Source organism: Leifsonia virtsii (assembly GCF_030433675.1).
GTDB classification, from domain to species: domain Bacteria; phylum Actinomycetota; class Actinomycetes; order Actinomycetales; family Microbacteriaceae; genus Leifsonia; species Leifsonia virtsii.
The window spans coordinates 1-52410 of record NZ_JAROCB010000005.1 but is presented as its reverse complement, the minus strand read 5'-3'; the positions used below and the strand labels follow the sequence as shown (position 1 = coordinate 52410).

At 69.6% G+C, this 52410-nt stretch carries 68 protein-coding genes and 1 tRNA gene (1 of these 69 only partly in view); 43 read left to right on the top strand and 26 right to left on the bottom strand.

The annotated features are described in order from the left end of the window. Positions 1–579, top strand: the 3' end of a protein-coding gene (locus P5G59_RS17130; protein WP_301220227.1) for a S9 family peptidase. The gene continues 1560 nt to the left of window position 1, outside the view; 579 of the gene's 2139 nt are visible here — the last part of the coding sequence; the start codon falls outside the window, past its left edge; it ends in the stop codon at positions 577–579. A 6-nt stretch (positions 580–585) separates the two neighbouring features. Here the strand turns inward: P5G59_RS17130 and P5G59_RS17125 are convergent, their stop codons facing one another. Further along, positions 586–1410, bottom strand: coding sequence for an aldo/keto reductase (locus P5G59_RS17125; protein ID WP_301220226.1), 825 nt, complete (start codon positions 1408–1410; stop codon positions 586–588). 55 nt (positions 1411–1465) lie between these two features. On the opposite strand from P5G59_RS17125, the gene P5G59_RS17120 reads away from it, so the two are divergent. Further along, positions 1466–2008 carry a type 1 glutamine amidotransferase domain-containing protein gene (locus P5G59_RS17120; RefSeq protein ID WP_301220225.1) on the top strand — a complete coding sequence of 181 codons (543 nt, stop codon included), beginning with the start codon at positions 1466–1468 and terminating at the stop codon, positions 2006–2008. 103 nt (positions 2009–2111) lie between these two features. Next, positions 2112–2393, top strand: coding sequence for a Fe-S cluster assembly protein HesB (locus tag P5G59_RS17115; RefSeq protein WP_301220224.1), 282 nt, complete (start codon positions 2112–2114; stop codon positions 2391–2393). A 65-nt stretch (positions 2394–2458) separates the two neighbouring features. Here P5G59_RS17115 and P5G59_RS17110 read toward each other — a convergent pair whose 3' ends face one another. Continuing rightward, the gene (locus tag P5G59_RS17110) at positions 2459–2863 is read right to left on the bottom strand and encodes a hypothetical protein (RefSeq protein ID WP_301220223.1); all 405 of its coding nucleotides are present in this window, start codon (positions 2861–2863) and stop codon (positions 2459–2461) included. Positions 2864–3017: 154 nt separating this feature from the next. Between P5G59_RS17110 and P5G59_RS17105 the strand changes: the two genes are divergently transcribed. Then, complete coding sequence (locus P5G59_RS17105; protein ID WP_301220222.1) at positions 3018–4166, top strand: zinc-dependent alcohol dehydrogenase; 1149 nt, start codon at positions 3018–3020, stop codon at positions 4164–4166. Positions 4167–4180: 14 nt separating this feature from the next. Beyond that, positions 4181–4747: a hypothetical protein gene (locus P5G59_RS17100; protein ID WP_301220221.1), complete on the top strand. Its 567-nt coding sequence runs from the start codon at positions 4181–4183 to the stop codon at positions 4745–4747. A 70-nt stretch (positions 4748–4817) separates the two neighbouring features. On the opposite strand, the gene P5G59_RS17095 is transcribed toward P5G59_RS17100, so the two are convergent. From P5G59_RS17095 to P5G59_RS17085, 3 genes are all read right to left on the bottom strand, one after another. Beyond that, the gene (locus P5G59_RS17095) at positions 4818–6893 is read right to left on the bottom strand and encodes an ABC transporter ATP-binding protein (protein WP_301220220.1); all 2076 of its coding nucleotides are present in this window, start codon (positions 6891–6893) and stop codon (positions 4818–4820) included. Position 6894: 1 nt separating this feature from the next. Next, positions 6895–8628 carry an ABC transporter ATP-binding protein gene (locus P5G59_RS17090; protein ID WP_301220219.1) on the bottom strand — a complete coding sequence of 578 codons (1734 nt, stop codon included), beginning with the start codon at positions 8626–8628 and terminating at the stop codon, positions 6895–6897. 104 nt (positions 8629–8732) lie between these two features. After that, positions 8733–9290, bottom strand: a complete 558-nt coding sequence (locus P5G59_RS17085; RefSeq protein WP_301220218.1) for a dihydrofolate reductase family protein — start codon at positions 9288–9290, stop codon at positions 8733–8735. 317 nt (positions 9291–9607) lie between these two features. Between P5G59_RS17085 and P5G59_RS20790 the strand changes: the two genes are divergently transcribed. Together P5G59_RS20790 and P5G59_RS17080 are read left to right on the top strand one after the other, a co-directional pair. Continuing rightward, on the top strand, positions 9608–9784 hold the full coding sequence (locus tag P5G59_RS20790; protein WP_363324710.1) for a hypothetical protein: 177 nt from the start codon (positions 9608–9610) through the stop codon (positions 9782–9784). Next, complete coding sequence (locus P5G59_RS17080; protein ID WP_363324709.1) at positions 9739–10398, top strand: MBL fold metallo-hydrolase; 660 nt, start codon at positions 9739–9741, stop codon at positions 10396–10398. Before P5G59_RS20790 ends, P5G59_RS17080 begins: the two co-directional genes overlap by 46 nt. 25 nt (positions 10399–10423) lie before the next feature. Here the strand turns inward: P5G59_RS17080 and P5G59_RS17075 are convergent, their stop codons facing one another. Both P5G59_RS17075 and P5G59_RS17070 read right to left on the bottom strand, forming a co-directional pair. Beyond that, positions 10424–12055: a RecQ family ATP-dependent DNA helicase gene (locus P5G59_RS17075; RefSeq protein ID WP_301220217.1), complete on the bottom strand. Its 1632-nt coding sequence runs from the start codon at positions 12053–12055 to the stop codon at positions 10424–10426. 23 nt (positions 12056–12078) lie between these two features. Next, positions 12079–12594 (bottom strand): DUF2231 domain-containing protein, encoded by a 516-nt coding sequence (locus P5G59_RS17070; protein WP_301220216.1) that lies wholly within the window; start codon positions 12592–12594, stop codon positions 12079–12081. A 176-nt stretch (positions 12595–12770) separates the two neighbouring features. Here P5G59_RS17070 and P5G59_RS17065 point away from each other — a divergent pair, with 176 nt between their 5' ends. Then, entirely contained in the window at positions 12771–13742 is a 972-nt protein-coding gene (locus P5G59_RS17065; protein ID WP_301220215.1) for an SDR family NAD(P)-dependent oxidoreductase, read from the top strand. A gap of 18 nt (positions 13743–13760) precedes the next feature. Here the strand turns inward: P5G59_RS17065 and P5G59_RS17060 are convergent, their stop codons facing one another. After that, on the bottom strand, positions 13761–14222 hold the full coding sequence (locus tag P5G59_RS17060) for an SRPBCC family protein (RefSeq protein WP_301220214.1): 462 nt from the start codon (positions 14220–14222) through the stop codon (positions 13761–13763). Positions 14223–14303: 81 nt separating this feature from the next. On the opposite strand from P5G59_RS17060, the gene P5G59_RS17055 reads away from it, so the two are divergent. From P5G59_RS17055 to P5G59_RS17045, 3 genes are all read left to right on the top strand, one after another. After that, positions 14304–14906: a TetR/AcrR family transcriptional regulator gene (locus tag P5G59_RS17055; protein ID WP_301220213.1), complete on the top strand. Its 603-nt coding sequence runs from the start codon at positions 14304–14306 to the stop codon at positions 14904–14906. An 83-nt stretch (positions 14907–14989) separates the two neighbouring features. Then, positions 14990–15214, top strand: coding sequence for a hypothetical protein (locus tag P5G59_RS17050; protein ID WP_301220212.1), 225 nt, complete (start codon positions 14990–14992; stop codon positions 15212–15214). Between the two features lie 64 nt (positions 15215–15278). Further along, positions 15279–15644 carry a hypothetical protein gene (locus tag P5G59_RS17045; RefSeq protein WP_301220211.1) on the top strand — a complete coding sequence of 122 codons (366 nt, stop codon included), beginning with the start codon at positions 15279–15281 and terminating at the stop codon, positions 15642–15644. 68 nt (positions 15645–15712) lie between these two features. On the opposite strand, the gene P5G59_RS17040 is transcribed toward P5G59_RS17045, so the two are convergent. Both P5G59_RS17040 and P5G59_RS20820 read right to left on the bottom strand, forming a co-directional pair. Continuing rightward, positions 15713–16714 carry a zinc-binding dehydrogenase gene (locus tag P5G59_RS17040; protein WP_301220210.1) on the bottom strand — a complete coding sequence of 334 codons (1002 nt, stop codon included), beginning with the start codon at positions 16712–16714 and terminating at the stop codon, positions 15713–15715. A gap of 7 nt (positions 16715–16721) precedes the next feature. Further along, complete coding sequence (locus tag P5G59_RS20820) at positions 16722–17015, bottom strand: GNAT family N-acetyltransferase (RefSeq protein ID WP_435871282.1); 294 nt, start codon at positions 17013–17015, stop codon at positions 16722–16724. 170 nt (positions 17016–17185) lie between these two features. On the opposite strand from P5G59_RS20820, the gene P5G59_RS17030 reads away from it, so the two are divergent. The 3 genes from P5G59_RS17030 (at position 17186) to P5G59_RS17020 (ending at position 18453) form a co-directional block, all read left to right on the top strand. After that, positions 17186–17965, top strand: a complete 780-nt coding sequence (locus P5G59_RS17030) for a dienelactone hydrolase family protein (RefSeq protein ID WP_301220208.1) — start codon at positions 17186–17188, stop codon at positions 17963–17965. After that, positions 17965–18351, top strand: coding sequence for an MmcQ/YjbR family DNA-binding protein (locus tag P5G59_RS17025; RefSeq protein ID WP_301220611.1), 387 nt, complete (start codon positions 17965–17967; stop codon positions 18349–18351). The genes P5G59_RS17030 and P5G59_RS17025 overlap by 1 nt, the downstream gene beginning before the upstream one ends. A gap of 29 nt (positions 18352–18380) precedes the next feature. Continuing rightward, a tRNA-Arg gene (locus P5G59_RS17020) sits at positions 18381–18453 on the top strand. On the opposite strand, the gene P5G59_RS17015 is transcribed toward P5G59_RS17020, so the two are convergent. After that, positions 18419–18706 (bottom strand): helix-turn-helix domain-containing protein, encoded by a 288-nt coding sequence (locus P5G59_RS17015; RefSeq protein WP_301220207.1) that lies wholly within the window; start codon positions 18704–18706, stop codon positions 18419–18421. The genes P5G59_RS17020 and P5G59_RS17015 overlap by 35 nt on opposite strands. A gap of 89 nt (positions 18707–18795) precedes the next feature. Here P5G59_RS17015 and P5G59_RS17010 point away from each other — a divergent pair, with 89 nt between their 5' ends. The 20 genes from P5G59_RS17010 (at position 18796) to P5G59_RS16915 (ending at position 32690) form a co-directional block, all read left to right on the top strand. Continuing rightward, positions 18796–19392, top strand: a complete 597-nt coding sequence (locus P5G59_RS17010; protein WP_301220206.1) for a hypothetical protein — start codon at positions 18796–18798, stop codon at positions 19390–19392. Continuing rightward, entirely contained in the window at positions 19389–19631 is a 243-nt protein-coding gene (locus P5G59_RS17005) for a hypothetical protein (RefSeq protein ID WP_301220205.1), read from the top strand. The genes P5G59_RS17010 and P5G59_RS17005 overlap by 4 nt, the downstream gene beginning before the upstream one ends. A gap of 135 nt (positions 19632–19766) precedes the next feature. Then, positions 19767–19958 carry a hypothetical protein gene (locus P5G59_RS17000; protein WP_301220204.1) on the top strand — a complete coding sequence of 64 codons (192 nt, stop codon included), beginning with the start codon at positions 19767–19769 and terminating at the stop codon, positions 19956–19958. 28 nt (positions 19959–19986) lie between these two features. Beyond that, a complete protein-coding gene (locus tag P5G59_RS16995; protein WP_301220203.1) occupies positions 19987–20295 on the top strand; it encodes an HNH endonuclease in 309 nt (102 codons plus the stop codon). A 167-nt stretch (positions 20296–20462) separates the two neighbouring features. Beyond that, positions 20463–22022, top strand: coding sequence for a hypothetical protein (locus P5G59_RS16990; RefSeq protein ID WP_301220202.1), 1560 nt, complete (start codon positions 20463–20465; stop codon positions 22020–22022). 11 nt (positions 22023–22033) lie between these two features. After that, entirely contained in the window at positions 22034–22315 is a 282-nt protein-coding gene (locus tag P5G59_RS16985; RefSeq protein WP_301220201.1) for a hypothetical protein, read from the top strand. Further along, entirely contained in the window at positions 22275–23354 is a 1080-nt protein-coding gene (locus P5G59_RS16980) for a phage portal protein (protein WP_301220200.1), read from the top strand. The genes P5G59_RS16985 and P5G59_RS16980 overlap by 41 nt, the downstream gene beginning before the upstream one ends. A 5-nt stretch (positions 23355–23359) precedes the next feature. Further along, entirely contained in the window at positions 23360–25057 is a 1698-nt protein-coding gene (locus P5G59_RS16975; protein WP_301220199.1) for an HK97 family phage prohead protease, read from the top strand. Between the two features lie 38 nt (positions 25058–25095). After that, the gene (locus tag P5G59_RS16970) at positions 25096–25716 is read left to right on the top strand and encodes a hypothetical protein (protein WP_301220198.1); all 621 of its coding nucleotides are present in this window, start codon (positions 25096–25098) and stop codon (positions 25714–25716) included. Between the two features lies 1 nt (position 25717). Continuing rightward, a complete protein-coding gene (locus P5G59_RS16965) occupies positions 25718–26131 on the top strand; it encodes a hypothetical protein (RefSeq protein WP_301220197.1) in 414 nt (137 codons plus the stop codon). After that, complete coding sequence (locus P5G59_RS16960) at positions 26124–26540, top strand: hypothetical protein (RefSeq protein ID WP_301220196.1); 417 nt, start codon at positions 26124–26126, stop codon at positions 26538–26540. Before P5G59_RS16965 ends, P5G59_RS16960 begins: the two co-directional genes overlap by 8 nt. Before the next feature lie 3 nt (positions 26541–26543). After that, a complete protein-coding gene (locus tag P5G59_RS16955) occupies positions 26544–27062 on the top strand; it encodes a hypothetical protein (protein ID WP_301220195.1) in 519 nt (172 codons plus the stop codon). A gap of 49 nt (positions 27063–27111) precedes the next feature. Next, a complete protein-coding gene (locus tag P5G59_RS16950; RefSeq protein ID WP_301220194.1) occupies positions 27112–28179 on the top strand; it encodes a hypothetical protein in 1068 nt (355 codons plus the stop codon). Then, positions 28179–28532, top strand: a complete 354-nt coding sequence (locus P5G59_RS16945; RefSeq protein WP_301220193.1) for a hypothetical protein — start codon at positions 28179–28181, stop codon at positions 28530–28532. Before P5G59_RS16950 ends, P5G59_RS16945 begins: the two co-directional genes overlap by 1 nt. Beyond that, on the top strand, positions 28529–29743 hold the full coding sequence (locus P5G59_RS16940; protein ID WP_301220192.1) for a hypothetical protein: 1215 nt from the start codon (positions 28529–28531) through the stop codon (positions 29741–29743). Before P5G59_RS16945 ends, P5G59_RS16940 begins: the two co-directional genes overlap by 4 nt. A 3-nt stretch (positions 29744–29746) precedes the next feature. Next, a complete protein-coding gene (locus P5G59_RS16935) occupies positions 29747–30574 on the top strand; it encodes a tail fiber domain-containing protein (protein WP_301220191.1) in 828 nt (275 codons plus the stop codon). Next, positions 30567–31460, top strand: coding sequence for a hypothetical protein (locus P5G59_RS16930; RefSeq protein ID WP_301220190.1), 894 nt, complete (start codon positions 30567–30569; stop codon positions 31458–31460). The genes P5G59_RS16935 and P5G59_RS16930 overlap by 8 nt, the downstream gene beginning before the upstream one ends. Then, positions 31457–32095 carry a M15 family metallopeptidase domain-containing protein gene (locus P5G59_RS16925; RefSeq protein ID WP_301220189.1) on the top strand — a complete coding sequence of 213 codons (639 nt, stop codon included), beginning with the start codon at positions 31457–31459 and terminating at the stop codon, positions 32093–32095. The genes P5G59_RS16930 and P5G59_RS16925 overlap by 4 nt, the downstream gene beginning before the upstream one ends. Continuing rightward, a complete protein-coding gene (locus P5G59_RS16920; RefSeq protein ID WP_301220188.1) occupies positions 32092–32466 on the top strand; it encodes a DUF2746 domain-containing protein in 375 nt (124 codons plus the stop codon). Before P5G59_RS16925 ends, P5G59_RS16920 begins: the two co-directional genes overlap by 4 nt. Beyond that, complete coding sequence (locus P5G59_RS16915; protein ID WP_301220187.1) at positions 32463–32690, top strand: hypothetical protein; 228 nt, start codon at positions 32463–32465, stop codon at positions 32688–32690. The genes P5G59_RS16920 and P5G59_RS16915 overlap by 4 nt, the downstream gene beginning before the upstream one ends. Here P5G59_RS16915 and P5G59_RS16910 read toward each other — a convergent pair. From P5G59_RS16910 to P5G59_RS16895, 4 genes are all read right to left on the bottom strand, one after another. Beyond that, positions 32687–33499 (bottom strand): tyrosine-type recombinase/integrase, encoded by an 813-nt coding sequence (locus P5G59_RS16910; protein WP_301220186.1) that lies wholly within the window; start codon positions 33497–33499, stop codon positions 32687–32689. The genes P5G59_RS16915 and P5G59_RS16910 overlap by 4 nt on opposite strands. Before the next feature lie 91 nt (positions 33500–33590). Next, the gene (locus tag P5G59_RS16905) at positions 33591–33854 is read right to left on the bottom strand and encodes a hypothetical protein (protein ID WP_301220185.1); all 264 of its coding nucleotides are present in this window, start codon (positions 33852–33854) and stop codon (positions 33591–33593) included. A 567-nt stretch (positions 33855–34421) separates the two neighbouring features. Beyond that, positions 34422–34802, bottom strand: a complete 381-nt coding sequence (locus P5G59_RS16900; protein WP_301220184.1) for a hypothetical protein — start codon at positions 34800–34802, stop codon at positions 34422–34424. 271 nt (positions 34803–35073) lie between these two features. Further along, a complete protein-coding gene (locus P5G59_RS16895; protein ID WP_301220183.1) occupies positions 35074–36126 on the bottom strand; it encodes a LacI family DNA-binding transcriptional regulator in 1053 nt (350 codons plus the stop codon). Between the two features lie 115 nt (positions 36127–36241). Here P5G59_RS16895 and P5G59_RS16890 point away from each other — a divergent pair, with 115 nt between their 5' ends. The 4 genes from P5G59_RS16890 to P5G59_RS16875 all read left to right on the top strand — a co-directional run bounded on the left by P5G59_RS16890 (position 36242) and on the right by P5G59_RS16875 (position 41354). Continuing rightward, positions 36242–37177 (top strand): carbohydrate ABC transporter permease, encoded by a 936-nt coding sequence (locus P5G59_RS16890; RefSeq protein ID WP_301220182.1) that lies wholly within the window; start codon positions 36242–36244, stop codon positions 37175–37177. After that, positions 37174–38115, top strand: coding sequence for a carbohydrate ABC transporter permease (locus P5G59_RS16885; RefSeq protein ID WP_301220181.1), 942 nt, complete (start codon positions 37174–37176; stop codon positions 38113–38115). The genes P5G59_RS16890 and P5G59_RS16885 overlap by 4 nt, the downstream gene beginning before the upstream one ends. Positions 38116–38167: 52 nt before the next feature. Continuing rightward, on the top strand, positions 38168–39514 hold the full coding sequence (locus P5G59_RS16880) for an ABC transporter substrate-binding protein (protein WP_301220180.1): 1347 nt from the start codon (positions 38168–38170) through the stop codon (positions 39512–39514). 67 nt (positions 39515–39581) lie between these two features. Continuing rightward, entirely contained in the window at positions 39582–41354 is a 1773-nt protein-coding gene (locus tag P5G59_RS16875) for a glycoside hydrolase family 35 protein (protein WP_301220179.1), read from the top strand. A 99-nt stretch (positions 41355–41453) separates the two neighbouring features. Here P5G59_RS16875 and P5G59_RS16870 read toward each other — a convergent pair whose 3' ends face one another. Next, the gene (locus P5G59_RS16870; protein WP_301220178.1) at positions 41454–42215 is read right to left on the bottom strand and encodes an SDR family NAD(P)-dependent oxidoreductase; all 762 of its coding nucleotides are present in this window, start codon (positions 42213–42215) and stop codon (positions 41454–41456) included. A 105-nt stretch (positions 42216–42320) separates the two neighbouring features. Here P5G59_RS16870 and P5G59_RS16865 point away from each other — a divergent pair, with 105 nt between their 5' ends. Next, a complete protein-coding gene (locus tag P5G59_RS16865; protein WP_301220177.1) occupies positions 42321–42908 on the top strand; it encodes a TetR/AcrR family transcriptional regulator in 588 nt (195 codons plus the stop codon). Here P5G59_RS16865 and P5G59_RS16860 read toward each other — a convergent pair. Further along, the gene (locus tag P5G59_RS16860; RefSeq protein WP_301220176.1) at positions 42864–43628 is read right to left on the bottom strand and encodes a COG4705 family protein; all 765 of its coding nucleotides are present in this window, start codon (positions 43626–43628) and stop codon (positions 42864–42866) included. The genes P5G59_RS16865 and P5G59_RS16860 overlap by 45 nt on opposite strands. A 155-nt stretch (positions 43629–43783) precedes the next feature. Here P5G59_RS16860 and P5G59_RS16855 point away from each other — a divergent pair, with 155 nt between their 5' ends. Then, the gene (locus P5G59_RS16855) at positions 43784–45169 is read left to right on the top strand and encodes a GH1 family beta-glucosidase (protein ID WP_301220175.1); all 1386 of its coding nucleotides are present in this window, start codon (positions 43784–43786) and stop codon (positions 45167–45169) included. A gap of 63 nt (positions 45170–45232) precedes the next feature. Here P5G59_RS16855 and P5G59_RS16850 read toward each other — a convergent pair whose 3' ends face one another. From P5G59_RS16850 to P5G59_RS16830, 5 genes are all read right to left on the bottom strand, one after another. Continuing rightward, a complete protein-coding gene (locus tag P5G59_RS16850) occupies positions 45233–45487 on the bottom strand; it encodes a DUF3072 domain-containing protein (protein WP_301220174.1) in 255 nt (84 codons plus the stop codon). Between the two features lie 49 nt (positions 45488–45536). Then, positions 45537–45932 carry a hypothetical protein gene (locus P5G59_RS16845; protein WP_301220173.1) on the bottom strand — a complete coding sequence of 132 codons (396 nt, stop codon included), beginning with the start codon at positions 45930–45932 and terminating at the stop codon, positions 45537–45539. A gap of 74 nt (positions 45933–46006) precedes the next feature. Next, the gene (locus P5G59_RS16840; RefSeq protein ID WP_301220172.1) at positions 46007–46537 is read right to left on the bottom strand and encodes a DUF302 domain-containing protein; all 531 of its coding nucleotides are present in this window, start codon (positions 46535–46537) and stop codon (positions 46007–46009) included. A gap of 10 nt (positions 46538–46547) precedes the next feature. Continuing rightward, positions 46548–46802 (bottom strand): hypothetical protein, encoded by a 255-nt coding sequence (locus P5G59_RS16835; RefSeq protein WP_301220171.1) that lies wholly within the window; start codon positions 46800–46802, stop codon positions 46548–46550. Between the two features lie 97 nt (positions 46803–46899). Next, positions 46900–47865 carry a DMT family transporter gene (locus P5G59_RS16830; protein ID WP_301220170.1) on the bottom strand — a complete coding sequence of 322 codons (966 nt, stop codon included), beginning with the start codon at positions 47863–47865 and terminating at the stop codon, positions 46900–46902. An 84-nt stretch (positions 47866–47949) separates the two neighbouring features. On the opposite strand from P5G59_RS16830, the gene P5G59_RS16825 reads away from it, so the two are divergent. After that, complete coding sequence (locus P5G59_RS16825; protein WP_301220169.1) at positions 47950–48501, top strand: CGNR zinc finger domain-containing protein; 552 nt, start codon at positions 47950–47952, stop codon at positions 48499–48501. After that, positions 48498–48971 (top strand): DUF1990 domain-containing protein, encoded by a 474-nt coding sequence (locus P5G59_RS16820; protein ID WP_301220168.1) that lies wholly within the window; start codon positions 48498–48500, stop codon positions 48969–48971. Before P5G59_RS16825 ends, P5G59_RS16820 begins: the two co-directional genes overlap by 4 nt. A gap of 87 nt (positions 48972–49058) precedes the next feature. On the opposite strand, the gene P5G59_RS16815 is transcribed toward P5G59_RS16820, so the two are convergent. Then, a complete protein-coding gene (locus P5G59_RS16815; RefSeq protein WP_301220167.1) occupies positions 49059–49664 on the bottom strand; it encodes a DUF305 domain-containing protein in 606 nt (201 codons plus the stop codon). An 86-nt stretch (positions 49665–49750) separates the two neighbouring features. Beyond that, positions 49751–50191, bottom strand: a complete 441-nt coding sequence (locus P5G59_RS16810) for a hypothetical protein (protein WP_301220166.1) — start codon at positions 50189–50191, stop codon at positions 49751–49753. A 131-nt stretch (positions 50192–50322) separates the two neighbouring features. On the opposite strand from P5G59_RS16810, the gene P5G59_RS16805 reads away from it, so the two are divergent. Further along, positions 50323–50580 (top strand): SHOCT domain-containing protein, encoded by a 258-nt coding sequence (locus P5G59_RS16805; RefSeq protein WP_301220165.1) that lies wholly within the window; start codon positions 50323–50325, stop codon positions 50578–50580. A 3-nt stretch (positions 50581–50583) separates the two neighbouring features. Here P5G59_RS16805 and P5G59_RS16800 read toward each other — a convergent pair whose 3' ends face one another. After that, positions 50584–51903, bottom strand: coding sequence for an NtaA/DmoA family FMN-dependent monooxygenase (locus tag P5G59_RS16800; RefSeq protein ID WP_301220164.1), 1320 nt, complete (start codon positions 51901–51903; stop codon positions 50584–50586). Positions 51904–51909: 6 nt separating this feature from the next. Next, on the bottom strand, positions 51910–52410 hold a 501-nt coding region (locus P5G59_RS16795), incomplete at its 5' end, for a PLP-dependent transferase (RefSeq protein WP_301220163.1).

Genomic DNA, 52410 nt, shown 5'->3' with positions numbered 1-52410 from the left:
CGGCTCTGGTACGAGAACGGCAAGAAGCTGCACAAGAAGAACACCTTCACCGACTTCGTCGCCGCGGCCAGGCACCTGGTCGACCGCGGGTGGACGGAGCCGTCGCGGATGGCCGCGCAGGGCGGCAGCGCCGGCGGTCTGCTGATGGGCGCGGTGGCGAATCTGGCGCCGCGCGACTTCGCCGGCATCCTCGCCGAGGTGCCGTTCGTGGATCCGCTCACCAGCATCCTGGACCCGTCCCTGCCGCTCACCGTGATCGAGTGGGACGAATGGGGCGACCCGCTGCACGACCCAGAGGTCTACGACTACATGAAGTCGTACTCGCCGCTGGAGAACGTGCACCGCACGCACTACCCGCGCATCCTCGCGATCACGAGCCTCAATGACACGCGCGTGCTGTACGTCGAGCCCGCGAAGTGGGTAGCGAAGCTGCGCGAGGTGGAGGCCGACGCTCTGCTCAAGATCGAGATGGCCGCGGGCCACGGCGGCGTCTCCGGACGCTACGCCGCCTGGCGCGAGCGCGCCTTCGCCCTCGCCTGGCTCCTCGACGTCGTCGGCGCCCACCCCTCCGGCGAGTAGCGCGCGTCAGCCGAGGTCGTCGGGGTCCTTGCCGGTGCGTTCGCCGGTTTCGAGGGCGGCTATCGCGGCGAGGTCGGCGGCGTCGAGGGTGAAGGTGAAGACGTCGGCGTTCGACCGGATGCGTTCGGGCGAGGTCGACTTCGGGATGACGACGTTGCCCAGCTGCAGCTGCCAGCGGATGACGACCTGCGCCGGGGTGACGCCGTGCTTCGCCGCGAGCGCGTCGAGCGTCGGATCGCCGAGCACGCGCCCGCGCGCCAGCGGCGACCAGGCCTCCGTCACGATCCCGTGCGCCGCGTCGTACGCCCGCACCTCCGCCTGCGGCAGCCACGGGTGCAGCTCCAGCTGGTTCACCGCGGGCACCGTCTCCGTCTCGCGCGCCAGCCGGTCCAGGTGGTGGGTGTGGAAGTTGGCGACCCCGATCGACCGCGCCCTCCCCTCGTCGCGCACCCGCTCCAGCGCGCGCCACGTCTCCACGTAGCGGTCGCTCTTGGGGGCCGGCCAGTGGATGAGGAAGAGGTCGATCGTGTCGAAGCCCAGCCGCTCCATGCTCGCGTCGAACGAGCGGAGGGTCGAGTCGTAGCCGTTCTCGGTCCACCAGACCTTGCTGGTGACGAACACCTCCGACCGGTCGAGCCCGCTCCGGCGGACGCCCTCCCCCACCCCGCGCTCGTTCTCGTAGAACGCCGCCGTGTCGATGTGCCGGTAGCCCGCGTCGAGCGCGGCCAGCACCGCATCCGCCGTCTCGGCCTCCGGGATCTTGTACACCCCGAAGCCCAGCTGCGGGATCGTGTTGCCATCGTTGAGAGTCAGCTGCGGGATGCTCGCCATGGGTTCATTCTGCCCCGCCGCGCGCGTACAGGTGGGGTGACGGAAGGAGAACGACATGGCATTGAACGACAAGACGATCGCGTTCCTGGTCGGCCCGGAGGGCATCGAGCAGGCGGAGCTGGTACAGCCCTGGCAGGCGGTGTCCGACGCGGGAGGCACTCCGAAGCTGGTCTCGAAGGAGTCCGGCGAGGTGCAGGCCTTCAACCACCTCACCCCGGCCGACACGTTCCCGGTGGATGTGACCCTCGACTCCGCGAGCGCCGACCAGTTCGACGCGCTCGTGCTGCCGGGCGGCGTCGCCAACGGGGACCAGGTGCGCACGTTCCCGGAGGCGGTCTCGCTGGTGAAGGCGTTCGCCGACGCGGGCAAGCCGATCGCGGTCATCTGCCACGGCGGCTGGGTGCTGATCGAGGCCGGTGTCGTCAGCGGTCGCACGCTGACCAGCTGGCCCAGCCTCCAGACCGACTACCGCAACGCGGGCGCCACGTGGGTCGACGAGGAAGTCGTGGTCGACGACGGACCGTTCACCCTGGTCTCGTCGCGCAAACCCGACGACCTGGAAGCCTTCGACCGCGAGCTGGTGAAGGCGTTCTCGTAGAGGACGATGGACGTTCCCTGGCAATGGCCTCCACACGGGTTGCGGCCACGGCGCACCCGCGGGAGCCTGGGTCACTCCTGGACCATCAAAGGAAGGAGAGCGCATGCTCACCCTCACCGAGAACGCCAGCACCATCGTCAAGACGCTGACGGACCAGTCGCCGGATGAGACGGCCGGTCTGCGGATCAGCAGCAGCAACCCCGACGCCACCGCCTTCGCGGCGGCGGTCACCCCGGAGCCCGAGGCATCGGACCAGGTGGTCGAGTCGGGCGGAGCCCGCATCTTCCTGGAGACCCAGGCAGCCGAGGTGCTCGACGACAAGGTCCTCGACGCACAGGTCGACGACCAGGGCGCCGTGAGCTTCGCGATCGGCGCGGTCGCCTGAGCGGACCCGCAACACGGGAAGGCCCGGAGCCCATCGGCTCCGGGCCTTCCGTCGTCTACAGGCTCCTAGGGCGCATCGGTCCGGCCGGCCGTGCCCGCGTCGGCGTCGCCGCTCCCGTCGTCCGGCACCGGGAGGGCGTCGGCGACGATCGGGTGCGGCGCCGTCCGGTCGTCCGGCAGCCCCCACAGCGCCTCGCCTTTGCCCGCGTCGAGCAGGAACTCGGCGGCCGTCGTCCAGAACGGCACGATCTTCATCGGAGGGATGTCCTCCTCGCCCGGGAAGTGCGCGGCGAAGTGCACCTCCGGTTCGCCGTTGATCGGGTCGGCGGCCGCGATCAGGCCGTAGTAGTTCTCGTCGTCCACGACGCGCCAGCGGCCCGTCCGCCCGTGTTCGGGCTCCAGCTGGACGGTGTACCCGCCGTACTTGAACTCGGGCCCCGGGGGCAGGGAGGCGCGCTCATCCTTGGTCATGCTCCTGTTCTACGGCCGGGCGATCCATCCGGCAACTCGTTCACTTGCCTAACGAAACGGTGTATGGGCACCCGCCTCCGGCGCTGTCAATGCCTCGACTCGAATCGGCCGGGGGCTTCGAGTGGGCAGCATCCACCACGACGAGAGGGGCAGCATGCTGGCGATGACGTACCGCGGTCCGTACAAGGTCCGCGCGGAGGAGAAGGACCGGCCGAAGATCGAGCATCCGGGCGACGCGATCGTGCGGGTCACGCTCGCCGCGATCTGCGGCTCGGACCTGCACCTGTACCACGGCATGATGCCGGACACCCGGATCGGCCACACGTTCGGGCACGAGTTCATCGGCGTGGTCGACGAGGTCGGGCCGGACGTCCGCAACCTGAAGGTGGGCGACCGCGTGATGGTGCCGTTCAACGTCTTCTGCGGCAGCTGCTACTTCTGCGTGCGCGGGCTGTACTCGAACTGCCACAACGTGAATCCGAACGCGACAGCGGTCGGCGGCATCTACGGCTACTCGCACACCACCGGCGGCTACGACGGCGGTCAGGCCGAGTACGTGCGCGTGCCGTTCGCCGACGTCGGCCCGACGGTCATCCCCGATTGGATGTCCGACGACGACGCGGTCCTGCTCACCGACGCGCTGCCCACGGGGTACTTCGGCGCCCAGCTGGGCGAGATCGTGGAGGGCGACACCGTCGTGGTGCTCGGCTCCGGTCCGGTCGGCCTGTTCGCCGCCAAGTCGGCTTGGCTGATGGGGGCGGGGAGGGTCATCGTCGTCGACCACCTCGACTACCGGCTGCAGAAGGCGCGCGAGTTCGCGCACGCCGAGACGTACAACTTCGTCGAAGTCGGGGACGTGGTGCTGAAGATCAAGCGCCTCACCGACGGCCTCGGCGCCGACGTCGTCATCGACGCGGTCGGGGCGGAGGCCGACGGCGCGGTGCTCCAGCACGTCACCTCGGCGAAGCTGAAGCTCCAGGGCGGCTCCCCCGTCGCCCTCAACTGGGCCATCGACTCGGTCCGCAAGGGCGGCACCATCTCGGTGATGGGTGCGTACGGTCCGCTGTTCAGCGCGGTGAAGTTCGGCGACGCGATGAACAAGGGTCTGCGGATCAATACCAATCAGTGCCCGGTGAAGCGGCAGTGGCCCCGGCTGTTCGAGCACATCCGGAACGGCTACCTCACCCCGAGCGAGATCGTGACGCACAGGATCCCGCTGGAGCACATCCAGGACGGGTACCACCTGTTCTCGAACAAGCTCGACGGCATCATCAAGCCGCTCGTCGTGCCGACCGCCGCGTAGGAGAGGAGAACGTCATGCCGTATGTCGCAAGCGACCACACGAAGAAGTACGACCCCGAGGCGCTGCGGGCGCGCATCCCGGGCTGGGGCGTCGACAGCGACCCGGCCGACCGGCCGTCGCACCCGCGCGAGCGGATCGATCCGGAGGCGACCGGTGCGCACTGGGAGTTCCCGCCGCTGCAGGAGCCGAGGGCCGGCCGTGAGCGGTCGATCGAGCACGAGATGCTGACACCGGTGTTCGGCACCGCGCAGCCGCTCCACGGGGTGTCCGGCGCGATCCGCCGCTTCGCCTACGACCGGTACAGCGAGGGCCGCACCGCGCACTGGATGCTGCTCGTGCTCGGCGACCGGGTGGATGCGGTGACCGAGCACGTGAAGTCGCTCGCCAGCCGTCGTCCGGACGACCCGATCACCGAGTCCGGCGTGCTGTCGGAGCTCGGGCACCACCCGATCTCGTCGCGCTTCGGCCAGCGCAGGGCCGACGTCAAGCACAGCTGGCTCGACCCGATCATCGTCGCCGGACCGTGGGTGCTCGCCGGCGTGATCGCCGTGCGCACCATCACGAAGATCGCCCGCCGCTGACCTCTGGATGACGCGACACGCCGCCCCGCCGGAGCGTTGGGCGGCGTGTCGTGTCAACCAGGTGGTGCGGTTACGGGGCGGCCACCTCTTCCTGCACCTCGGTGTCGCGCTCCTGCTCCTCCTCCGCGTCGTCGCCGCGGAACTGCGTCATGTAAAGGTCGTAGTAGGCGCCCCGGCGCTGCAGCAGCGTCTCGTGGTCGCCCTGCTCGACGATCCGCCCGCGCTCCATCACCAGGATGGTGTTCGCGTCGCGGATGGTGGACAGGCGGTGCGCGATCACGAACGACGTGCGGTCGGTCCGCAGGGCGGCCATGGCGTGCTGCACCAGCAGCTCGGTCCGGGTGTCGACCGACGACGTCGCCTCGTCGAGGATGAGCAGCGACGGGTTGGCGATGAACGCGCGCGCGATCGTGATCAGCTGCCGCTCGCCGGCGGAGACGTTGCCGCCCTCGGCGTCGATCACGGTGTCGTAGCCGTCCGGCAGCTGCCGCACGAAGCGGTCGACCATGGTCGCCTTGGCGGCCGCGATGACCTCGTCATCGGTGGCGTCGAGGCGGCCGTAGCGGATGTTCTCGCGGATGGTGCCGGAGAACAGCCAGGCGTCCTGCAGCACCATGCCGACCTGGCCGCGCAGCTCGGCGCGAGAGAGGTGCGTCGTGTCGATGCCGTCGAGGCGGATGGTGCCGCCGCTCAGCTCGTAGAACCGCATGATCAGATTCACCAACGTGGTCTTGCCCGCGCCCGTCGGCCCGACGATCGCGACCGTGCTGCCCGGCTGGACGCTCAACGAGAGGTCCTGGATCAGCTCGGTCTCCGGGTCGTACGAGAAGTCGACGTGGTCGAGCTCGACGCGGCCGTCGGCGCGCTCCGGCAGGTGCTCGGTGTCGGTGTCCGGCGTCTGCTCCTCGGAATCGAGGAACTCGAACGTCCGCTCCGCCGACGCGACGCCCGACTGCAGCATGTTCGCCATGCCGGCGATCTGCCCGATCGGCTGCGAGAACTCGCGCGAGTACTGGATGAACGCGGTCGCGTCGCCGATGGTCAGGCTTCCGCCCGCGACCTTGAGGCCGCCGACCACCGCGATCAGCACGTAGGACAGGTAGGAGACGAAGTTCATCGCCGGCATGATGCTGCCGGAGACGAACTGAGCGCCCACCTGCGACGCGTGCAGCTTGCCGTTGCGGTTGTCGAACTCCTCGAGCATGACCTCGTCGCGGCCGAAGGCGCGCACCAGGTCGAGGCCGGAGTACGACTCCTCGATGTGCCCGTTGAGGGCGCCCGTCGACGCCCATTGCGTCTTGAACAGCTTCTGCGACCGCGAGCCGATCACACCCGCGATCACACCGGACAGCGGGATGGAGATGAGCGCGATCAGCGCGAGCTGCCACGACACGATGAACATCATGATGCCGATGCCGATCACCATCAGGACCGACTGGATCAGCTGCGAGAACGCCTGCTGCAGCGCCGTCTGGATGTTGTCGACGTCGTTGGTCACGCGCGACATCAGGTCGCCGCGCTGCCTCGTGTCGAAGTAGCTGAGCGGGAGCCGGTTCAGCTTCGCCTCGACGTCTTTGCGCAGTCCGTAGACCACACGCATGACGAGCGCGTTCAGCAGGTAGCCCTGCCACCACTGCAGCAGCGACGCCACCAGGTAGAACGCCAGCACGATCATCAGCAGCTGGCCGAGCTTCGTGAAGTCGATGCCCTGGCCCGTCGTGACGCCGGAGCCGGCGATCACGTCGGCGAGCTGGTTCTGGCCGTTGGCCCGCAGCTGCTCGATCGCCTGCTCCACCGTCGTCCCCGGCGGGATCTGCGAGGAGATCACGCCCTGGAAGATGACGTTCGTCGCGTCGCCGAGGATCTTCGGCGCGATGACGACGAGCACGACCGACACGACCGTCAGCAGCGTGACCCACGCCATCCCGAGCCACTCCGGCTTGAGCAGGCCCATCAGGCGCTTGAAGGAGGGCCAGAAGTTCTCGGCCTTCTTCGCCGGGGCCCCGCCGAACATGTCGCCGTCTGCCTCGGTGGGCGTGAAGTCGTACTCCTCCTCGAGCTCGTCGAGGACGATGTCCTTGGCGGTCGGCTCCTGCCCCTTCTCAGGGCGGCCGCCGCGCTTCTTGCGTTCCGTGGTGCGTGCCATCTCAGGCCACCTCCAGGCTCAGCTGCGACTCGACGATCTGGCGGTACGTCTCGTTGGTCTCCAGCAGTTCGTCGTGGGTTCCGCGGCCGACGACGCGTCCGTCGTCCATCACGATGATCGTGTCGGCCTCACGGATCGTGGACACGCGCTGCGCGACCACGATCACGGCCGCATCGCCGGTGGAGTCGGCCAGCGCGCGTCTCAGCCGCGCGTCGGTCGCGACGTCGAGCGCCGAGAACGAGTCGTCGAAGAGGAACACCTTCGGGCGGGCGATGAGAGCCCGGGCGATGCAGAGGCGCTGCCGCTGACCGCCGGACACGTTGGTGCCGCCCTGCGAGATGCGCTCGTCGAGGCCGTGCTCCTTGGCGCGGACGAAGTCCTCCGCCTGGGCGACGCGCAGCGCCTCCCACAGCTCGTCGTCGGTCGCATCGGGCCGGCCGAAGCGGAGGTTCGACGCGATCGTGCCGGAGAAGAGGTACGGACGCTGCGGCACGAGCCCGAGCACGCCCGCGATCTGCTGCCGGCTGAGCCCGTCGACCCGCACGCCGCCGATCGAGACGTGCCCGCTCTGCGGCGTGAACAGGTTGGCGATCACCGATACGAGCGTGGTCTTGCCCGACCCGGTCGAGCCGACGATCGCCGTCACCTCGCCCGGCTCTGCCGTGAAGGAGACCCCGCTGAGCACGGGCTTCTCGGCGCCCGGGTAGCCGAACGTCACGTCGTCGACCTCGACCCGGCCGTCCGCCGGGACCGCCGATGCGCCCTCGCCCGCCTGCTTCGAGCTCGGGACCGCGCCGAGCACCTCCTGGATGCGCTCCGCGCAGACCATCGCCCGCGGGATCATCATGGCCATGAACACGCCCATCATGACCGCGACGAGGATCTGCAGCAGGTACTGCAGGAACGCGGTGAGCGCGCCGATCTGGATGTCGCCCGCGTCCACCCGGTGACCGCCGAACCAGAGCACCGCGACCGTGGCGACGTTGAGGATGAGCATGATGACCGGGAACATCAGCACGAACACGTTGCCGACCTTCACCGAGATGCGGGTCAGCGCGGCGTTCGCATCGTCGTAGCGCTTCGTCTCGAACTTCTCGCGGACGAACGCGCGGATCACCCGGATGCCGACGATCTGCTCCCGGATGACGCCGTTGACGCCGTCGATGCGCTCCTGCATGACACGGAACATCGGCAGCAGCAGCGACACCAGGATGCCGACGACGATGAACAGGACCGCGACCGACACCCAGATCAGCCACGACAGCCCGGCGTCGACGCGGACAGCGAAGATGATCCCGGCGATGCACATGATCGGCGTGGACACCATGAAGTTGAACGTCATCAGCAGCAGCATCTGCACCTGCTGGACGTCGTTGGTGTTGCGCGTGATCAGGGTCGGCATCCCCCAGCGGGCGAGGTCGAGAGACGGCAGCGCGTCCACCTTGCGGTAGAAGCTGCGCCGGATGTCCTTTCCGGCGGACATGGACGCGCGTGCGCCGAAGTAGGTCGCGGCCACCGCGGCGATCACCTGGACGAAGCAGACGATCAGCATCATGCCGCCGGTGCGCCAGATGAAGTCGGTGTCGCCCTTGATGACGCCCTTGTCGATGATCTCGGCGTTGAGGGTGGGCAGGTAGAGGGCGGCCATGGTCGCGATCAGTTGCAGGATCACGACCGCGGTCACCGAGCGCCAGTACGGGCGCACGAAGCGGAGCGAGAGACGAAGAAGAGTCACAGTGATTCCCGGGTGTGTGTGCTGTGTCGATGCAGTGCGATTGTGCAGGTCACCACCGACGCTAACGCCGATTGAGGTCGCGGAGCGGCCTCAATTCTGATTGGTCAGGCGCTGGCGTAGTGGAGGTGGAGCACGCCGTTGTCGTAGGCGTACTGGTGGCGCAGCCGCAGCTTCGCGGGCGCGGTGCCCTCGGGGAACAGGCGGGCGCCCGTCCCGCGGACCTCGGGGTAGACGAACAGGTGGAGCGCGCCGACCAGGCCGTCGGCGAGCAGCGCCCGCACGAGCGAGCCGGAGCCGCTGACGTAGACCCCGCCGCTGAACCCACCGGCGAACTCCCGGATGCGCTCGGCGTCGTACGCGCCGAGCGAGCGGGAGTTGTGCCACGTGCTCTCCGCTGCGGCGTCGTCGAGCGACGCGCTGACGACCGCCTTCGGGCTGTCGTTGAAGAACGGGGCTCCCGGGTCCTCCGCGGCGGTCCGCTGCGACCAGGCGGGCGCGAACATCTCGAACGTGCGCCGACCCAACAGGATGGCGTCCGACGCGCGCGTGATGCGCCCGATGTCGTCCCCCATCTCGGGATCGAAACCGTACGGCGCCGTCCAGCTCGGATCCTCGAACACGCCGTCGAGGGAGACGAACTCGTGCACAGCGATGGCACCCATCGGATTCCCCTTTCCCCCGGAACAGCATAGGGGCTGGGACCGGAAGGCGAAATGGTCCGCCCTGGACCGGAACACATGAAGAGGGGTGATGCGGCGTCCGAATTCCCGTACCCGTCCGCCGCATCACCCGGGAGGAACCGGGGCCCGTTCGCACCGGTCCTCCACCTAAGAGGACGGCGAAGGGGGCGGGATCGTGATGCGGGCCGGACGAGAACTTCTGCAGCGCGTTCGAGGCCCCTCCCGGATGCCGCACCCCGTCAACCCCTGCCCGCCCCGGCGACGCGCGCGTAGACACGGAGCAGACCGAGGGAGGACCCATGACCGCATCCATGACGCTCACCGGGGAGCGGGGGCGCGGCTCCCCGCGGCTGACGCCCGACGTCGTGCCGGGGGTGCACCGGCTCGAGCACGCTTTCACCAACTGTTATCTGCTCGTCGACGGGGCGTCATGGACGCTGGTGGATGCGGCGTTCCCCGCACCTGGGGCGCCCTGATCCGGGCGGCGCACGAGCTGGGGCTGCGTATGCGCGACCTGCAGAGCATCGTGCTCACGCACGGGCACTTCGACCATGTGGGTTTCGCCGAGCGTGCCGTCGAGGAGCTGGGCGTTCCCGTCTTCGTCCACGCCGGCGACCGGGAGCTCGCCGCGCACCCGTACCGCTACCGGCGGGAGCACACGCCGTTCGTCTACCCGCTGCTGTATCCGCGCTCGCTCGCGCCCGTGGTGGGAATGGTGCGCGCAGGGGCGCTCTCCGTGAAGGGCGTGACGGCGGTATCCGAACTGGCGGGGTCCGGGATGCTCGACCTGCCCGGACGTCCGGAGGTCGTGTTCACGCCGGGTCACACCTTCGGGCACTGCGGTCTGCTGCTCCGGGACCACGAGACACTGCTGAGCGGGGACGCGATCGTCACGCTGGACCCGTACAAGGGGATCCCGGGCGCCCAGATCGTCGCAGGTGCTGCCACAGCCGACTCGGCCCAGGCGCTCGCCTCCCTTGACGTCATCGCGGCGACCGGTGCCCGGGTGCTTCTCCCCGGGCACGGCGAGCCGTGGCTCGACGGCGCGGAGGCGGCGGTCGCCTCCGCCCGCGCGATCGGCCGCAGCTGACGTCCCGGGCCGGCCCGGGGCAACATCACGCGGCCGGGCCGAGCACCTCCAGCAGGCCGCCTTCCTTCACGGCGGCCAGCGACAGCACCTTGTAGCCCGCGGCGTCGAAGAACACCGTGAGCCGGTCGGCCTCCGTGTGCATCACGACTCCCGCTCCCCATGTCTCGTGCGTGACCCTCGCGGCGAGCGGGAAGTCCTCCTCGATGCCGGCGTCGTGCTCCTCCGCCCAGCGGTAGGCGCTGCCGGACGAGCACGTGTCGCAGTTCCCGCACGGCTCCGGCAGCTCCTCGCCGAAGTAGCCGAGCAGGAACTGCCTGCGGCACATTCCCGTCTCGGCATATTCCTGCATCAGCTGGGCCCGAGAGTGCTCGATGCGCTGCCGGGACTCGGCCTCCGCCACCGCGCGGCCTGCGGCATCCTGGGGCTTCAGGTCGACCGCGCGCAGGTCGTCGTCGGCTCCGGAGAGCACCCGCGCGTCGCGCAGCAGACCGAGCAGCCGGCCGAGGGAGCGGACGCTGATTCCCACCGCGTCCGAGAGCGCGGCGCGGTCGATGCCGGGCCGATGAGCGACCGCGGCGAACACCCCGGCGAGCTCGTCGGCGTCGGGGCCGCCTCCCGAGAAGAACTTCGTCAGGGCGAAGTCCTGCGGACGGTAGTGCAACGTCACCACCGCCGGCTCGCCGTCGCGGCCGGCGCGTCCCGCCTCCTGGTAGTAGCTGTCGAGGGAGTCGGTGACCGACGCGTGAACGACGAAGCGCACGTCGTGCTTGTCGATGCCCATGCCGAACGCGCTCGTCGCCGCGACGACCCTGGCGCGGTCGTCCATGAACCGTTCGTAGACGTCGTCCCGGTCGGCCCGCTTGAGGCCCGCGTGGTACGCGGCGGCCGGGATGCCGTGCCCGTTCAGCTCGTCGGCGTACAGCTCCGCATCCTTCCGCGTCGCCACGTAGACGAGCCCGGAGCCGTCGAGCTTCCGGACCTGCTCCACGACGGCGGTCCGCTTGTCCGAGTCCTCCTCGTGGCGCACCACCTCAAGCCGCAGGTTGGGCCGGTCGAACCCCGTCGCGAAGAGCCGCGCCCCGCGCAGGCCGAGCCGCTCGCCGATCTCGGCACGGACCGGCGGCGCTCCCGTGGCGGTCATCGCGACGACCGGCGGGTGGCCGAGCTCCTCGATGACGTCGCCCAGCACCAGGTAGTCGGGCCGGAAGTCGTGACCCCACGAGGAGACGCAGTGGGCCTCGTCCACCGCGAAGAGCGAGACGTGGATGCCGCGCAGCCGCTCCCGCACCTCCGGGTTCGCCAGCTGCTCCGGCGTGAGGAACGCGAATCCGGCCTCCCCGGACTCCAGGGCCTCCCAGTCCCGCTCCCGCTCCCGCTGGCCCGCCGACGAGTTGATGGCGACCGCCGGCCGCACACCCTTCGCCTCGGCGAGCGCGCGCACCTGGTCCTCCTGCAGCGAGATCAGGGGCGAGACGACGATGGTGACGCCGCCGAGGATCGTGCCGGCGACCTGGTACAGCGACGACTTGCCGTAGCCGGTGGGCATGACGGCGAGCACGTCGCCGCCGGCGAGCAGCACCTCCATCGCCTCGGCCAGGTGCGGGCGGAGCTCTTCCCAGCCGAACGATTCGCGGGCGACGTCGTGGATGCGCGACATGCGCCCACCGTATCCGCTCCGCGTCATCCGTTGTACGCGCGCCGCTGGTCCTGCTCGTCGGCGACCCGCACACCGTGACGGTAGGCGAGCTCGCCGCCGAGGAAGCCGGAGACGCCGACCACGAGGATGCCGACGAGTGCGAGGATGAAGCCCCCGACGCTGGGATGGTCGGGGTCCCCCGCCCGGACGATCGCACTGACGACGAACAGCACGACCGCGAGCGAGTTGAAGCCCAGGTGCCAGAGCGCCGTGCGCCGCACCTTCGTGCCGGCCGGGAGCTGGGAGAAGTCGAGCAGGCCGAAGACGGCGGCCACGACGGCGCCGATCACGCCGATGACGACTAGCCAGAGCGCGCCGGTGGCGAGAGCACCGGGCGCGGCGCCGAGCAGGGAGGCGATGTCGAAGACGACGGCCGCCGTCCAGGCGCCGATCGGGATGGTGACGATCGTGGCGTGGAACGGGTGGCCGTAGGGCCCGGCGATGGGCGAGCGCGGCCGCTTCGCGCGGCGGAAGCCGTGGTCGCTCTCGGTGGCGGACATGGGTGCTCCTCTCGTTCCTCCGCATGGTCGGCCCGCAGCTGCCCCGGGTCAGGCCCTTGGCGTCCGGCCCTGGAGCGCGTAGGGTCGCCGCGCTCGCGGACGGCGACCCGCACCGAGCCCATCCCCGCCTGTCAAGGCCTCCACCGAGTCCGGACGCACGGTTAGCGTGACCACCCATGAGCGCATCTCCCGTCGTCGTCATCACCGGAGCCTCCAGCGGCCTCGGCAGAGCAACCGCCCACGCGTTCGCCCGCCGCCGCGCGAGGCTCGTGCTGGTCGCACGGGGCGCGTCCGCACTCGAGGACGTGGTCGCCGAGTGCCGTGCGCTGGGCGCGCGAGACACGGTCGCCGTCGTCGGCGACACGACCGACCGGGCGACCACGGACCGGGCGGTGGACACGGCGCTCGCCCGCCACGGGCGCGTCGACGTCTGGGTCAACGACGCCGGGGTGACCGGCTACGGCCGGTTCTGGGAGCAGCCGCCTGCCGAGTTCGAGCGGGTGCTCGATGTCGACGTCCACGGTTACGCGAACGGGATGCGGAGCGCGCTGCGGGCGATGATCCCGCAGCGTTCCGGCGTGGTCGTCAACGTCGCCTCGATCCTCGGCGAGGTGCCGCAGCCGTATTCGGCGGCCTACTCGGCGTCGAAGGCGGCAGTGATCGCACTCGGCCGCTCGCTTCGGTCGGAGCTGTCGCTGGCGAAGTCGCCGGTGCACGTCGTGACCGTGCTGCCTCCCACGCTGGACACGCCGATCTTCCACCACGCGGGCAACCGCGTGGGACGCGAGATCAAGGCGCTGCCACCGGTGTACGCGCCGGAGAAGGCGGTGGACGAGATCCTCGCCGCGTGGCGGCACCCGCGGACCCCCGAGCGGACGGTCACCGCGGCCGGCCGAGCCCTCGTACGGCGGCACCGCCGGCGGCCGACGGCGGTGGAGGCGGCGATCGCCGGGCAGTCCCTCGTCGGCCAGTTCGGAACAGCGCCGGCGGCGGAGTCGACAGGCAATCTGTTCGCCGCGTCCGAGCGGCCGACATCGACGACCGGCGGCTGGCGCCGTCGCAGTCTGCCGCGCCGCCTGCTCACTGTCGCGGCGGCTGCCGCGGCGACGGTCGCTGTGGTGAGCGCCGTGCGCCGGGAGCGCGGCTGAGGCGAACGGTCTCCGCGCTCAGCTCGACGGCAGTCGCCGTGCCCGGTGGTAGGACTCCAGCACGGGCGGCATGCCCTCGGTGAGCATCTTCTTGCGCACGTTGCCGAGCAGCTTCGACATCGCGTAACCGCCGACGCCCGTGAAGCCGGTGTGGTGCCAGGTGAACCGCGTGCCCTCCGGCGTCTCCTCGAGGAGGTAGGTGACGTCGGTGACGTCGTCGGTGTCCTCGTCGCCCTTCCACGTGTAGTGCAACGAGTGAGGCGCGTCGACCGCTATCACCTCGCAGTACACCACCCCGGCCCAGCCCACGGTGGGCTTGCCCACGAAGCGGAACTTCGTGCCCGGGACGGGGGCGAACCCCTCCGGGCGCCCGCCCTGCCCGGTCGTGGTCCATTGCGCGACCAGCTCGGGGTCTGTCAGCACCGCCCACACCTCGTCGATCGGGTACGGGTAGTCGCGCACGATCGTGTATTCGGTCATCGTTGCCGCCTCTCTTCCAGTGATCCGCAGTCTACCTACCGGTAGGTAGATAGTCTACCGTGAGGTAGGTAAACTGGAGCGATGGGCGACAGGCAGGATGTCGGCGTGCGCGGCCGTGGTGCGCAGACCCGAGAGGCGGCCCAGCGGGTGGCGCTGCGCCTGTTCACCGAGCAGGGCTACGAGGCGACCTCGCTGCGGCAGATCGCCGACGAGCTCGGCATCAACAAGGCGTCGCTGTACTACTACTTCGACGGCAAGGAGGCGATCGTCCAGTCCCTCCTCGAGCAGCGCGGCGACGAGGCCGAGGAGTTGCTCGCCTGGGTCCGGGAGCAGCCGCGGTCGCCGCAGCTGCTGGCCGACGCGGTCCTCCGGTGGGTCGATTCCTTCACCGCGGAGAAGCTGCAGGGCATCCGGTTCCTCGCCGCGAACCCCCTCCTCATGGCAGGCCTGACCGCCGGCGACGAGCCCCGCGTCGGCACCGGCCTCTCCCGGCTCGCGGAAGACCTGAGCGAGCTGCTCCCCGAGCGCACCCCCGAGACCGTCGCGCTGCTCCGCATGGCCCTGCTGTCGATCAACGCCGCCGTGCAGGCCGCGGCCTCGACGGACCTGCCCGACGACGCCGTCATCGCCGCGGCGCGGCGCGCGGCGCGGGCCGTGACCGGCGACATCCTCTCGTCGTCGTGATCCGGCGCCCGCGAGGGGTTGCCTCCCGCACAGGAAGGCGTACCTCTGGCAGGGACACCGCAGGCGAGTCGGAGGAGGTCGGAGTGGAGACCGTGGTCGCCGTGCTCGAACGTGACGACATCGCGTTCGAGATCGAGTTCGAGCGCACCAGCGAGCCGCCGTTCGAGTTGCGCCTCCCCTCCCACATCGGCGGAGCGGCGGTGGTAGATGTGTTCGACCTGTGCGACTCCAGCCTCTGGCCGGACATCATCCACTACCGGTTCTCGGAGTGCGTGCCCGTCGTCATCGGCTCGTCCGACGACTTCTGACCGCCGGCCACCCCCTGATTCGCTGCATACCCGCGAGGACCGGGCCGTGGCTATGCTGTGCGCCATGAGCACGAAGAGCCGGCAGGGCCCGCACCGCGAAGAGACGCTCCAGCTCGGTGAGAAGCGCGGGTTGTGGGGCGCGTTCGCGGGTCTCATCACCGCCGTGCTCATCGCGTACCCGCTGTCGGCGTGCATCGCGTTCGCGACGCATCCGACCACCCAGAAGCTGTTCGGCGGCCGGCTGGAGTCGGCCTCAGCGGCAGGGTACGCCACCTTCTGGTGGGTGCTGGCGCTCGGCTGCATCGCCCTGCCGTTCCTCGTCGGCTTCGGCATCGCCCGGCTGTCCAGCCGTGCCGTCATCGTCATCGCCACGATCGTGGTGCTGTTCATCATCGCGGTGGTGATCCTCGGCCAGATGTTCGCCTTCTAGACGGCGCAGCGACGCGCCGTCGGCCGCGACTCCTGCGGTCGGCCGGGCCCCTCGGGCCGGCCGCAGGGTCAGCGCATGGTGAGCACGATCTTGCGCCCGGGCGCCGCCTCCTCGGCCGCGCGGTGCGCATCCCACACCTCGGTGAGCGGGAACGGCACGGGCTCCGCGATCCGCAGCGACCCCGAGGCGGCGGAGGCGAGCAGGCCCGCGAGGACGCGGCGGTACTCGGGCCGGCGGGTCGCGACGTAGAGGGGCGCGCTGCAGACCCTGTCGGTCCGGCTGACCGCGGCGGCCGCCCCGCCGCGCACGGTGTCGGCCCGTTCGTGGCCCGCTCGACCGGCGAAGGCGGTGTGGACGAGGATGCCGCGCTCCCGGAGCGCCTCGCGCACGCGCGGCGAACCGGTGTGGTCGATCGCCGCATCCATCGCTCCGCCCGCCGCTTCGCGGACCAGCGCGGGCCAGTCGGCGTCGCGGTGATCGATCAGGGGGATGCCGAGGCCTGCCACGGCATCCCGGCTGCGGGGCGAGGCGGTGCCGACGACGGTGCGGCCCTGCTCCTGCGCGAGCTGAGCAGCCAGCATCCCGACCGCCCCGGAGGCACCCTGCACCAGGACCCGGCGGGCGTCGCCGGCCAGCTGCAGCGCCCGGGCGGCGGTGACTCCGTCGAGCGGCAGCACTACGGCGGATGCGGGGTCGAGCCCGTCCGGCACCGCGACCAGCAGCGTCGCGGGGAGCGTGAGGAAGGTCGTGTGGGCACCCATCCGCGGCAGCACGCCCGCGACCCGCGCGCCCTCGCGCAGGCCCAGCGCGACGGACACGGCCGACTCGGTGACCAGCTCCCCCACGAAGTCGTAGCCGGTCACGAACCCCGGCGCCGGCTGCAGCGCGTACCCGCCGCGTCGCGCGAGCAGATCGGTCGCGCCGAGCGACGCGTGGGTGACGCGGACGACCACCTCCGTGCCGCGCGGGGGCCGCACCGGCTCGCGGGCCAGCACCATCGCCCCGACGTCACCGAACCGCGACACGCGCGCCACGAGGCGCGAGGGCCCGCCTCCGTCCAGCTCCGTCATCCGGTCGTCAGCCCGCGCGTCGCTGCAGCAGGGCGGAGCGCTCCGGGTGCGCCTCGAACCAGTCCGCCACGTACCAGCACATCGGCACGATGCGTCGCGTCCCGCTCTTCTCGATGTCGTCGACCGCGTACTCGACAAGCTGAGCCGCATAGCCCTTGCCTCGGTGGTGCGGCACGGTGAAGGCCCTGGTCAGCGAGATGGAGTCGCCCAGGATGCGGTAGTCGAGCACGCCGACGAGCTCGCCGTCGACGTGCATCGCGTAGCGGTTCGCGTCGATCTGATCGCTGAACTCGGTGGCCATGCGCCCATCGTACGTCCGTCTCCGCGGGAAGGAACGGGGGTAGGCTGTGCCCGTGGGATCCCGACCCGCACCCGTCGGCTCCCGCGCGCATCCGCGACCATCGTCACAGCAGACCCGGCCGCCGGCGGCACCCGCCGACCGTGCGACGTGACGACCCTGGAGCCCCACCCGTGACGTTCGACAGCCCGTCGCCCGCACTCGCCCCCGCCTTCCAGGCGCTTCTCGAACAGGTGCCCGTCGGCGAACGCTCGGTCATCGAGGCCGAGAACGTGCCCTACGAGCACGAGGGGACGCCGCTCGAGGGCTATCTCGCCCGCGACGCGTCCGTCGACGAGCGCAGGCCCGCCGTGCTGGTGCTCCACGACTGGCACGGAGTCGGCGACAACGTCCGGATGCGCGCCCAGATGCTCGCGCGGAGCGGGTACGTGGCGTTCGCCGCCGACCTGTACGGCGCCGGAGTCCGGCCGACCGGCGACGAGGCGCCCGCGGAGGCTGGCAAGTACTACCGCGATCTCCAACTGCTGCGCTCCCGCGTCGCGGCGGGTTTCAGCTGGCTGCAGCAGCATCCCGCCGTCGACCCGGCCCGCCTCGCGGTGATCGGCTACTGCTTCGGCGGCACCGCTGCACTCGAGTTCGCCCGCACCGGGGCGCCCGCGCGCGGGGTCGTGTCCTTCCACGGCGGCCTGATCGCGCACGATCCGTCGGACGCCGCCCAGATCGCGGCATCGCTGCTGGTGCTGACCGGAGGGTCGGACCCGGTGGTGCCGGACGAGGCCGTAGTCGCCTTCGAGGAGGAGCTGCGAGGCGCACCGCACGTCGACTGGCAGGTGACGACCTACTCCGGTGCCCCGCACGCGTTCACCATCCCGGGCACCGACCGGTACCGCCCGGTGGCGGACGCGCGCAGCTGGCGGGCGATGGTGTGCTTCCTGGACGAGGTCTTCCGGTGATGGAGCACCCGCTGCTCTTCGACGACGGGGACGCACTGGTCCACCGCATCCGCGCGCTCGCCCTCGCGCTCCCGGAGGCGGTTGAGACCCTCAACCACGGCCGCCCGTCATGGAAGGCCGGCGAGAAGGGCCGCGCCTTCGCCGTGCTCGGGGCGACGATGGACCGTCCCGACACCCTGGTCTTCAAGCCCGACCCGGCCGAGGCGCCGGCCTGGCGCGAGGACCCGCGCGTCTTCGTCCCGAAGTACTGGGGGCCGAGCGGCTGGCTGGCCATCGACCTCGACCGCTCGGCCTCGGACTGGTCGGAGACGCGCGAACTGATCGAGACCTCGTACCGCCAGGTCGCGCTCCGGCGCCAATTGGCGGTCTTGGATGCGGTCATGTAAGCTCGTATCCGGCCTGCTTTGCGGGCCTCGCGCCACTAGCTCAACGGATAGAGCATCTGACTACGGATCAGAAGGTTGGGGGTTCGAATCCCTCGTGGCGCACATCGGCCCCCGCTTCGGCGGGGGCTTTTGCGTGCACGCCCTCTGCGAGCCATTCGAGCGACTGTCCGGTGACCTCGGCCCAACGGACGAAGTTGGTCGCGCTGGGCTCAGACTTCCCGAGTTCCCACGAGCTGACCGTCGTCCGCGCTACCCCTAGCATCTGCGCGATCTGGCCTTGCTCCAGACCCGCGACGAGGCGCGCTCGCTTGAGCCGATCCGTCAACGTCCACGAAGGATTGTCGATCATCGTCATGCGAACACCGTAGCGCATCACCGCGACGAATAACACGACACGCCGCAGGCAATCCCGCATTATGTCCTCATGACGGATTCGATGCACTCATGACGAAAAACGCATCACGGGACGAGCCGGGACCGAAGCTCATCCGTCATCGTATGCGCTTCGAGACCAACTTCACTCAGATCCCCAACGCTTGGCTCCGCGATGAGCGCGTGTCCTATCGCGCCCGCGGCATCCGCGACCTGCTGCTCAGCCACGAGCACGGCTGGACGATCACCCTGAAGAACCTCGCCGCAGCTAGCCCCCGAGAGGGAATCGACGCCGTACGCAGCGCCGTGGAGGAGCTGGAGGAGGTCGGCTATCTGAAGCGCCACGTGGTGCAGGGTCGAGGCGGCAAGTTCGAGGGCCACGACTGGGAGCTGTGCGACCCGTTCGACCTCGGCGCATCCACCCTGTTCACCGCGTTGGATAATCCAACGCGGTCGCGAACCGCGTTGGATAAGCCAACGCGGACCGCATTGGATAATCCAACGCCTATAAGAACACCAGTTAGAACATCTAAAGAAAGTTCTAAAGGTGACTCCAGACGCGAGCACTTCGGCATCGGCGGACGCCGCTGCACCGCCGAACTCGTAGACGAGCGCCACTGCGCTCTCGGCCACCTCGTGCCCCTCGATGACGAGGCGGTCAGCGCATGAGCCGCATCCCCTGCCCCTACGCCGTACAGCGCGCCGGCAGTGAAGGTGCCTGGCTCCCCGGATGGTTCGGCATCGACCGCATCACCGGGCATGCGGCCCACTTCGCCACCTGGGATGAAGCGCTCCAGTTCGTCAAGCGCTACCAGACCATCGACCACAGCCGCATGCAGTGGGGCATGGTGCCCCGCTGGGAAGGGCTCGACCTCGAAGCCGTAGCCCGAGAGGGGATGTACGCATGATGCACGCGACCGACTCAGCGCTCGACCTGAGCAATGACCCCTGGATGGTGGTGCTGATCTTCGGCGCTCTGGCGGCTATCATCTGGATCACCGCAGCTCCGTACCGCGAAGCCGACCGCACCGAGAGGAACGACCATGCCGTTGCCGAAGGACAACCCGGTCCCGACCATGACGCCCGAACAGCGAGAGCAGGCGGCGCAGATCACCTCGAAGTCGCACGAGCAGATCGTGGAGAGCAGGCTGACAGCGATCGCCTGGTTCACCGGAGTCATGGCCTTGAGCGTGATCGTGGGCGTGCTCGTCTCGGTGGTCTCGGCTCTGAGCTAGACCGCACCGACAACGGCGAGGGCCGGCGATGAGCCGGCACCACATCGCCCAGAAGTGGACGACGCACGCACCCAAGCTCCGCGAGAAGTGGACGGCGCTGCTCCCGCGTCCGTGCCTCGCATGCGGCCAGCCGGTCACCAAGGGTGACCGCTGGCACGTCGGTCACATCATCGCTGCGGAGGACGGTGGCAAGCCGACGATGCAGAACACCGCGCCCGTGCACGCACACTGCAACCTCAGCGACGGCGGCAAGCGTGGCGCAGCGCGAGTGAACGCAGCGCGACGTGCTGTCGCTGCACGCGACCAGGCCGAGTCGGGACGGCGGTCATGGCGATGACGGCGATGGTTTTTGAGAGTGCGTCCGTACCTCCGCCCGTAGGCAGCACGGATTTCTCTCTCTATCGGTGGAACGAGGTCCGATCGTTCGCGATCGACCCGCGGAAGACAGGCGGTCTGGCCGAAGACGCCCAGGGACGCATCGACTTCCTCACGGGGGCGCGGCTCATGGGCTACGAGCTGGAGGACTACGACCCCGAGCGCCGTCTGCGCGAGCTGACTGACCCGGAGTTCGCCGGGGCAGAGCGAGCACGCCGCCGCAAGGCCGGCTACCGCGACCAGCTACTCCCGCAGCAGCTCGTCATCAGCGACGCCCTCGACACCGGACACGACGAGTACGTGATCGAGATCATGCGACGCGCCTCGAAGACCACGAGCATCTTCATGAAGCTGCTCGGCCGCAGCGCCAACCGGCCCGGTCGGCAGACCACGTTCTCGGCGCAGAACGGCGTCGCCGGCTCCCGCCGCCTCCGCGAGTGGGGCGCGCGGCTCGACGACATGAACCCGCCCGACGACCTCGACCTCCCGCCGTGGCTCCGCGGCCGGCAGCGCGTGGACAAGCGCCAGCAGCGCGCCGTCGCCCTGTTCGGTGACGACTGGCTGCCCGACGCGGCCGAGAGGCCCGGTGGGCGCGGCTTTCGCATCATGCGCGGCGAGGTCGGCAAGGGCATCTACTTCGACAACGGTTCGACGTTCCTCGTGCTCAAGCCGGACCCCGACGCGTACCGCGGCGAGGGCGCCGACGACTCGTGGTTTGACGAGTTCCAGGAGGTTGACCCCGACGAGGGCGCGGAGGTCATGGCCGGAGTGCTGCCCCTCCAGGACACGAAGATCGGCGCGTCCACCATCGTCTCCGGCACGGCCGGCGAGACCCGCGTCGGGCCGTTCTGGTCGATGCTCCAGCGCCTACGCGAGGACGACCCGACGATGGGCGGGCTCGACTACGCGTTCCCGTACGACGTGCAGTGGGACGAGATCGAGGACGAGGAGACGGCGATGCGGCTCCTCCAGGAGAACCACCCCGGCATCGGCACCCTCACCATCGAGCCGAAGATGCGGAAGAACTACCGCGCCCTGCCGAAGCCGCAGTGGGCGCGGGAGTACGGCTCGGTATGGCCCGAGACCGCAGGCGAGCGCGTCATCACCGCGCAGGCATGGGCCGACGCCGAGGCAAAGCGGTGGCCGGCGCAGCCCAAGCGGGTCGCGTTCGGCATGGCGATCAAGCCGGGAGGCTCGGCAGCGGCGATCTGCGCGGCCTGGCGCGACTCGCGCGGAACCGCGTACATCGAGGTCGTGAAGCACGCACCCGGCACGACGTGGCTGCCCGAGGAGGCGCAGGCGATCACGCGAGCGCGGGTCGGCTCGACCATCGCATACGACGACATCTCTGAGGGCAAGGCGACCGCGACCGAGATGCAGCCCATGCGGCCCCGGCCCCGGCTGCGCGTGCAGACCTACCGGGAGACCGCAGCCGGCTGCGTCCAGATCATGCGCGACCTCGCACGCGGGAAGCTCAAGCACAACAACGACCCGTCGCTGAACGCGGCTGTCGCCGTCGCAACCAAGCGCGAGGTCCGCAACGACAAGGGCGTGTGGCTCTGGACGATCAGCGACCTCGCCGACGACATCACGACCCTGGACGCGGCGACGAAGGCGCTGCGGAACTGGGACCAGCACTTCGCAACCAAGACCGCGGGCGGCAACAACAGCCCGATCATGGGCAACTAGGAGAACCCGCGATGACCATCAAGCTCGACATCTCACCGACCAGCATCGTGATCTACTGCACCGACTGCGGACACTGGCGTGGCTTCGCCTTCGACCGAGAGGACGCCGAGCGCCGGGGCGTTACTCACGAGGAACTCGTGCACCCCAAGGTGTGGGATTTCCGCCGCAAGGTCGAGAAGAACAACACCCGCCGCGCCGCTCGACACGCCGGCGATTCCATCAATGACCAAATCCGTCCGCAGGATTCTCGGCATGGGAATCTTCGGCCTCGGGTTCGGGAAGCGCGCAGCTAAGGCGCTCGCCACCGCAGACCAGCTCGCCATCGGGTCGCCGTGGGCTCCGGAGAGCGACCTCAAGCCGATGGTGATCGCGGAGGCCTTCGGTCTGAACACGGATCAGCTCCCGCTCACGCGGGACGCGGCGATCAAGATTCCGGCTGTTTCGAAGGCGCGCAACCTGCTCGTCTCGACGATCGCGAAGTTCCCGCTGCGCGCAATGGACGGGGACGAGGTGCTCGACGCGAAGGCGCAGCCGTCGTTCCTCTACCGGACCGACACGAACGTCACGCCGTACGAGCGCATGGCCTGGACCGTCGATGACCTGATCTTCCACGGCTACTCGCTCTGGCGCGTCGTCCGAGGCGCGGGCAACTCCCCGAAGGGTGGCCCCATCCTCTCGGCCGAGTGGGTTCCGCGCGACAAGTGGTCGATCAAGCCGGACGCCAACGTGGGCCACCGCCTCTACATCGAGGACGAGCCGATCGACGACCTCAGCCAGGTCATCCTGTTCAACTCGCCCTTCGAAGGGCTGCTCACCATCGCCAGCAAGACCCTCAAGGGTGCCCGCGACCTCGACGCCTCCTGGGTCGGCCGAGCACGCAACCCCATCCCCCTGATCGAGCTGCACGTCACCGACGACTCGGAGCTCACGACGGATGAGATCCGGGAGTTCGTGCAGGCCTGGGCCGACGCGCGTCGCAGCGAGAACGGCGCGATCGGCTACACCCCGGCCGGACTGGAGATCAACGTGCACGGCGAAGTGCACGCCGACCTCATGGTCGAGGGCCGCAACGCCGTCCGCACCGACATCGGATCGTTCCTGAACATCCGCGCCTCGATGCTCGACGGAACGATGGGCATCGACTCGCTCACCTACTCGACCAAGGAGGGCGAGAAGAACGCGTTCTACGAGTTCGACCTGCCGTTCTGGACCGACCCCATCGAAGCGCGGCTCTCGATGGACGACGTTGTGCCGCGCGGTCAGCGCGTGCGCTTCGACAAGTACGACGCATACCACCAGCCGCTCGACACCGGCGTACCCACGGAGGACTGACCACCATGACCAACGTCCAGATCGAGGCGGGCACGCTCGCCGCGAACCTCGAAGACCGCACCGTCTCCGGCCTGCTGCTCAAGTTCGGAGAGGTCGGCCGAACCAACCTCGGCCGGTTCAAGGTCGAGAAGGGCGCGTTCAAGCTCCCGAAGGACATCGGCGCGTTCCTCGGCCTCGACCTCGGCCACGACCGCACCAAGCAGATCGGCACCGCGCTCATGGCGACCGAGACCGACGACGGTATCTGGGCGTCGTGGAAGATCGCGGACAACCCCGAGGGCAACGCTCTGCTCGCCGCCTACAACGCCGGCGACCCGGACGCACCGCGCAAGCTCTCGATCGAGGTCGATGACGTGCGGCTCCGCGACGGCGTGGCGATCGGCGGCAACATCCACGGCGCGGGCGTCGTCAAGGCGGGCGCATTCCCGTCGTCCACCCTCATGGCCGCCGACACCGTGGACGTGAACGGCGAACCGATCCCCGCCGAGTCCACCAGCGAGTCCAGCTATGCGACCACCAACAGCGACGGGTCGCAGTACAGCGACACGACCAAGACGACCGAAGAAGTCGAAGACCTGGGTGAGGGCAAGAAGCGCATCACCCGCACGACCGTCACCGTGACGGAAGTCAAGGAGCCGGACCAGCCGGCACAGAACCAGGAGGAAACCGTGGGTGCAAACAGCATCGTCCCCGCCACGCTCGCCGCATCCGCGGGGAGCCTCGTCGCCCCCGAGGGGCAGGTGGACGAGAAGTCCGCCCGGGAGGTGTTCACCCTCATGGCGAACGCCATGAAGGGCGACCAGGAGGCGGCGACCCTGCTCGCCGCCCTCACCGACATCAAGACGACCCCGACGTCGGCCGGAACGTTCGGCAGCGTCATCCAGCCGTCGTGGCTCGGTGAGGTCTGGAAGCAGAAGACCTACAACCGCCGCTACATCCCGCTGCTCGGCACCCCCGGCACCATCACCGCGCAGGATGAGAAGGGCTTCACCGTCTCCGCCGACGCCGAGCCGGTCCAGCCCTGGAGCGGCAACAAGACCGAGCTGCCGTCGTCCAGCGGCACCACCGACCTCGTGTCGTCCACCTTCCAGCGGTGGGGCTGGGCCGCGGACATCGCCCGCGAGTTCTTCGACATCCCCGGCAACACCGCGGTCATCGAGGCGTTCCTGCGCCTCGTGAACAACAGCTACGCCCGGCAGACCGACAAGTGGACCCTCGCACAGATGGTGGCCTCGTCCACCCTCGTCGCCCCGGACACCTACCCGGTGCTCGACCCCACCCGCGACTACCCGGTCGCGATCAAGCAGCTCATCCAGGGCGTCGACCTCGTGTCGTCCGACCCGATCGACGACACCCCGGCCTTCGCCGTCGCGAACGCCGCCGCCTGGCGCGAGATCATCTACGCGCCCAAGGACGCCCTGCCCGAGTGGCTCTCGCTCAGCTTCGGCATCACCGACCAGAGCGGCACCGCCGACGGCAAGGTCCGCGTCGTCCGCGGCAACATCGGCATCGACGACACCCCGGCCGTCATGGTCGGCGCGCAGGACGCCGCCCATGTCAACGAGCTGGGCGGCGAGTCCCCGCTGAACCTGTCCGCGCTCGACATCGCCCGAGGCGGCATCGACAAGGCGGTGATCGGGTACACGCAGTACATGGCCGACTACGCCGACGCGCTCGTCATCGTCGGCGCCGCGGACGCGTAACCACACCGGATCACTCACTCAGGAAGGGCAGGCTCATCGTGGGTTACTACGTCGGGGATGTTCCCGCGCAGCCTCTCGTGATCGAGCCTGCCCGGAATGAGGAGCCGATCGACCTCGCACCGTTCAGCCAGGCCGACGCGCAGCTCTACGGGCCGGATGGTGACCCCGTGCTCACCCCCGGATTCCTCGCCACCATCCAGGACGAGGTGATCGTGATCGACTGGCCCGAATCGAGCCCGTTCGATCAGCCCGGCATCTATGAGCTGCGCGTCGTGCTCAGCAACCCGGACACAGAGGTACGCGAACGCCTGGCCCCCGTCCGGCTCGTGGCCGACACGGACGACGGGTGGCACACGCTCGACACAGCCCGCGACGACTGGCGCGACGCGCCCGGCTTCGACGCGTGGCTCTACGAGCTGCTGTGGACGGCACGCAACGACGTGGTCGCGTACGCGCCGGCCCTCGCTGCCGACCAGCGTCCCCCGCTGAACTACCGGCGCGCGCAGCTCATGCAGGCCCGCAATCTGTGGAACGCCGGCAAGGTGGACCCGTCGAGCGGCGGCATCGGAACCGACACGTTCGTGCTCCGCCCGTTCCCCCTGGACTGGACCATCAAGCAGGTGCTTCGCCCGAAGCGCGCGATCCCGGGAGCGTTCTGACATGGCCGAGATCAGCGTCCGCACGGTCATCATCGACACCATCAAGCCACTGCTGCCGGGACGGTGGCGGCTGCTCGATACCGCCCCGAATCTCGACACGCTCGATCGGGTCACGGTCACCACGAGCATCCAGCGGATCGAGCGCGCCCCCGAGGTCGCGAAGAACGCACGGTGGTACTTCGGCACGCTCCGCGTGGAAGAGCCCAGCCGCGACATCGACGCCGTTGACGACTTGCTCGACGACGAGATTATCGACCTGCTCAACGCGATCGACGACCTGGCGCGCACCGACGCCGCGCCGATCATCACATGGACCACCGCAGAGCGGGGCGTCACCAAGGAAGAAGGCGGGAACTTCGCCTTCGATGTGACATTCAAGATGTTGTACACACGAAAGGAATCGACCCGTGGTTGATATCGAAGTGAAGCCGTTCATCCTCAACGACGTTGACCTGACCCTCGACGGGAACGGCTACGCGTCCGCGGTCAACAACGTGGAGATCGCGCCGAACGGCGGGCAGCTCGTCACGTTCAAGGGCATGAAGAAGGGGAGCGTCTTCAACTTCCCGACCGAGCCCACCTGGCAGGTCACCCTCGGATTCGCGCAGGACTACGAGACCGCGAACTCGCTCGGCATGTACCTCTTCCAGCACTACGGCGAGACCGTGCCGGGCACGTTCACGCCGAAGACGGGCGGCGGTCACTGGGAGTTCGACGCGATCCTCGTGCCGGGCTCCATCGGCGGCGCTGGCGACGCCGTGGCGACCGCGAGCGTCACCCTGGGCTGCGCCGGCAAGCCCGAGTGGGTGCCGGCGGCGGGCTGAGCCGTGGCCCTTCGGATCAGCGTCTTTGCGAGCAAGGAGCTGCAACAGACGATCGCGATCCTCAAGGGCGTGGACAAGGACATCTCGAAAGCGATCCGCATCCACATCCGCTCGATCACATCGGGTGAATGGGCGGAGGCGGTTCGCGGTCGGACGAGCAACGCGCAGGAGGTGAAGGTGCTCGCAAACACGGCTCGCGTCCTCGTGAGCAACCAGAACATCACGCTTCGCGCCGGCCACATCGGCAAGGCGCTGAGCGGCGGAGCGAAGCCGTCCGACATCGTGCGTCCCGTCGAGTTCGGCGCACCGCAGAACACCGTGAACACGTACACGGCGCGGTCGCGCAAGGGCAAGACGTTCCGGGTCACCCGGCACACGAACCGGCAGTTCCGCGGCCCGTCGCGCACCGGGTACGCCGTGTACCCGGCCGCGTCGAAGGTCATCCCGCGCATCGCGTCGCTGTTCGTCCAGACCACCATCCGCACGTTCTTCGAAGGATTCGAGAGGGCCGGCCGTGGCTAAGGGCATCAGCATCCCGATCGCGGGCGAGGCACGCGAGTTCGCGCGTGCCGTGCAGACCGGAGTCGTCGCACCGCTGGAGGACGCCGACGACGCTGTGAAGAACATCGGCCGCGACGCCTCCCGGCTCGATGAGCTGGAAACCAACATGAAGGCGGCGCAGAAGGCCACCTCGAAGTACGAGGGCGAGCTGCGCAACGCGATCGACGCCCAGCGGCGGGCCGCGCGCGGAGCCCGTGACATCGGTGACGACGCCGAGGTCGGCTTCCACAAGGCCCGCCAGAACGTGGAGGAATTCAAGGACGAGGCTCGTCAGAACTTCTCGGAAGTCACCTCCAGCTTTGACGGCTCCATGCAGTCGGTCCTCGATCTCGCGCAGGGCACGTTTGGTGGTCTTGCCAGCTCGCTTGCCGGCCCTCTCGGTATCGCTGCCGGCCTCGGTGCGGCTGTGCTCGGCGGCGTGTTCACCTCCATGTCCACGTCGGCGGACGAGAACGCTCAGAAGGCTGAGGAACGCATCTCGGCCATGTACGACGATTTCCTCGAATCGGGCAACAATTATCGGACCAAGGATCAGGTCGCGGCCGCGATCAAGGATCTGGTCAGCGACACCGAGAAGTGGAAGAAAGCTCAGGACGACGCCAAGCAATCCGGGCTGGATATCTCCCTGATCCTCCAGGCGCAGGCCGGCGACGCGAACGCTCTCGCCCAGGTGCAGGCGGCTCTCAAGGAGAAGTACGACGCCGCGGCTGAGGCCTCGGACAAGTACGTCCTCAAGAAGGGTCCGCAGGCCGCCGCAGCATCGGCGGAGAAGCTGGCGATGCAGCAGCTCATCGAGGAGTACTCGAACTACTCGGGCCAGTCTCAGACCGCCGCGCAGAAGGCGAACGCTGTCCGCGACGCGATGAACGCGCTCGGGCTCCAGTCCGACGGCACGGCGAAGCAGATCAGCGGGATCAAGAGCACGCTCGACCAGCTCCCCGCGACGAAGAACGTGACCGTCACCGCGACGACCGACGCAGCCGTGGCGAAGATCAACGCGCTTACCCGCCAGTACAACAACAGCGAAATTTCAGTGTTCGTGACCGGCAAGACACGAGCGGGCGAGAGGGTCTTCTAGTGGCGACCATCAGCGACGGCACCACCACGATCACCCCCGCCCTGATCCTTGTGAACGACGGCCAGCAGGCAAGCCGCAACATCACGCACGACATCCTCGGGCGACCGGACCCAGACGTATCACTCGCGCCGGCCGGGCTCCGCACCGGGACGATCGACATGCTGTTCACGGACGCCCCGAGCGCGGATGCAGCCCGCAGGCTTCTCGCCCGGCCGGCCGTGTTCACCTACAGCGGCGAGGTACCCGAGCTGAGCATGCGCTTCGTCATCGGCGACGGCAGCATCGGCACGAACCTCGATCGCGAGAGCTACGTGTGGACCGTCAGCATCCCGTACCGCGAGGTCGCACCGTGACGATCGACCGACACAGCATCTTCGCGCAGCTCAGCGTCGGCGGCGTGCTGGACGTGAAGTCTGCGGACATCACGATGGACGAGACGTGGGCGCCGTTTGTGCAGGCGCGCATCGTCTGTGCGTTGCCCGATCCGTCCGTCCGGGAGCTTATCGACCCGCGCAACGACATCCGCCTCACCCTTCGGGTACGGCAGGACTTCGGAGAATCCGGGCGCCTGGCCGACCTCTCGGCCATGTGGGCCGGCAAGACGCTCGGAAGCCCCGACGACATCCCCGGCAGCGCGACCCTCGGCGCGATCAGCGCTTGGAGGGCGGCGGCGTGGAACAGCTTCGGCGTTCGCCCGACCACCAGCCGATCCTTCAACCTTTCCGTCCGCAGCCGCCCCTACGCGCACAAGGACGGCACCGTGAGCATCGTCGCAGCCTCCGACGAGGCGCTCCTGCAAGATCAGGCTCTCCTCGGTAGCGCGGTCATTCGCCCACCGGCCTCCACCGTCCGCGGGCTCGTGTCCTACGTGCTCGCGCAGATCGGGGCGGTGCTTCTCGACGGGCCGGCCGACGCTGACTTGCCCGCGACGGTGGGCGTCGCGACGCCGGGAATGACGTGGTGGTCGTTCCTGACGCCTATCCTTCAGCAGGCCGGACTCAGGTTGTGGTGCGACGGCCGCCGCTCGTGGCGGCTCGCGGAGCAGATCAGCACCGTGAAGGGCAACATCGTGCTCTCCTACCTCAGCACCATCACCGACGCGACCGACGACATCGACCGCGACGGAAACGAGTGGTATGACGCCGTGCAGATCACCTATACGTGGACGGACGCGTGGGGGATGCAGCAGACCGCCTACGACTGGGCGGAGACGCCCGGCTATTCGAAGGTGCTCTCGCTGGAGTACCGCGATGCGCGCTATCCCGGCCCCGGAGCGGCGCAACGGGTTCTCGAGCGCGCGCTGGGTCGCGGGCGAGTGTTGAACCTGCGCGCCGTGTCGGACTACAGCGTCGAGCCCTCCGCACCGATCACGATGACGCTGCCCGACACACCGGTTCAAACCGGCGCGGCTAGCGCGGTCACGTGGCGGTTCCCGGACGGCGAGATGGAAGTCAAGAGCCGGGGGCTCGTGGACACGCCCAAGGCGGCGTGGGTACAGCTCGCCCCGGGCGAGGAGTGGTTGGACAGCCCGGTCGGGGCGTCCTGGATCAGTGAGGCGGTATAAGGCATGGCGAACGGCGACCTGGCAGCGTCGATCGGTCTGGCGGTGTTCCCGGGCACCCAGGACCGGCGGCAAGGGTACGACAACGACAACATCCGCGGTGACGAGCTCGCGAAGCACATTATCGACGGCGGCCACGACTTCAGCCACATCACCGGCACCCTGTCTGCGGATCAGGTGCCCGCCCTCGATGCGTCGAAGATCACCACGGGCGTGCTCGATGCCGACCGGCTCGGACTGACCGCCGCGAAGATTCCCGCGCTGCCGCCATCGAAGATCGCTCCGGGCAACTTCGGCGCCGGTATCGGGATGATCACGAATCAGCCGATCGCGACAACGAGCACGATGAACGCCGGTGCCGGGCTCGGCATCGGTGGAACCGGCCAGGGCTTCGACAGCGCCGGGAACATCGGGTGCGGCGCGATCACCTCGCCGTACACGCGCGCGAACCCGGTCGCGGACTGGGTTGCCCTCGGCGTCAGCAGCGGCGGCAGGATCGGCCCGCAGGCGTCCGCGCGCCGGTTCAAGCAGAACATCAAGCCGTGGCTGATCAGCATCGACACCTTCATGGGTCTGGAGCCCAAGACATTCCGATACAAGGCGGCGGTGAAGGAGCACGGCCAGTCGGCACCGTACGAGGTCGGCTTCATAGCGGACGACTTCGCCGCCGCCGGCCTCGACGCGCTCGTCTACCTGTCCGACGACGGGCAGCTCGGCGGCATCCATTACGAACGGCTCGTGGTGCCCCTCTGGGGCATCGTGCAGCAGCAGCAGCAGCTCATCGACGCGCTGAGCGAGCGCGTCGCGACCCTGGAGGGACAGACCAATGGCTAGCGGTCACCTGGACGAGAACGGCATCTGGCAGTACGGCGAGGACGACCCGCGGTCGCCGTTCTCCGACACCCTCAACATGGGCCAGGAGGCGACCTCCGTCGCGATCGGCGCGCTGCTCGCAGAGGTCGGCACCCTGTCCGATCACGTCGCAGCGAACATCGACTTGCGCCCGTTCGCATCCAAGACCGACCGGGACGCGTTCTGGGGCGTGCCCGGTACGGAAGCGCAGCGCATCGCCCTGCAGAACCGCGGCGCACTCGCCTACCGAACCGATCTCGGAATGCTGGAGCACTACCTCGCGACGTACAACGCGGGCACGAACCCGCAGGGCGCGAAGACGCCCGATTGGTACCCGGCCGGCGGCGTGCGGCCCAGCATGGACCTGCGCGCTTCCGGCACGGTCGGGCAGAACGTGACCAACGGCGCTACCTCGCCCGTCGCGCTGATCGGCGGCGCCGCCGGCCGCGCCTTCGGTGCGCCGACCGGCTCGTCACCGTTCTCCCTGGTGAGCCAGACGTACACCAGCACCGACTTCTCGTGGAAGCAGGACACGGGCGACCTCAAGGTGCTCCGCGAGGGGCTCTACCGCATCCGCGCCGGCCTGAACGTCTCCGGCGCATCCGCCGGCCTTTTCGAACTCGCCCTGGTGAAGAACTACAGCAGCGGCGCGATCCCGACCGACGACAAGACCCTCGTCAGATCCGGCGCCGGCTTCGACCCGGGCGGCGAGTACGTCACCCTCGTGGCTGACCACGTGCCGATCCTCACGAGCGACACGCTGCGCCTCATCGCGGCGCAGAACTCCGGCGCGACCGTCCTCGCGGGCAACCTCGGCCCGGCTTCCTGCTTCCTCCAGCTCGAATACGAAGGGCCGATCCGCGCATGAACACGCTCGTTCCGATCCCCTGGCAGCCGGGATACTTCCTCACCCCGGACACGCTCACGATGCTCCAGCTCGCGAGCGCCCACGCCGGCCACAACATCCCGGTCACCGACGCGTGGCGCTCCTACTTGGAGCAGAAGGGGTACCGCGACTACTACGAGGCCGACCCGCTACACCACCCGTACGCGTCCGACCCCGACGACCCCAACGCGCAGAACAACCACATGCGCGCCGCCGCGGTGGACATCCGCGACCGCGCCGACCGTGCCGCCATGCTCGCCGTCGGCTTCAAGCCGGACGGCTCCGAGTGGTGGCACTTCAACAACCCCCGGTGGGCGTCAATGCCCATCATCCCGATCAACACCTACGTCGCGCTGGCGTCCCTCAACGCGACCGCGCTCAGCCCGGACGACATCCGATCACTACTGGAGGACGACATGAAGCTCATCACATCCACCGGCCAGCGGCCCCCGCTGCTCATCGGCTCGCTCGGGTCGATCTACCTCACCGACCAGAAGGAGATCGACGGCACGACCGCGGCGTTCGGAGCGCTCCAGGTGAACGACCTCCAGCAGGACGCCATCCACAACGCGGTCAACCGGTACGCCGAGAACGCGAAGACCTACCTCAACGCATGAGCGACGCCGCTGACATCACGGTCTCGGTGATCAGCGGCAGCGCAACCGTCACGGCATCCCTGATCGCCGCGGGGGTCGCGTGGCTCGCATCCCAGAGAGCCAAGCACGCCCGCGACGACGCCCGGATCATCAAGGAGGAGGTCAAGAACAACCACCAGACCAACCTCCGCGAGGAAGCCGACGAACGCCACGAGGAGAACAAGTCTCTGCTCAATCAGATCATCGAGACGCAAGCCGACCACGGCGAACGGCTCGAACGGCTGGAGGGCAGCGACGAGACCCAAGACGAGCGCATCGAACGCATCGAACACACCTGGCCGCGGTCCCGCTTCATGCCGCCGGCCCGACACCGAAAGGAAGATGACCAGTGAGCCACGCAGCACCCGAGAATGACCAGCAGTCCAGCACCCCGACCCTGCCGAGGGGTCTCCGCCTCGGCATCTACGCGATCGCGACGCCGGTGGGTGCTGCGGCCGGCGTCGTCGCAGCGGCCGGCCCCATCGTCGGCCCCGTCGTCGCGCTCGTGGGCGGCGTGGTGGCGGCGGCATGCACGGCCGCGATCGGCACGACCGCGCTGGGCAACCTCAGCCGCTAGCCGGCGGCAGCGAGCACCGCTCCCCGGATACGCTCGTCGGGCACCACGACGTAGATGCGCGTGGTGGCCGGCGACGCGTGCCCGAGCGCAGCCTGCGCTACCGCGAGGTCGCTGTGGGCGTAGATGCGTGTCCCGAACGAATGCCGCAGCGTGTGGAGCGTCCAGTGGTCCGGGAGCACGTTCGTGGCGAGCTTGCCGACCCAGCGGGGCGAAAGGTGCCCGCCGTCGTCGCCGGGGAATGCCCACCCGTACGGGAGGGAGCGCAGCTCCAGCGCGAGTCTCGGCGTCAATGGCACGTCGCGCTCCTTCGAGCCCTTGCCGTGCACGCGCAGCGACCACCCGGTGAGGTCTTCGAACAGGTCATCGGAGTGCACCTGAGCTATCTCGGAGCGGCGCAGGCCGGCGTCATGCGCGAGCCGCAGGATCAGCCGCAGCCGTTCGTCGGAGCGAGCGAGAGCGTGCTCGTAGACGCGCTCGGGCGTCGGCCGCGGGCGAGCCTGGCCCGGCTTCACCTTCGGCAGGGCCAGCGCCGTGTTGACCTCGCAGAGCCCGGTCGCGTACGCCCACGACCAGAACGAGCGGAACGTCGTGCGCCGGCTACGGCGAGTCTCCGGCTTCCACTCCTGCGCGCCGCAGTACGCCACCAGCGCCTCACCCGACAGAGACCACGGCCCGGCGCTCACGCGTCGGGCCAGGTGTTCGAGGTGCTGCCGCCTCGTGTTGCATGTCGTAGACGGAGCCCCCGCGGCGCGCTGCGCCACGAGGTAATCGCGGATCGCCTCCGCCCATTCGTCTGTGAATTCGTTCATGGTGTGCAAGAAAGGCTACGACCCTCGGAAGGGGACAGAACGATCCGTCGCGGCACCCCAAAGAGGGGCACACATGCGCTGCGCGAATGCATCAAGCGCTCGCCTTCTCGGCGTAGCGCTCCTGCGCGCTCTGCCGCTTGATCCCGAGCGCGCCGCCGATGTACGCCCACGACCGACCGATGGAACGCTGACCCTTCACTGCCTTCGTGATAGCCGCCTCCAGGTCATCCCGAAGGCTCGCCAACTCGGCCAGCTCGAACTCGTCACCATCAGCCACGCGCTCACCAGCGGCCCGGATGATCCTTCTCGCGAACTCCACGTAGTCGAGCGTTTCGACCTCTCGACGGGCGCTCATACCGACCCCGGCCCGCTCGCGATTTCACTGTCAGGCGAATCCTGACGGCCACCAACCATGTGGTCTGGTGTCTGGACGTATTCCTCGCACGGGCAGCGGGCGACGATGCACCACGACGCGGTCGTGACGCCGCTTCCGTGGGCGTTGTAGCTGTGGCCGCACTCGCACACACGATCGCTGGGACTCGGAACGGCGCACGTTGCCGTGTGCGTCGGCTCGGGGGCGTCACAGGTAGGGCAATGGGTCTCGTAGTCGCCGGGCTCGTACCGGCCGAATGCGGCATCAGCCATGCAGCGCCCGCACGAGTGTCCGCGCGAGGCTCGATCGAGGCGGCTGCCGGGACGCGGCGCACGGTAGCGGACGCACGCGGGATCGGTCGTCAAGTGGTGGTCGGTCGCACGGCCCATCAGCTCGCCACCCAGAGCGTCGAGCAGGATCACCCAGCGGTCACGTACTCGCAGCATCACGCTGCCTCCCTCATGTGCTCGGGAACCTCGCACACGCACGGACCCTCAGCGGAGCCCCACGCGACGCCGCACGTGCACGCAAACACCGGAGCTTCGGCGCTCATCGTTCGCCCTCGTCTGCGAGGTCGAGCAGATCGAACAGGACACCCGTGCCGCGTGTCGTGCGCTCGGCGTTGTGAAGCGACCCGTCAGGATCGAGCACGCAGCGCACCACGTCCACGCCGGTCCACATGGCGGTGTAGAGCACGGCTTCGGCCCACGAGTTCGACCATCGGCCGACGACGCGTCCATCAGCGAGCCGGCACGTGTACCACCGGTTCTCGCGCGCGCCGTCGTCAACGAGCGTCGACCCGAGCGTTCCCCGCGCCAGCGCATCACGCGCCACAACTTCGCGCTCGGTGGCGGTCGATCCTGCGATTGGCACCTCGTCGCGGATGCTGCGGGCGTTGGCATTGAGCATGTCGAGCACTGCGTCAGCCACGAGACGCCGCCTCAGCGCGGGCGCTCAAGATGAGCGCGAGGAGCCCGGAAGCTACAGACCAGAAGGTTGGGGGTTCGAATCCCTCGTGGCGCACTGTCGCGCAGACACAGAACTGGTTGAGACAGTACAGAGAGCCCCCGCTCCGGCGGGGGCTTTTCTGTTGCCGGGCCGCTCGCGCCCTGTGAGCGATCGAACGTTCGATTCTCCTGCCGGGCCGACTCCCGTCGGAGATCTGCAGGCGGATCGTCCGGATCTCCGACGCGGGCCTGGCCTAGCGGGCCGGCGGCGGAGCCGTGCTCGCGCGCACCACGAGGTGGGTCGCCATGACGGAGGAGCGCACGGGTTCCGGGCGCGACTCGATCTCGGCGAGCAGGAGCTCCACGGCGCGGCGGCCGATGGCCTCGAACTCCTGGTGGACCGTGGTGAGCGGCGGCCAGAAGGAGTCCGACTCGGCCATGTCGTCGAAGCCGACCACGCTGACGTCCTCCGGCACCCGGCGGCCGGCCTCGTGCAGGGCGCGCAGCACGCCGAGCGCCATCTGGTCGTTGGCGGCGAAGACGGCGGTGATCTCGGGATGCGACGCGATCTCCAGCCCGTGACGGTAGCCCGCGCCGGTCGACCAGTCACCGGGCAGGACGTCCGGCACCGGCGCGCCCGCCTCCTCCAGCGTCCGCCGCCACGACGCCTGACGGCGCCCGGCCGAGTACGACTCGGCAGGCCCCGCGATGTGCCACACCGTGCGGTGGCCGAGATCGAGCAGGTGCTGGGTGGCCTGCCGAGCACCCTCGGCCTGGTCGGTGTCCACCTGCGGGTAGTCGGAGCGCTCGGTGGAGTCGACCACGACGACCGAGAGCCCGGCCGGCAGTTCGACGTCGGCGCGGTCGATGATGTGCGCCTCGATGACGACGATGATGCCGTCGACCGACTGCTCCACCAGGCGGCCCAGCGCGACGCTCACGTCCTGCTGGGTCGGGCGCTCCACCGGCACGACGGTGATCGAGTAGCCCGCCTTCGCCGCGGAGACGGCGATCGCGTCCAGTGTGCGCATGTTGCCGTACGAGGAGAGCGTGAACATGACGACACCGATGTTCCGGAACCGCCCGGAGCGGAGCGCGCGCGCCGCGCGGTTGGGCCGGTAGCCGAGCTCCTGCATGGATGCGAGCACGCGCTGACGGGTGGAGTCCTCCACGTTGGTGAGGCCGTTCGCGACGCGGGAGACCGTCTGAGTCGACACCCCGGCGTGGGCCGCGACGTCGCCGAGGGACGGGCCGCGCTTCCGCGTCGCCGCGCGGGCGGACGGGCTGTCTGCGAGGGGCTCGGTCATGGTCTCCACATCTCGTCTGCAAAACGACCTTGCGTCGTGTTGACGTCAACATGCTAGAGTAGCCGCCACGATGTTGACGTAAACATCGCCAACCGAATCCGAACTCTGGAAAGACATGACAACGACGTCCCTCTCGCGGGCCGGCACCACGACCGGCCCCGGCCGCCGCCCGACCGGGCGCCGCCACCGCCGCGACTGGCGGGGCTGGGCCTTCGTCGCACCGTTCATGGTCGTCTTCGCGGCGATGATCATCGCGCCGGTGGTGTACGCCCTCTACCTCAGCCTGTTCCGCCAGCAGCTCATCGGCGGCAACTCCTTCGTCGGCCTCGGCAACTACCTCGCCGTCTTCCAGGACGACAAGTTCTGGGCCTCCCTCGGCCGTGTCACGATCTTCCTGGTCGTGCAGGTGCCGATCATGCTGGTGCTCTCGCTGGTCGCGGCGCTCGCTCTCGACAGCGCCCGGCTGCACGGGGCCGGGTTCTTCCGCATCGCGCTGTTCCTGCCCTACGCGGTCCCCGGCGTCGTCGCTGCCCTCATCTGGGGCTTCATCTACGGCGACCAGTTCGGCCTGACCGCGAGCCTCAACCACCTCCTCGGCACGGGACTCCAGCCGCTCAGCGGGCCGTGGGTGCTCGCCTCCATCGGCAACATCGTCACGTGGGAGTTCATGGGCTACAACATGCTCATCTTCTACGCGGCGCTCCGCGTCATCCCCGGTGAGCTGTACGAGGCGGCGGAGATCGACGGCGCCGGGGCGTTCCGCACGGTGTTCAGCATCAAGCTGCCGGCGATCCGCGGCGCGCTCGTCATCGCGACGATCTTCTCGATCATCGGCAGCTTCCAGCTGTTCAACGAGCCGAACCTGCTCAAGCAGCTGGCACCCAACGCGATCAGCAGCTACTTCACGCCCAACATGTACGCCTACAACCTCTCGTTCGCCGGGCAGCAGTTCAACTACGCCGCCACCGTCGCCATCGTGATGGGAGTGCTCACGGCGGTCATCGCCTACGTCGTGCAGCTGCGCGGCACCCCGAAGGAGGCCCGCCGATGACCACGCTCACCGAGAACCCCGCGAAACGCGACCGCACCCGCAAGGCCCCCTCGCGCGCCGCCGCCCGGAACCGAGCCGCCGCCGACTCGGGCCGCCGCATCCGGAAGTCGCCGGTGCTGACGATCGTGATGGTGCTGTTCGTCATCTACTCGTTCGTCCCGCTGATCTGGCTGGTGGTCAACGCCACCAAGAGCCAGCCCGACCTGTACTCGTCGTTCGGCCTCTGGTTCGGCAAGGACTTCGACCTGTTCCAGAACATCGTCGACACCTTCACCTACCGCGGCGGCATCTTCGTGCAGTGGCTCGGCAACACGCTGCTGTACGTCGTCGTCGGGGCGGGGGGCGCGACCCTGCTCGCCACGGTCGCGGGCTACGGGCTGGCGAAGTACACCTTCCCGGGCAAGCGGGCCGTGTTCGCGGTCGTGCTCGGCGCGATCGCCGTGCCCGGCACGGCGCTCGCGGTGCCGACGTTCCTCATGTTCAGCCAGGCCGGGCTCACCAACACGCCGTGGGCGATCATCCTGCCCTCGCTGATCAGCCCGTTCGGCCTCTACCTGATCTGGACTTACGCGACCGAGGCCGTGCCGACCGAGCTGCTCGAGGCGGCCCGGATGGACGGCGCGGGAGAGTTCCGCACGTTCTTCACCATCTCGCTCCGGCTGCTGGCGCCGGGCATCGTCACGGTCGCGCTGTTCGCGATCGTCGCCACCTGGAACAACTACTTCCTGCCGCTCATCATGCTGAGCGATCCCACCTGGTACCCCCTCACGGTGGGCTTGAGCCAGTGGAGCGCGCAGGCGACGGGGGTCGGCGCCCAGCCGATCTTCAACCTCGTGATCACCGGGTCACTCATCACGATCGTCCCGATCGTGGCGGCGTTCCTGGTGCTCCAGCGCTACTGGCAGTCGGGTCTGGCCGCCGGCAGCGTCAAGCAGTGAACTGCACCCTCCCCACGCAATCCCATTCCACGAAGAAGTGAAAGGAAGCCTCATGAAGCGCAACCTCACGTCCCGGCGCATCGTCCGGGCCGTCACCGCCGCGGTGATCGGCACGGTCGCCGCCGCGACCCTCGCCGCCTGCTCCGGCGGCAGCTCCTCCGGCGGCGGCAGCGCCTCCGACATCGACCAGGCCCTCAAGCAGGGCGGCACCATCACCTACTGGTCGTGGACGCCGTCGGCCGAGGCGCAGGTCGCCGCGTTCGAGAAGCAGTACCCCAAGGTGAAGGTCAAGCTGGTGAACGCCGGAACCAACACCACCGAGTACACGAAGCTGCAGAACGCCATCAAGGCGGGATCGGGCGCGCCGGACGTGGCCCAGGTCGAGTACTACGCCATCCCGCAGTTCGCGCTGTCGGACTCGCTGGTCGACCTGAAGCAGTACGGCTTCGACAAGCTCAAGGACGACTACACCCCCGGCCCCTGGGGCTCGGTCAACGTCGGCGGCAAGCTCGTCGGCCTGCCGCAGGACTCCGGCCCCATGGCGATGTTCTACAACAAGACGCTGTTCGACAAGTACGGCATCGAGGTCCCGAAGACGTGGGACGAGTACGTCGCCGCCGCGCAGAAGCTGCACGCCGCCGACCCCAACGCCTACATCACGAGCGACTCCGGCGACTCCGGCTTCACCACCTCGATGATCTGGCAGGCCGGCGGCCACCCGTTCTCGGTCGACGGCACCAAGGTGTCGATCAACCTGCAGGACGAGGGCACCAAGAAGTGGACGGCCACCTGGGACAAGCTGGTCGAGGGCAAGCTGCTCTCCACCGTCCCCGGCTGGAGCGACGACTGGTTCAAGGCGCTGGGCAACGGCTCCATCGCGACCCTGGTCACCGGCGCGTGGATGCCGGGCGTGCTCGAGTCGTCCGTGAAGGACGGCGCGGGCCAGTGGCGCGTCGCGCCGATCCCGACCTACGACGGGACCCCCGCCAACGCCGAGAACGGCGGCGGCGGCCAGGTCGTGCTGAAGCAGAGCAAGAACCAGGCGCTCGCGGCCGGGTTCCTCAAGTGGCTCAACAACGACGAGGACAGCATCAAGGTCTTCCTCAAGTCCGGCGGCTTCCCGTCGACCACGAAGGACCTGAACTCCTCCGACTTCCTCGCCACCGCCCCCGACTATTTCGGCGGTCAGAAGATCAACGAGGTGCTGGTGGATGGCGCCAAGAACGTGAAGACCGGCTGGCAGTACCTGCCGTTCCAGGTCTACGCGAACAGCATCTACGGCGACACCGTCGGCCAGTCCTACACGTCGAACTCCAGCCTCAACACCGGCCTGCAGGCCTGGCAGAAGGCGCTGGTCGAGTACGGCAACCAGCAGGGCTTCACCGTCACCGGCAAGTAGCCCCATCGGCGGCCGGTCGCGCGCTGCCGCGGCCGGCCGCCCCATTTCCGACCTCACCAGGAGAACCATGACCACCTTCGAGATCGCGGGAGACGACTTCGTCCTCGACGGCGAGCCGTTCCGCATCCTCTCGGGCGCCATCCACTACGTCCGGGTGCACCCGGACGACTGGGCGGACCGCATCCACAAGGCGCGCCTGATGGGGCTGAACACGATCGAGACGTACGTTCCGTGGAACGCGCACGAGCCCCGCGAGGGCGAGTGGCGCGCCGACGGCCCGCTCGACCTCGACCGCTTCCTGCGTACGGTGGCCGACGAGGGCATGCACGCCATCGTGCGTCCCGGTCCGTACATCTGCGCCGAGTGGGACAACGGCGGACTGCCGGCGTGGCTGTTCACCGATCCGGCCGTCGGCATCCGCCGCTCGGAGCCGGTCTTCGTCGCCGCGCTGACCCGCTACCTGCGCCGTGTGCTCGACATCGTGCGGCCGCTGCAGGTCGCCGAGGGCGGCCCGGTGCTGCTGGTGCAGGTGGAGAACGAGTACGGCGCGTACGGCGACGACAAGGAGTACCTGCGGCAGCTCGTCGACGTGATCCGGGAGGCCGGGATCACCGTCCCGCTGACCACCGTCGACCAGCCGCAGGACGACATGCTCGAGAACGGGTCGCTGCCGGAACTGCTCAAGACCGCATCCTTCGGCTCACGCTCGCGCGAGCGGCTGGCGACCCTGCGGCGGCACCAGCCGACCGGCCCGCTGATGTGCTCGGAGTTCTGGGACGGCTGGTTCGACAGCTGGGGCGGCCACCACCACACCACCCCGGTGGCGGAGTCGGCGGCCGACCTCGACGACCTGCTGGCGCTCGGCGCCTCGGTGAACCTCTACATGTTCCACGGCGGAACTAACTTCGGCTTCACGAACGGCGCCAACGACAAGGGCGTGTACCAGCCGATCGTCACCAGCTACGACTACGACGCCCCTCTGGACGAGTCCGGGGAGCCGACCGAGAAGTTCTGGGCGTTCCGCGACGTGATCGCGAAGTACGCGCCCGTGCCGGAGTACGAGACCGTCGCGGTCGCCGCGGCGCCCGCCTTCTCCGTGCCCTTCGACGCCGCCGCGCCGCTGTGGTCGGTCGCCGACCGGCTGGGCGCATGGACCCACTCCGACGCCCTCCCCTCCTTCGACGAGCTCGGCCACTTCTCCGGGTTCGGGGTGTACCGCACCGAGATCGACACGACCGAGCCCGCGGTGCTGGAGTTCGGCGAGGTGCGCGACCGCGCCTACGTCTCCGTCGACGGCCGCCGCGTGGGCGTGCTCGCCCGAGACCACCACGACTCGGCCATCGCCCTCTCCCCGAGCCGTGGGACGCTGACCGTGCTCGTCGAGGACCAGGGCCGGGTGGACTACGGCCCCCGCATCGGCGAGCCCAAGGGCCTGATTGGCCCGGTGCAGCTCAACGGCGAGGAGCTGCGGCGCTGGAGCGCCCTCCCGCTCGAACTCGCCGACCTCGACCCCGTGCGGGAGGCGCTCGATGCGGCGACGGCGTCGGGTGCCGGCGCCCCGGAGCGACTGGCCGGTCCCGTCTTCGCCCGCGCCGCGTTCGACCTCGACGAGCCCGCCGCCCTCTTCCTCGACACGACGGGATGGGGCAAGGGCGTCGCCTGGATCAACGGGTTCAACCTGGGCCGCTACTGGACACGCGGACCGCAGGAGACGCTCTTCGTGCCGCGCGGTGTCGTCCGGGCCGGACGCAACGAGCTCATCGTGCTCGAGCTGGAGTCGGCCGCCGAGGCCGTCGCCGCGTTCGTCCCGGAGCCGCGCCTCGGCCACACCGAGTTCTGACCCCGCCCTCCCCCACGCCAACAGCTCCTGAGTTCTTCGACCCGACACGCCGTACGACGGTCGAAAAACTCAGGAGCTGTTGGCGTGGGGCGAGGGGGGTCAGGCGGTCCAGCCTCCGTCGATCGTGACGGCCGAGCCGGTCATGTAGCCGGAGGCGTCCGACGCGATCCACGAGACCAGCTCGCCCACGTCGGAGCTGTGGCCGAAGCGGCCGAAGGCCGTGAAGCCCGCCAGGTAGTCACCCGCCTCTCCCGAAGCCGGGTTGCCCTCGGTGTCGATGGGCCCCGGCTGGATGACGTTGACGGTGATCCCGCGGGCGGCGAGGTCGCGCGCGAGTCCCTTGGTGAAGCCGACCATGGCCGCCTTGGTGAGACCGTAGACGGCGCCGCCGGTGAACGGGATCCGCTCGGCGTTCACGCTGCCGATGGTGATGATCCTCCCGCAGTCGGGAAGCAGCGGGATCGCCGCCTGCGTGGCATACACCGTGCCGCGGATGTTGAGGTCGATCGTCGCCTCGATGTGCTCGTCCGGCGTCTCGGTGAAGTGCTCGAACCATCCACCGCCCGCATTGTTGACGAGGATGTCGAGGCCACCGAGCGCGGCGACCGCGTCCCGGACGCCGGCGCGCGCGGTGTCGGCGTCGGAGGCGTCCGCGTGCACCGCGACGGCATGCCCGCCTGCCGCGACGATCTCCGCGACGAGCGCGTCGGCCCGCTCGCGGGACGCGCGGTAGGTGACGGCGACGTCCGCGCCGTGTGCGGCGAGGGAGCGCGCGATGCCCTCCCCGATGCCGCGGGCGCCGCCGGTCACGAGGGCCTTCTTGCCCGCGAGCGTCTGAGTGGTGGTGATGGTGGTGTCCATGGGGTGCTCCATTTCTGTTCTGTTCGGTACATAAAACAGAGCCGTTGCCGCACTATTCCGTCGGTGGCAGAATTTCTTTCGGATCGGTACAGAAAGGACGATGATATGGCCGGACGCGGACGCCCCCGCGGGTTCGACACCGACGAGGCCCTGGATGCCGCGGTCGAGGTCTTCTGGCGCCAGGGCTACGAGGGCACCACTCTCGACGACCTGACCACCGCCATGGGCATCAACCGGCCGAGCCTGTACGCCGCCTTCGGCAACAAGGAGGAGACCTTCAAGCAGGCCGTCACGCGCTACGCCGAGGTCGACATGGCGTACGTCGGCGACGCCCTCGCCGAGCCCACCGCACGCGCCGTCGCGGAGCACTACCTCCGCAGCAACGTGCTCGCGATCACGACGCCCGGCAAGCCGGCCGGGTGCCTCTCCATCCAGGGCGGCCTCGCCGGAAGCCCGGAGGACCAGCGCATCGTGCGCTTCCTCGCCGACAGCCGGGCCTCCGGCGAGCGCCGGCTCACCGAACGCTTCCGCCGTGCCGTCAAGGAGGGCGACCTCGACGCCGACGAAAAACCCGCCGAGCTTGCGAAGTACCTCGTCACCGTCAGCGCGGGGCTCGCGGTGCAGGCGTCGGCCGGCGCGAGCCGCGCGTCACTCCAGCGCGTCGCCGAGCGGGCGCTGCTCGCGTTCCCATGACGGCTGCGGGCGCCGGCTCAGCAGCGCGACGCACACCACGATCGCGGCGAACAGGACGAGGCTGACCGGTCCCGTGCCGAGGGCCAGCCCGCCGCGGGCGTGCGAGACCGCCAGTCCGTCCGCGATCGAGGCGCCGAACGGGCGGGTCATCACGTAGGCGGTCCAGAACGCGGCCGTGGCGCCGAGTCCCCACCAGCGGTAGGCGATGCCCGGCAGCGCGAACAGCACCCCGAACACCAGCGCGGACGCGAAGTAGCCGAGCCCGAACGTCGTCGCCGTCAGGTCGCCGAGGGCCGTGCCCAGGGCGAACGTGGCGAGCACGGCGCACCAGTAGAACACCGACCGCGCCGGGGTGTCGATGCGGTGCACCGACAGCGTCCGCTGGGTCGCGAACCACACCACGAACACAGCGGCGAGCGCCACGGCGAACACGACCGTGGAGACGAGGTACGGGATGCCGAGCTCGACGTGCAGCACATCCGCCACCATCGTGCCGAACACCGCCACCATGAGCACGGCCGTCCAGTACACCCAGGGGATGTAGCGGCGCACCGCGAACTGCAGCCCGAGCGCCGCCGCGAAGACGACGAAGGCGCCGCCGACCGCCACGAACGGGTCGATGGTCTTCACCAGGAAGTCGGACGCGGTCTCGCCCATGGCCGTCGTCAGCAGCTTGGCCACCCAGCACAGGGCGGTGACGGCCGGGACGGTGTTGCGCATCCCTACAGGATCGCGGAGGCTCGGCCGGCCGCGCTGGGTGAGAGTCGGGAACGGCTGAGAGGGCTCAGAGGAACGGTGCGGCAGGACACCGGGTACTCTCGCGTGGGGAAGCAGCGCGACGGCGGCCTGCTCGCCGGATCCAAGGAGCAGTGACCATGCGCAGAAGCGACCTCCCCGAGAGTTTCGTGCTCGGGACCGCGACGGCCGCGTACCAGATCGAGGGCGCCACCCACGAGGACGGCCGCGGCGAGAGCATCTGGGACGCGTTCACGCGCGTCCCCGGGGCCATCGCCGACGGCAGCACCGCCGACGTGGCCGACGACCACTACCACCGCTACGCGGAGGACGTCGCACTCATGGGCGACCTCGGCTTCGACGCCTACCGGTTCTCGATCGCGTGGCCGCGCATCCAGCCCGATGGCAAGGGCGCGCCCAACCGGGCGGGCATCGACTTCTACCGCCGGCTGGCCGGCGGCCTGCGCGACCGCGGCATCACCCCCTGGGCGACCCTGTACCACTGGGATCTGCCGCAGGCACTCGAGGACCGCGGCGGCTGGCTGGAGCGCGACACGGCGCGACGGTTCGCCGACTACGCGGAGCAGGTCTCCGACGCGCTCGGCGACCTGGTGACCGACTGGATCACGCTCAACGAGCCGTGGTGCTCCGCGTTCCTGGGGTACGCGAGCGGGCACCATGCTCCGGGCCGCACGGTCGGATCCCGGGCCGCGCACGCCGCCCACCACCTGCTCCTCGGCCACGGCCACGCGCTGGAGGCCCTTCGCGCGACGGTGCCCTCCGCCCGGGTGGGCACGACCCTCAACCTCTACTCGGTGCAGCCGGCGGGCGACTCCACCGCAGACGCCGACGCCGCGCGGCGCATCGACGGTCTCAGCAACCGCCTCTTCCTGGATCCCGTGCTCACCGGCTCCTACCCGGCCGACGTGCTCGACGACCTCGGCGAGACGGAGTGGTTCGCGGAGCACGCCACCGACGACGACCTGCGCCTCATCTCGGCGCCGATCGACTTCCTCGGCGTCAACTACTACAGCCGGCACACGGTCGCCTCCGGCTTCACGCCGGCGAAGGACGCGCCGGCGAGCGCCTACCCGGGCAGCGAGCACGTGCGGTTCGTCAAGACCGGGGCTCCGGTCACGCAGATGGGCTGGGAGATCCACCCCGACGGCATGGTGGACGTGCTCCGCCAGGCCAACGCGCTCGCCCCGTCACTGCCGCTCTACATCACGGAGAACGGCGCCGCCTACCCCGACCGGGTCGACGCGGACGGCCGGATCGACGACGGCGCCCGCACCGAGTACCTGGAGGCGCACCTTGAAGCGGCCCGGGACGCGATCGACTCCGGGCTCCCGCTCGGCGGCTACTTCATCTGGTCGCTCATCGACAACTGGGAGTGGGCTTGGGGGTACTCGCGCCGCTTCGGCCTCGTCCACGTCGACTACCGGACGCAGCGTCGCACGCCGAAACGCAGCGCCGCATGGATGGCCGACTTCCTCCGCGACGCGGTGCCAGCCTCCCGCGCCTGATCGAGTGGACGCGACACCCCGTCGGCCGCTGCGCCGGCCCGGCGTGTCGCGTCCACTCGTTCGTCAGCTCTGGCCGCGGCCGGTCTTCTGCTGCAGGCGGTCGATGTGCTCGGACGCCTGCGCCTTGGTGAGGTCGGCGGGCAGTTCCTCACCGGCCTCGCGCGCCAGCGTGTCGAGATAGCTGCGCTGGGACGCGGTCATGGGCTCGTCGCCGGTGACCCACTCCGACGGGTCCTTGCTCGCGGGGTTGGTGTCGTCCTCGCCGCGGGCGCCGAGCACGTCGTCGCCTGCGCCGTTCGTGGTGTCGCTGTCGCTCATGCGGGCGACAGTACGCCGCGCCTCCGACACGGCCGAGGGGGTTGCGCGGTCAGCCGCGGATGGCCCTGGCGTGCCCGATGAGGGCCTGCAGGTAGCCCGCACGCGCGAACACGTCGGCGCGCTGCTGGGCGCTGTAGACCGGCACCTGCTCGGTGTAGGTCTGCCCGTTGCGGGCCGAGATGTGGATGGCGACGAAGCCCCCGACCCGCACCTCGCGCGCCAGCAGGAACAGCAGGCTGAGCAGGAAGAACCAGATGAAGACGACCACCATCACGATCGCCCAGGCCGGAGTGTGCGTCGTGGTGTTTGTCTGATCCACGGTCGTCACGTTGACGTCGGCGATCGGCCAGGTGCCCGCCGGAGTGACGATCCAGGCATCGTTCGCCGTCACATTGCCGACGTGAACCAGTGTCGGGCCGGGCTGCGGGAGGGGCTGCATGGTCACGGCCGAACACTAGCAGGACGGCGAGCCGCTGGGCCGCTCGATGTCCGCTTGGGCGGACGGCGCATCCGGCGTGCTCACCTCCGCAGCACGCTCGGCCTCGGCAGGTCGAGCTCCTCCAGCAGGTCGCCGAGCATCCGGTCGAGCTCGAAGCCCGCCTGGGTGACCTTGTTGTTGCCGAAGCTGCCGAGGCGGCTGCTCGGCTGGTCGACGCTCAGCACGGTGCCCCCGGAGCGGGTGGCGTGCAGCTCGACCCGCAGCGGCGTGTAGAGGAGCGTGCCCGGGTCGTGGCGGAACATGCGGGCGGCCGTCGCGTAGTCGCCGATCAGGTAGACGGCGCTCGGGATGTCGGCGCCGCCCACGCGCATGACCGGCGTGGGGTGGTCGGTCCAGAAGCGGACGAACCGGTGGATGCCGGGTCCGGCCGCCTCGAGCGTCAGCCGACGCCAATCGGCGCCCGACGAGAGCAGCTCGCGCACGTGGCCGACATCCAGCGGGGGCACCTCCGCCTCGAAGGCGCGCCGCAGCGTCCCGAAGGCGACGGCGGCCTCCAGCTCGATGCGGTTCACCGATACGGGGACGATGCGCTCAGTCGCAGGGAGGGCCATCCGCCCATTCTCACCCCAGGCCCGTCACTCCCCGCTTCGGCGGCACCCGCGGCAGGTCGTCGGCCGAGCCGTCTTCGCCCAGGCGGGCGACGTAGGAGCGCTCGCGCTCCAGCGTGTCCGTCTCGGGCGCGCCGTAGCGCGCGGGGTCTGGGCGGTCGGCGTCCTGCTCGACGGTCAGCAGGCCGTCCGGGTCCTTGGGGTCGCGGACGCCGGTCAGCCGGACGTCGATCGTCGATTTGTCCTCGTCGTCGGGGTGCGGTGCCATACCTTCACCATCCGCGCGTCAGCGGCCCGCGGCAAGGGGACCGTGCGGTCCACTCGCCCGAACGAGTTGGCGCAACACGCCGTGCGACGTGGGGCGGTCACGGCGTGTTGCGTCCATTGGATGCGGGGACCGGGGCCGGGACGGGCGCGACCGGGGCCGGGGTGCGGTCGGCACGGACCAGGGCGATGCCGGCGAGGATGAGCAGGCCGCCGAGCAGCTGCAGGGGGCTCAGCTGCTCGCCGAGGAGCAGCCAGGCGTAGAGGGTCGCCGCCACGACCTCCAGGAGTCCGACGAACGACGCCAGCCGCGACCCGAGCAGCTCGGTCGCCGTGATGCTGGAGGCGTACGCGACCGCCGTGGCGAGCACCCCGACCACCGCGATCGGCACCCACCATGCCGTCGGACGGCCGAACAGGTCGACGTCGGCGAAGCTCACGGTGACGGGCAGCAGACCGGTCGCACCGACCGCGGCCAGCGCCAGCGCTCCGATCAGCAGGCCGCCGGAGGCGAGAGCGACGGGCGGGAGCCCGTCGCTGGGCCGCGCCGCGATCACATAGAAGGCGGCGCAGCCGACCATGGCGATGACCGCGAGCAGCAGACCGAACGGGTCGAGCGCGCCCGCGCCGCCCGGGGACACGACGAGGACGAGGCCCGCCACTGCGACGGCAGAACCGGCGAGCACCACCGCGTGCGGCGCCCGGCGGCTGAGCGCCCACGTCACGGCGACGAGCAGGACGGGCGCGAGGTACTCGACGAGGATGCCCGTCGAGACCGGGATGCGCTGGATCGCCGCGAAGTAGAGCACCTGGGTGCCGGCGACTCCGACCAGCGCCATCCCGAGCAGCCGCCAGCGGCCGCGCCAGACCGCGTCCCACCGCCCGCGCACCGAGACGAGCGCGAACGGGAGCAGCACCAGCCCACCGACCGCCGCCCGGACGGTCACGGCCGCCACCGGCGACCAGCCGCTCTCCAGCAGCGGTTTGATGAATGCGCCCGACATCCCGAAGGTCGCCGCAGCGAGCAGCGCGATGAGCAGACCGAGGGAGGTCGGGCGGTGCGACATGAGGGTCACCTGTCAGAGTCGGATGTCAGGGTCGAAATGGGATGATGGTCCTGACGCTAGTCTCGTCTTCGGTAAGGAGTCAACTTGCATTTTGCCCCTGACACGGTGGATGCGCTGGAGTTCGCCGTGGCTCTCTGCGACACCGACCCCGGCGCGACCAGGAGCGGCGAGGACGAACTGGCCACCACGGAGCAGCTCTCGGCGCTGCTGACCGAGAACCGCTACTCGGGACGCGTCGACGGCGACGAGGCCGAGCTGCGGGAGGTGCGTGCGACCCGTGACCGCATCATGCGCGTCTGGTCGCTCGACCGCGACCAGGCCGCCCTCGAGGTGAACGCCATGCTCGCGGAGGCGCACGCGCTCCCTTACCTGATGCGCCACGACGGCTTCGACTGGCACCTGCACGCCACCGCGCAGGACGCCCCGCTCGCCGAACGCATCCGCGTCGAGATCGCACTCGCCCTGGTCGACGTGATCCGTTCCGGCGAGACGGGCCGGCTCCGCGTCTGCGCCGCCGACGACTGTACGGGCCTCGTGCTCGACCTGTCCCGCAACGGCTCGAAGCGCTTCTGCAGCGTCCGCTGCGGCAACCGCGTCAACATGATCGCGTTCCGCGCCCGGCAGGAGCGGCAGTGACCGATCCGGCGGCGGAGCACTGGCCAGGGACCGATCCCGCCTACCGCAGATCGGAGGTTTCCGCCGTCATCGGCCGGGGCGAGGAGGTGTGGGCACGCGCGAGCCGCGAGGTGCTGCGCTGGGGTGTGAAGACGGCGAGCGGCTTCTCGGTGGAGTCCGCGAAACCCGTGGCCGAGGGCGATCGCGTCACCGTCACCGCGCACCTCCTCGGCCTCCGGATCGTCGAGCCGGTGGAGGTCGTCACCGTCGTCGCGACGGACGATCGCGTCGGCTTCTCGTACCGCACCCTGCCCGGCCACCCGGTCAGCGGCGAGGAGGCGTTCATCGTGAGCCGCATCCACGACGAGGTGCGCCTGACGGTGAGATCGCTCACCCGCGCCGCGCCGCAGCAGCCGTGGCGCGCGCTCTACCCCCTGCTGCTCGTCATGCAGCGGGTCGCGAAGCGCCGCTACCTTCGCGCGCTGCGCTGAGCCCGGAGGCCACCCCGCCGACCAGCTTCGAGAGCACGCCGCCGCGAAACCAGCGACGGCGTGCTCCCTCTCCTGGACGCAGCCGGGTCAGAGGGCGGCTCGCAGCTCCTTCATCGTGTCGATCTCGGCGGTCTGCGCCTTCACGATCCTCTTCGCCAAGGCGATGGCGGCGGCGGCGCGACCGTTGTCGGCCTCCGTCGTCGCCATCGCGATGGCGCCCTCGTGATGCTCGATCATCTGGGTGAGGAAGAGCGCGGCGGCGTCGACGCCGGACGCTCCACGGAGGGCGTCCATGTCGTCCTGCGACATCATCCCGCCGTGCATGTCCATGCCGCCCATCCCCATGTCGTCCTTCTCGCCCCACTGGGCGAGCCAGCTCTCCATGGTGTCGATCTCGGGCTGCTGGGCGGCTTTGATCTTCCGGGCGAGGTCTGCCACTCGGGAGTCGACGCCGTCCTTCGCAAGGACGAGGTCAGCCATCTCGATGGCTTGCTGGTGGTGCGCCACCATCGCGGTCGCGAAGGCGATGTCGGACTGGTTGTGGTCGGCGGCCGGCGACGTGTCCGCCGAGGAGCCGTGCTGCATTCCGCCCATGCCGCCGGAGCCAGGGCTATCTGGACCGGTGGAGCAGCCGGTCAGGGCGACCGCGATCAGCAGGGCGCCGGAGGTGAGCGTGATGAGTTTCGTGTTCATGAGGTGGATCTCTCTCGTCGTATCGTTCTGCAGAAATGGGCATGCCGAACGCCTATTCCGCCGGGTGGCGGGAGGCGCAGCCCACGTCATCTGCGGTCGACGGAGAGGGCGATACGAGAGGGCGGTGGCGGCCCGACGGCGCGTGAGGCCGCCGTCGACAGCGGTGCAGACGGGCCGAGGGAGCCGAGACCGAGCAACGCTCGGCCGATCGCGGGTGCGATGAGCAGGAGGGTCGTCGCGAGCAGCGCCAGCACGCAGACCATCGCCGTCATGTCCTGCATGGGGTCGCAGCCGTCGCCGGCGCACCCGGTGGTCGCCGCCGGTCTCACCGGCAGCGGTGCGGCGATGTCCGCGTGCGTCGGCGCCGCGTGCCCGGCATCCATGGTCGCGTACGAGTGCGACGTGGCAGCAGGTGTGTTCACCACGTGCATCGCGAGGAGGCCGGTCACGACGCCGGCGACCGCAAGGAAAAGGACGATGACACAGCGCCAGGTGCGCGTGCGCATCCGGATGCAGTCGGCGAGCATGGATCCTCCCTCCGCCAGCGATGGTACGGTCGACGGCTGAATACCCGCCGGGGGTTCCCCAAGGGACCAAGTACCCTCACGGCGGGAGCGCCCGGCGGACCATACTCGGCAGCAGCGGACGAAGCGAGGTGATGTCGATGTACGGATGGATGATGGGAGGCGGGGGCGTTTGGTGGATCCTCTGGATCCTGGTCCCGCTCCTGCTCGTCGCCGTGATCGTTCTTCTGGTCGTCGCCCTCCCTCGGCGCGGAGGACCGGACGGGACGGGCAACATGCAACCGCCACGATCCGCGGCGCGCGACATCCTCGACGAGCGGTACGCCCGAGGCGAAATCGACCACGACGAGTACAACCGACGGCGCGACGAACTCGGCCGAGCGGGAAGCTGAGCCTCAGAAGTCGGAGAGGTTGGCGCGGATGCCGCCGTTGCCGTACTCGCGACGCAGGATGCCACGGCGCCGCAGCACCGGGACCAGCTCGTCGAGGTAGCGGTGCAGCGTCACCGGGTGCAGGTCGCCGGAGAAGATGAAGCCGTCGTTGTCGGCCTCCTCGCCGATCTCCTCGATGAAGTCGGCGATCTGCTCCGCGGTGCCGACGAAGCCGGCGCGGTCGGCGATGCGACCCTTGACCACCTTCGGCGCGATGAGCTCGCGCAGGGTGACGCTCTCGCGGATGCCCTGCTTGCCGAACAGTCCCTTGATGCTGCCCTGCGAGACGTGCTCGCCGAACACCGACACGTCGAACGGCTCGTCGAGCGACAGCACGGTGAGGTCGGTCTCCAGGTCGCTCGACTGACCGGCGAGCGCGCGGTACAGCTCCTCGTCGGTCGGATGCTTCGACGCCTCGACGACGCGCCGCGCCTCCTCGTCGCTGGGCACGATCTCCGGCTTGAAGACGAAGAGGACCTTGATGGAGTCCGGGTCGCGGCCGGCGGCGACCGCGGCCTCCCGCACCTTCAGCCGGTAGTCGCGGATGCTCTGCGCGTCGAGCGGCGCGAGCGCCAGCTGCACGTCGGAGTGGGTGCCCGCGAACGCGATTCCCCGCGGCGAGCCGCCGGGCGAGACGATCGCGGGGTCGCCCTCCAGGAACGGCACCGCGTTGAGCGGGCCGGCCAGCCGGAAGTACTCGCCCTCGTGCTGGAACGGCCGGATCTTCGAGCCGTCGGCGAAGTGCCGCGACGCCGGGTCCTGCACGAGCGCGTCGTCGTCCCAGCTGTGCCACAGCCTCCGGATGACGGTCAGCCACTCCTCGGCGCGGTCGTAGGCGGCATCGTGCGACAGCGGCGGGAGGCCGAGGTGGCGGGCGCTGCCGACGTCGGTGACGACGTTGACGCCGAGCCGGTGGTCGCTCAGGTGGTGGAGGCTCGCGAACTGCCGTGCGGCGACATACGGCGGGTAGGCGCCGGCGTTGATGGTGGGCGCGACGCCGAGGTGCCTGGTCGCGTCGAGCAGGTACGGCGACAGGATCAGCGGGTCGTGCTTCGGACCGCCGTACGCCTCGCGCACCCGCAGGTCGATCGTCTCCGGGAAGCCGAGCGAGAGGGCGTCCTCGAGGATGACGAGGTCGAGGCCGGCCTGCTCCAGCTCGCGCGCGGACTGCTGGTAGAGGTCGGGCTTCGTCCAGTCGTAGCCCCAGTCCCAGTACGGGTGCCCCCAGCCCTGCGGGCCGAAGCCGCGGCTGAAGAACCAGCCGAAGTGCTGCAGTCGTGCCATGCCGCCCTACCTCCCCGCCGCGGCGACCACGACGGCCGCATCCGCGTCGGCGATGGTCACTTCCGCCTCGGCGACGGCCGCGAGGCCGAGGGCCAGGTCCTCGATCAGGTCGTCCGCGTCCTCCAGCCCGATGGAGAGGCGCAGCAGGCCCGCGCCGATGCCCGTGCGCTCGCGCACGTCGCCCGGGAGGTGGGCGTGGGTCGTGGAGGCCGGGTGCAGGATGAGCGAGCGCACGTCGCCGATGTGCGTCATGCGGCTGAACAGCTGCACCGCGTCGTAGAACCGCTCCGCCGCGGCCGTGCCGCCGCCGAGCGTGAAGCCGAGCACCGCGCCCTGGCCGCGCGGCAGGTAGCGCTGCGCGAGCCCGTGCGAGGGATGCGACGGGAGCCCGGCGTAGTCGACGCTCACGACCTCCGGCTGCGCCTCTAGCTGTAGTGCCCAGGCAGGTTGTTTGAGATTCGGCTGATGGGCGGGAGTTTGCCGATCGCGGTGTGGGGCCTGTGGTGA

Excerpts from the sequence above, each read along its gene's own strand:
- P5G59_RS17125 (WP_301220226.1), bottom strand. The coding sequence starts at position 1,410 with ATGGCGAGCATCCCGCAGCTGACTCTCAACGATGGCAACACGATCCCG.
- P5G59_RS17120 (WP_301220225.1), top strand. The coding sequence starts at position 1,466 with ATGGCATTGAACGACAAGACGATCGCGTTCCTGGTCGGCCCGGAGGGC.
- P5G59_RS17115 (WP_301220224.1), top strand. The coding sequence starts at position 2,112 with ATGCTCACCCTCACCGAGAACGCCAGCACCATCGTCAAGACGCTGACG.
- P5G59_RS17110 (WP_301220223.1), bottom strand. The coding sequence starts at position 2,863 with ATGACCAAGGATGAGCGCGCCTCCCTGCCCCCGGGGCCCGAGTTCAAG.
- P5G59_RS17105 (WP_301220222.1), top strand. The coding sequence starts at position 3,018 with ATGCTGGCGATGACGTACCGCGGTCCGTACAAGGTCCGCGCGGAGGAG.
- P5G59_RS17100 (WP_301220221.1), top strand. The coding sequence starts at position 4,181 with ATGCCGTATGTCGCAAGCGACCACACGAAGAAGTACGACCCCGAGGCG.
- P5G59_RS17095 (WP_301220220.1), bottom strand. The coding sequence starts at position 6,893 with ATGGCACGCACCACGGAACGCAAGAAGCGCGGCGGCCGCCCTGAGAAG.
- P5G59_RS17085 (WP_301220218.1), bottom strand. The coding sequence starts at position 9,290 with ATGGGTGCCATCGCTGTGCACGAGTTCGTCTCCCTCGACGGCGTGTTC.
- P5G59_RS20790 (WP_363324710.1), top strand. The coding sequence starts at position 9,608 with ATGACCGCATCCATGACGCTCACCGGGGAGCGGGGGCGCGGCTCCCCG.
- P5G59_RS17080 (WP_363324709.1), top strand. The coding sequence starts at position 9,739 with ATGGACGCTGGTGGATGCGGCGTTCCCCGCACCTGGGGCGCCCTGATC.
- P5G59_RS17075 (WP_301220217.1), bottom strand. The coding sequence starts at position 12,055 with ATGTCGCGCATCCACGACGTCGCCCGCGAATCGTTCGGCTGGGAAGAG.
- P5G59_RS17070 (WP_301220216.1), bottom strand. The coding sequence starts at position 12,594 with ATGTCCGCCACCGAGAGCGACCACGGCTTCCGCCGCGCGAAGCGGCCG.
- P5G59_RS17065 (WP_301220215.1), top strand. The coding sequence starts at position 12,771 with ATGAGCGCATCTCCCGTCGTCGTCATCACCGGAGCCTCCAGCGGCCTC.
- P5G59_RS17060 (WP_301220214.1), bottom strand. The coding sequence starts at position 14,222 with ATGACCGAATACACGATCGTGCGCGACTACCCGTACCCGATCGACGAG.
- P5G59_RS17055 (WP_301220213.1), top strand. The coding sequence starts at position 14,304 with ATGGGCGACAGGCAGGATGTCGGCGTGCGCGGCCGTGGTGCGCAGACC.
- P5G59_RS17045 (WP_301220211.1), top strand. The coding sequence starts at position 15,279 with ATGAGCACGAAGAGCCGGCAGGGCCCGCACCGCGAAGAGACGCTCCAG.
- P5G59_RS17040 (WP_301220210.1), bottom strand. The coding sequence starts at position 16,714 with ATGACGGAGCTGGACGGAGGCGGGCCCTCGCGCCTCGTGGCGCGCGTG.
- P5G59_RS20820 (WP_435871282.1), bottom strand. The coding sequence starts at position 17,015 with ATGGCCACCGAGTTCAGCGATCAGATCGACGCGAACCGCTACGCGATG.
- P5G59_RS17025 (WP_301220611.1), top strand. The coding sequence starts at position 17,965 with ATGGAGCACCCGCTGCTCTTCGACGACGGGGACGCACTGGTCCACCGC.
- P5G59_RS17015 (WP_301220207.1), bottom strand. The coding sequence starts at position 18,706 with ATGACGATGATCGACAATCCTTCGTGGACGTTGACGGATCGGCTCAAG.
- P5G59_RS17010 (WP_301220206.1), top strand. The coding sequence starts at position 18,796 with ATGACGAAAAACGCATCACGGGACGAGCCGGGACCGAAGCTCATCCGT.
- P5G59_RS17005 (WP_301220205.1), top strand. The coding sequence starts at position 19,389 with ATGAGCCGCATCCCCTGCCCCTACGCCGTACAGCGCGCCGGCAGTGAA.
- P5G59_RS17000 (WP_301220204.1), top strand. The coding sequence starts at position 19,767 with ATGCCGTTGCCGAAGGACAACCCGGTCCCGACCATGACGCCCGAACAG.
- P5G59_RS16995 (WP_301220203.1), top strand. The coding sequence starts at position 19,987 with ATGAGCCGGCACCACATCGCCCAGAAGTGGACGACGCACGCACCCAAG.
- P5G59_RS16990 (WP_301220202.1), top strand. The coding sequence starts at position 20,463 with ATGGGCTACGAGCTGGAGGACTACGACCCCGAGCGCCGTCTGCGCGAG.
- P5G59_RS16985 (WP_301220201.1), top strand. The coding sequence starts at position 22,034 with ATGACCATCAAGCTCGACATCTCACCGACCAGCATCGTGATCTACTGC.
- P5G59_RS16980 (WP_301220200.1), top strand. The coding sequence starts at position 22,275 with ATGGGAATCTTCGGCCTCGGGTTCGGGAAGCGCGCAGCTAAGGCGCTC.
- P5G59_RS16975 (WP_301220199.1), top strand. The coding sequence starts at position 23,360 with ATGACCAACGTCCAGATCGAGGCGGGCACGCTCGCCGCGAACCTCGAA.
- P5G59_RS16965 (WP_301220197.1), top strand. The coding sequence starts at position 25,718 with ATGGCCGAGATCAGCGTCCGCACGGTCATCATCGACACCATCAAGCCA.
- P5G59_RS16935 (WP_301220191.1), top strand. The coding sequence starts at position 29,747 with ATGGCGAACGGCGACCTGGCAGCGTCGATCGGTCTGGCGGTGTTCCCG.
- P5G59_RS16930 (WP_301220190.1), top strand. The coding sequence starts at position 30,567 with ATGGCTAGCGGTCACCTGGACGAGAACGGCATCTGGCAGTACGGCGAG.
- P5G59_RS16925 (WP_301220189.1), top strand. The coding sequence starts at position 31,457 with ATGAACACGCTCGTTCCGATCCCCTGGCAGCCGGGATACTTCCTCACC.
- P5G59_RS16920 (WP_301220188.1), top strand. The coding sequence starts at position 32,092 with ATGAGCGACGCCGCTGACATCACGGTCTCGGTGATCAGCGGCAGCGCA.
- P5G59_RS16910 (WP_301220186.1), bottom strand. The coding sequence starts at position 33,499 with ATGAACGAATTCACAGACGAATGGGCGGAGGCGATCCGCGATTACCTC.
- P5G59_RS16905 (WP_301220185.1), bottom strand. The coding sequence starts at position 33,854 with ATGAGCGCCCGTCGAGAGGTCGAAACGCTCGACTACGTGGAGTTCGCG.
- P5G59_RS16895 (WP_301220183.1), bottom strand. The coding sequence starts at position 36,126 with ATGACCGAGCCCCTCGCAGACAGCCCGTCCGCCCGCGCGGCGACGCGG.
- P5G59_RS16890 (WP_301220182.1), top strand. The coding sequence starts at position 36,242 with ATGACAACGACGTCCCTCTCGCGGGCCGGCACCACGACCGGCCCCGGC.
- P5G59_RS16885 (WP_301220181.1), top strand. The coding sequence starts at position 37,174 with ATGACCACGCTCACCGAGAACCCCGCGAAACGCGACCGCACCCGCAAG.
- P5G59_RS16880 (WP_301220180.1), top strand. The coding sequence starts at position 38,168 with ATGAAGCGCAACCTCACGTCCCGGCGCATCGTCCGGGCCGTCACCGCC.
- P5G59_RS16875 (WP_301220179.1), top strand. The coding sequence starts at position 39,582 with ATGACCACCTTCGAGATCGCGGGAGACGACTTCGTCCTCGACGGCGAG.
- P5G59_RS16870 (WP_301220178.1), bottom strand. The coding sequence starts at position 42,215 with ATGGACACCACCATCACCACCACTCAGACGCTCGCGGGCAAGAAGGCC.
- P5G59_RS16865 (WP_301220177.1), top strand. The coding sequence starts at position 42,321 with ATGGCCGGACGCGGACGCCCCCGCGGGTTCGACACCGACGAGGCCCTG.
- P5G59_RS16860 (WP_301220176.1), bottom strand. The coding sequence starts at position 43,628 with ATGCGCAACACCGTCCCGGCCGTCACCGCCCTGTGCTGGGTGGCCAAG.
- P5G59_RS16855 (WP_301220175.1), top strand. The coding sequence starts at position 43,784 with ATGCGCAGAAGCGACCTCCCCGAGAGTTTCGTGCTCGGGACCGCGACG.
- P5G59_RS16850 (WP_301220174.1), bottom strand. The coding sequence starts at position 45,487 with ATGAGCGACAGCGACACCACGAACGGCGCAGGCGACGACGTGCTCGGC.
- P5G59_RS16840 (WP_301220172.1), bottom strand. The coding sequence starts at position 46,537 with ATGGCCCTCCCTGCGACTGAGCGCATCGTCCCCGTATCGGTGAACCGC.
- P5G59_RS16835 (WP_301220171.1), bottom strand. The coding sequence starts at position 46,802 with ATGGCACCGCACCCCGACGACGAGGACAAATCGACGATCGACGTCCGG.
- P5G59_RS16830 (WP_301220170.1), bottom strand. The coding sequence starts at position 47,865 with ATGTCGCACCGCCCGACCTCCCTCGGTCTGCTCATCGCGCTGCTCGCT.
- P5G59_RS16815 (WP_301220167.1), bottom strand. The coding sequence starts at position 49,664 with ATGAACACGAAACTCATCACGCTCACCTCCGGCGCCCTGCTGATCGCG.
- P5G59_RS16810 (WP_301220166.1), bottom strand. The coding sequence starts at position 50,191 with ATGCTCGCCGACTGCATCCGGATGCGCACGCGCACCTGGCGCTGTGTC.
- P5G59_RS16805 (WP_301220165.1), top strand. The coding sequence starts at position 50,323 with ATGTCGATGTACGGATGGATGATGGGAGGCGGGGGCGTTTGGTGGATC.
- P5G59_RS16800 (WP_301220164.1), bottom strand. The coding sequence starts at position 51,903 with ATGGCACGACTGCAGCACTTCGGCTGGTTCTTCAGCCGCGGCTTCGGC.